The sequence below is a fragment of the Amycolatopsis sp. NPDC034160 genome (genome assembly GCF_055575355.1).
In genome coordinates this window covers 469642-525472 of record NZ_JBVISU010000001.1, presented here as the reverse complement: position 1 = coordinate 525472, position 55831 = coordinate 469642, and the positions used below count along the sequence as shown (strand labels likewise).

Here is a 55831-nt window from a genome sequence, read left to right as displayed (position 1 = left end):
ACACCGAGCAAGGCCGCGTCGTGTTCGGCCCGGACACCAAGGGCTGGGTGAGCCTCATGGGCGCCGGGCCGCACGAAGTCGCCGCCAAGGTGATCCAGCTGGAATCGCAGCTCCGGGGACGTTAGCCCTGGTGGTTCGGGTTCAACACCCGCGACAGGAACGTCTTCGTGCGTTCCTCCTGCGGGTCGCCGATGACCTGAGCCGGCGAACCCTGTTCGACGACGACGCCGCCGTCCATGAACAGCACGGTGTCGGCCACCTCACGGGCGAACTGCATCTCGTGCGTGACGACGAGCATCGTCATACCCTCCTGCGCCAGCTGCCGCATGACCGCGAGGACATCGCCGACCAGCTCGGGGTCGAGCGCCGACGTCGGCTCGTCGAACAGCATGACGTCGGGGTTCATCGACAGCGCCCTGGCGATCGCGACACGCTGCTGCTGTCCACCGGACAGCTGCGTCGGCAGTGAAGTCTCCTTCTCCGCCAAACCGACCTTCGCGAGGTTTTCCCGTGCGATGCGCTCCGACTCGGTCTTGCCGCGCTTCAGCACCTTGCGCTGCGCGACCGTGAGGTTGTCGAGCACGCTCAGGTGCGAGAAGAGATTGAACGACTGGAAGACCATGCCGATCTTCGTGCGGGCGCCGTCGATGTCGACGTCCGGATCGGTGATCTCGCTGCCGTTGACCACGATCTTGCCCTGCTGCGGTTCCTCGAGGAGGTTCACGCAGCGCAACAACGTCGACTTGCCGGAACCGGATGGCCCGATGATGCAGACGACCTGGCCCCGTTCGACGTGCAGGTCGATGCCCTTGAGCACTTCGAGGTCACCGAACGCCTTGTGCAGCCCCGAAACCTCGACGATCGTCTGGGTGCTCATACCGTCCCTCCGCCGGGCACTCCGGCCCCGTATTTCTTCTCTAGCCGCTGCTGCAGTATCGACAGCGGGATGGTGATGACCAGATAGCAGAGACCGGCGACGACGATCGGGGTCAGCCCCTTGGCTTCGAGCAGCGCCTGGCGGCTGAACTGCGCCAGTTCCTGCTGAGCCGGCGTGGTGCCGAGCAGGAACGCCAGCGAAGAGTCCTTCGTCAGCATGATCAGCTCGTTGGCCAGCGGCGGCAGGATGATCCGGAACGCCTGCGGGATCACGACGGTGATCATCGTGCGGGCGGGCGACATGCCGAGCGAACGCGCGGCTTCGACCTGGCCGCGCGGGACCGCCTGGATACCGGCGCGGATGGTCTCCGCCATGTAGGCCGAGGACACGATGCCCAGCGCCAGCATGATTGCGACGTTGCGCGGCAGCTGGGTGCTGAACGCGGTCGGCACACCGATACCGACGGCGAGGAAGATCAGCAACGCGGGCAGGCCGCGGAAGAACTCGATGTACCCGCGCGCGAACCAGCGGTACGGGCCGACCGAGGACAGTCTCATCAGGGCGAGCAGGAGGCCCAGCCCCAGCCCGAGCACGAAACCGAGCGCGGTGAAGATGATGGTGTTCTTCAGCGCGACCGTGATCACGTCGGGGAACTGCTGTGCGGCGACGTCGAGATCGAAGAACGCCTTGCCGATCTTGCTCCAGTCGGCGAGCAGCGCGAGAACGATGACGATCACCAGCAGCAGGACGTATTGCCCGGTTCGGAACGCCGAACGTCGCTGGCGGCGGCTCAAAGCCATTTCTCTCCTCAAGCAGGTGGCGACAAACCGGTGGCCGGTGCGCTGGGCACCGGCCACCGGGGACGGATTATCAACTGGCGGTCGGGCCACCGGGCTGCCAGGTCGGCGCCTTGCCGAACCACTTCTGGTAGATCTGCGCGTACGAGCCGTCCGCCGCGGACGCCTTGAGGACCTCGTTGACCTTGCCGAGCAGGGCGGTGTTGCCCTTCTTCACGCCGATTCCGTAGAACTCGTTCGTCTTGAACTCGGTGACGACCGTCGTGTCCGGGTTCGTCTTCGCGAAGTCGTAGAGCACGCCGTTGTCGTTGATGCCCGCGTCGACCGTGCCGTTCTTGACGGCCTGCTCCAGCAACGCGAGGTCGTCGAAGGTGACGATCTCGGCGCCCGCGGCCTTCTCCTTGGCGTAGTCGGCACCCGTGGTGGCCGACTGGACACCGATCTTCTTGCCCGCGACGTTGGAGAGGTCCTTGATCGGGGAACCGGCCTTGACCAGCAGCGCCTGGGTCGCCTCGAAGTACGGGTCGGAGAAGTCGAACTTCTCCTTGCGCTTGTCGGTGATCGTCATCCCCGCGGCGGCGACGTCGCACTGTCCGCTGTTCATCGCTTCGCCGGACTCGATGTTCTCGAAGGCGATGTCGACGATGCTCTGCTCGACACCCAGCTTCTTGCCGACCAGGTCGACCAGGTCGACGTCGAAGCCCACGATCTTGTCGCCCTGCTTGACCTGGAACGGCTGGTAGGGCAGGTGCGTGCAGGTGGTGATCTTGCCGGAAGCGACGAGCTGGACGCCGCCTGCCGCGGTACCGCCTTCCTCACCGCAAGCAGTCAGCACTCCCGCGGCTAGGGCGAGCGCCGGGATCAGGGCGAGCGCTTTCAATCGGGCCACGTCGTCACTCCTTGTAGTTCCCATGTGTCGAGAGCACGCATATTGCCACTCATCCGGCGGCAAGCACAGCACTACGACGTTACAGCGCCGTTTCGGCCGTAACGCGTCTTACGCCGGGTATCGCGCCGACATGGCAGGGTGAGCGAGTATGGCGACCATGAACAACAACTCGGCGCCGCGCCTTCCGCCGTCGGGTCGCCGCCCGCGGACGACGACGACGACGTCGGCGCGTCGGGTGGCGAAACCCGGGGCGCAGTTCGACGGCTATCTCTCCCCGTCGAGACCGCACGCGGGCGCCTACGACGAGATGTTCACCACCGACGGCACGGTCCGCCAGCCGTATCGGGCGCTGTACGAGTCGATCTCCGCGCTGACGTCGGCTGATCTGTCGTCCCGCTCGGCGGCGATCGACCGCGCCATGGTGGATCAGGGCATCACGTTCTCCCTGTCCGGGCAGGAGCGACCCTTTCCGCTCGACCTGGTACCGCGCGTGATCACCGCCGTCGAGTGGGGCAAACTCGAACGCGGTGTGGCGCAACGGGTCCGCGCGCTGGAGGCCTTTCTGGCCGACGTGTACGGCGATCGGCAGATCCTGCGTGAAGGCGTTCTCCCGCGACGGCTGATCACCTCATGCGAGCATTTCCAGCGCGAGGCGTTCGGGATCAATCCGCCCAACGGCGTCCGCATCCACGTGTCCGGGGTGGACCTGGTGCGTGACGAGGAGGGCACGTTCCGGGTACTGGAGGACAACCTCCGTAACCCGTCCGGTGTGTCGTACGTGATGGAGAACCGCCGCACGATGGCACGTGTGTTCCCGGACCTGTTCGCCCAGCACCGGGTCCGCCCGGTCGGCGATTACGCCTCCCATCTGCTGCGCGCGCTGCGGGCGGCGGCCGCGGCGAACGTCGCCGATCCGATGGTCGTCGTGCTCACCCCCGGCGTGCACAACTCCGCGTACTTCGAGCATTCGCTGCTGGCCCGGCTGATGGGTGTCGAGCTGGTCGAAGGCCGCGACATGTTCTGCCGTGACAACGTCGTCTACCTGCGCACCACCGAGGGCGAACAGCAGGTCGACGTCATTTACCGGCGGATCGACGACGAGTTCCTCGATCCGGTGCACTACCGGCCGGATTCCGTGCTCGGGGTCGCGGGGGTCCTCAACGCGGCACGCGCGGGCAACGTGGTGATCGCGAACGCGGTCGGCAACGGCGTGGGCGACGACAAGCTCGTCTACACCTATGTGCCCGAGATGGTGAAGTACTACCTCAACGAGAAGCCGCTGCTGCCCAATGTGGACACCTTCCGGTGCTGGCTCCCGGACGAATTCGACTACGTCATGCAGCATATGGAGGAGCTGGTCGTCAAACCGGTCGAAGGCTCCGGTGGTTACGGCATCGTCTTCGGCCCGGAGGCGACACCCGCCGAGCTGACCGCGCTGAAGCGGAAGGTCCGCGCGCACAAACGGGGCTGGATCGCCCAGCCCGTCGTCCAGCTGTCCACCGTGCCGGCCAAAGTGGACGATCGGCTCGCGCCGCGGCATGTCGACCTGCGGCCGTTCGCGGTCAACGACGGCAAGGAGATCTTCGTACTCCCGGGCGGGCTGACCCGCGTCGCGCTCCCCGAGGGCAGCCTCGTGGTCAACTCGTCACAGGGCGGGGGATCCAAGGACACCTGGGTGCTGGCGGCGCGGTCTTCCACCGCCGAGCGAGAGCTGGAGCGTCCCGCACTCGGCGAACTGTCCCAAGTGGACGGTCTGATCGCCGAGCAGGGTCCCGAGCTGACCACGACCCAGCAACAACAGCAGCAACAGGCATAGGGAGGTACGGTGCTAGCCCGTAACGCGGAATCGCTGTACTGGATCGGCCGGTACGTCGAACGTGCCGACGACACCTCCCGGATCCTCAATGTCTCCGTGCACCAGCTGCTGGAAGACGCGAGTGTCGACCCGGACCACGCGAGCCGTCAGCTGCTCGCCGTCCTCGGCATCTCGCCGGAGGGCATGGACTCGCTCGACGTGTGGAAGCTGACCGAACTGGTCGCCTATGCCAAGGACAACCCGGCGTCGATCGTCGGGTCGATCAACTCCGCCCGCGAGAACACCCGCGGCGCCCGCGAGGTCGTCTCGACCGAGCTGTGGGAATGCCTGAACGCGACGTGGAACGCGGTCCCGGACAGGCAGCGGTACGCGCGCCGCGCCGGTCCGCACGCGTTCCTGTCCTTCGTGGAGGAACGCGCGGCGATGTTCGCCGGGCTCGCGGATTCGACGATGAGCCGCGACGACGGCTGGTTGTTCATGGTGCTCGGCCGTTCGGTCGAACGCGCGGACATGGTGGTGCGACTGCTGCTTTCGCGGGTTCAGGACAGCGCGTCGTCGCCGGGCTGGATCACGGTGCTCCGGTCGGCGGGCGCGCAGGACACCTACCTGCGGACCTATCGCGGCGCGCTCGACGCCGCCCGCGTCGTCCAGTTCCTGTTGCGGGACACGCTGTTCCCGCGTTCGGTGTTCCACGCACTGCGCCAGGCCGAGGAATGCCTGGAGCAGCTGGATCCCGGGGTCAACTCGCGCGCCAACGAGAAGTCCGAGGCGTTGCGGCAGCTCGGCCGCGCCCGCAGCGAACTGGAGTTCCTGCGGCCGTCGGATCTGCTGGAGGACCTGCCGAAACGGCTCGGCAGCCTGCAGACGTCGATCAAGGACATCGGCGACGCGGTTTCGGTGCAGTTCTTCCATTCGTCGCCGTGGGTGGCCTGGAGCGGTGCGGAGGTTTCGCTGTGACCTGGCAGCTTCGGGTGGCTCACCGGACGGGGTACCGGTACGCGACACCCGCCACGCAGTCGTACAACGAGGCACGGCTGACGCCGCGGTCCGACCGGCGGCAGGTCACCGTCGTGAACCGTGTCGAGACGACCCCGGCGACCCGCGCCTACCGGTACACGGACTACTGGGGCACCGTCGTCACCTCGTTCGACCTTCACGCGCCGCACACCGAGTTCACCGTGCTCGCGACGTCGGTGGTCGAAACCGCCGACGAAGGCGAGCCGATCCGCTCGGCGTCGTGGAAGGACCTGCGCAGCGACAACGTGGTCGACCATCGCACGGAGTACCTGACGCCGACGCCGTACACGCCACGCGATCCGGAGCTGACGAAGGTCGCGCGCGAACTGCGGAAGGGGCTCGACCCGGCCGAGGCCGTGCTCGCGGTCTGCGAATGGGTCAACCAGCAGCTGAAATACCAGCCGGGAACGACCGGCGTGCACAGCACGGCGACCGACGCCTGGCGTGCGCGCGAAGGGGTTTGCCAGGACTTCGCGCATGTGACGCTGGTGATGCTGCGCGCGATCGGCGTCCCGGCGCGGTACGTCTCCGGATACCTGCACACGAAACCGGAGGCGAAGCTCGGCGAGACGGTCGAAGGCGAGAGCCACGCCTGGGTCGACGTCTGGACCGGCGGCTGGTGGGCCTACGACCCGACGAACGCGATCCCGGTCGGGACACGGCACGTCTGGGTCGCGTACGGCCGTGACTACGCCGACGTCGCGCCGCTCAAAGGCATCTTCACCGGCGGCGGGCAGTCCACTTTGGACGTCTCGGTACAGCTGACCCGGCTGACCTGAGTTGGTCGTGAGTGGCGATTCGGGTTCTAACCCGAATCGCCACTCACGACCAACCCGGCCGACGCCGCACCGGAAGCCTCAGTCCAGGAACTCCCGCAGGGCGGCGGCGAGGTCGGCCGGCTTCTCCTCCGCCACGTGGTGCCCGGACTCGATGGCGAAGCCGCGGACGTCCTCGGCCCACTCATGCCAGACGGCGACCGGATCGCCGTACAGTTCGCCGAGATCGTCGAGGCTGGACCACAGGACCAGCACCGGACACCCGATCTTGTTCCCGGCCGCCTTGTCGGCGTCGTCGGCTTCGCGGTCGGGGCCGAGGCCGGCGCGGTAGTCCTCGAGCATGGCGTGGACGGTTTCGGGATCGTGGATCGCGCGCAGGAAATCGGCGTGGTTCTCCGCACCCATCTTCGCCGGATCGCCGCCGTACCAGGCGTCCGGATCGGCGTTGATCACACGCTCGGCGGGGTTCTCGAGCTGGCCGAAGAAGAACCAGTGCCACCAGGCCAGCGCGAACTTCGCGTCCGCGCGGGAAAGATGCTCGCCGATCGGGATGCCGTCGAGGATGGCCAGTTTCGTGACGACTTCCGGATGATCGAGGGCCAGGCGGTAGGCGACGGCGCTGCCGCGGTCATGACCGGCGACGGCGAACCGGTCGTGGCCGAGATGCTTCATGAGCGCGACGATGTCGTTCGCCATGGCGCGTTTCGAATGCGCGGAGTGGTCTTCGGTGGTCTCGGGTTTCGAGGACTGGCCGTAGCCGGGAAGGTCCGGGCAGACGACGGTGAACGCGTCCGCGAGCCGGGGCGCGACGTCGTACCAGGTGGTGTGGGTGCGGGGATGTCCGTGCAGGAGCACGAGCGGCGGGCCCGACCCGCCATGACGGACCCTTAAGGTCGCTTCGCCGATGTCAACGTTTTCAAGCTCGAAACCCTCGAACACGTTCCTCCCAGAGACGCAATGAAGGGGCCTTTCATGGCGAATTTTGCTATGAAAGGCCCCTTCATCGCAGCGTGAGCGGGAAAATCAGCTGCGCGCGTGCGCGTCCAGGATGTGCGCGACCGCCTCGGTGACCCGCTGCGCGAAGTCGATGTTCAGCCACTCGTCGGGCACGTGGATGTTCGAGTCCGGCCCGCAGGCGCCGGTGACCACGAACTGCGCGTCCGGATACTTCTCGCCGAGCAGGCCCATGAACGGGATCGACCCGCCCATGCCATAGCTCTTGTGCGGCGCGCCGAAGACCTCGCCGCTCACCCGGTGGAGGACGGCGTCGAGCCACGGCGCGGTGTCCGGCGCGTTCCAGCCGTTCTCGGCCTGGAAGTCGCCCAGCTCGACCGAAGCGTCGTAGGGGACGTCGGTGGTGAGCACGCGGCGGACGGCCTCCATCGCGGCCTTCGCGTCGGCGGTCGGGGGAAGCCGGAAGCTCAGCGTGAGCGTGGTGCTGTCGCGCAACACGTTGCCCGCCTCGGCCGGGAGCGGGAAGCCTTCCGCGCCGATCACCGAAAGCGTCGGCCGCCACGAGTTGTTGAGCAGCAGTTCGAGATCGTCGTCGGAAACCGGACGGCCGACAACGGGGAAGAGCGTCTTCGCCGCGCCGGGCGCGATCTCGACGACGCCGCGCGCCTCCTCGACGCGGTTCTGCGGGATGTCGACGCTCAGTTCGGCGAGCTTGATCTCGCCGGTCTCGGCGTTCTCGATCCGGTCGAGCAGCGCGCGCAGTACACGGAACGAACTCGCGACGATGCCACTGGCCATCCCGGAGTGCTGCGCCGATTCGAGCACGCGGACGGTGACGTTGACGTGCAACATCCCGCGCAGGCTGGTGGTCAGCCACAGGCGCTCGTAGTCCATGCCGCCCGCGTCGAGGCAGACGACCACCGAGACCGCGCCGAGCCGCTCCTTCAGGTGCTCGAGGTAGGCCGGGAGGTCCGGGCTGCCGGACTCCTCACCGGTCTCGAGCAGCACGACCGCGCGGGAGTGCTCGCCACCGGCGGCGCGCACGGCTTCGATCGCCGTCGTCGCCGCGTAGCCGGAGTAGCCGTCGTCGACGGCGCCACGGCCGTACAGCCGCCCGTCACGGATCACCGGCGTCCACGGGTCGAGGCCCTCGGACCAGCCGCCGACCGGAGGCTGCTTGTCGAGGTGCCCGTACATCAGCACGGTGCCCTTGTCGGCCGCTTCGGACGTCGCCGGGATGTCGACGACCAGCAGCGGGCTGCGGCCTTCGAGTTCCACGACCTCGAGCGTCGCGCCGGGGATCCCCCGGCCGGCGATCCAGGATCGGACGTGCTCGACGGCGGCGGCCAGATGACCGCTTTTCGCCCACTCGGAGTCGAAGGCCGGCGACAAGGCGGGGATCGCCACCAGGCCGGACAGGCTGGGAAGGACGTCGTGCGCCCAGTTCGAAACCACGGTTTCGCGTACGGATTTCTGCTCCACGTCCGCCATCCTGCCACGGGAACGGAAGGGTGTGATGGGTCACAACGGCGGGCACGGATCGTCATCGATCAAGCGGAGCGGGACACCCGTCCGGACGCGTCGCCCGCTGGTCGGCGCGCGGGTGAATCCCCTACTTTCGGCGGCCCCACACTCGGTCTTCCTAGCATTTCCCCTGATCAGGCACCCTTTCTCAGCAACAAATCAGCATCCGCCACTGACCAAAACGGCGTCCGGCATGCCAGGATGTGCGCACGAACCGTCAACGCCGATGGTGACCCAGCGCTTCAGATCCGACGCGCTGGTCCCCGCCGGCGCAGTCACTGTGGCCGCCACAAGTGGCCGCCAGAGGCGCCGACACCAAGGAGAACAGCGCATGCCGTCCGAACACTGGACGCACCCGGAGCCTGGAGATGGTCCCGCCGCGGTAGCGGCGCAGCCTTCCCCCGAACAGGTGATCGCCGGTTTGCGAGCAACGAGCGAAGGTGGCGCTGAGCTGACTCAGCTGCTCACCCCCGAAGGCGAACGGGTCTCCTCGCCGCAATTCGACAAGTACGTCGACGACGTCGACGCCGAAGCCCTCTGCGGCCTGTATCGCGACATGGTCCTGGTCCGCCGCGCGGACCGCGAAGCCAACGCGATGCAGCGCCAGGGCCAGCTCGGCATCTGGGTCCCGCTGCTCGGCCAGGAAGCCGCGCAGATCGGCTCCGGCCGCGCGCTGCAGAAGCGGGACATGGCCTTCCCCAGCTATCGCGAACACGGTGTCGCGTACGCCCGCGGCGTCGACCTCAAAGAGGTACTCGGCATCTTCCGCTGCACCGATCACAGTGGCTGGGACTACAAGGCCCACGGCTTCCACCCGTACACCATCGTGATCGGCAACCAGGTGCTCAACGCCGCCGGGTACGCGATGGGCCAGAAGTTCGAAGGCAAGGTCGGCGACGACGACGGCGAAGCCACCATCTGCTACTTCGGTGACGGTGCGACTTCGCAGGGTGACGTACACGAAGGCTTCGTCTGGGCCGCCGTCTACGACGCGCCGCTCGTGTTCTTCTGCCAGAACAACCAGTGGGCGATCTCGGAGCCCACGGAACGCCAGTCGCGGCTGCCGCTCTACCAGCGCGCCCGCGGCTACGGCTTCCCCGGCATCCGCGTGGACGGCAACGACGTCCTCGCCTGCCTCGCGGTCTCCCGTTGGGCGCTGGAGGAATGCCGTAACGGCAATGGCCCGGTGCTGATCGAGGCGTTCACCTACCGGATGGACGCGCACACCACCACCGACGACCCCACCCGCTACCGGCTCTCCGACGAGCTGGAGGAGTGGAAGCTGAAGGACCCGATCGAGCGCGTCCGGGCGTACCTCGCCCGCAACGGCTTCGCCGACCAGGCGTTCTTCGACCAGGTCCAGGCCGATTCGGACGCCTTCGCGGCCGAGCTGCGCGACTACTGCTTCAACATGCCCGAACCGCCACCCGAGCGGATCTTCGCCAACGTCTACGCGGAGTCCACGCCGATGCTGGACGCGCAGCGTGAAGAGTTCCTGTCCTATTTGGACGGTTTCGTCGGGGCGGGTGAGCACTGAGATGAGCGACCTCCAGAAACTCACCATCGGCAAGGCGATCAACCTCGGCCTCCGGCGCGCCATGGAAGAGGACCCGAAGGTCCTCATGATGGGCGAGGACGTCGGCAAGCTCGGCGGCGTCTTCCGCATCACCGACGGTCTGCAGAAGGACTTCGGTGAGCAGCGCGTGCTGGACACGCCGCTCGCCGAGTCGGGCATCATCGGCACCGCGGTCGGCCTCGCCGTCCGCGGTTTCCGACCGGTGTGCGAGATCCAGTTCGAAGGCTTCATCTTCCCCGGCTTCGACCAGATCGTGAGCCAGGTGGCGAAGCTGCACTACCGGACTCAGGGCAAGGTCAAGATGCCCATCGTGATCCGGGTGCCGTTCGGCGGTGGCATCGGCGCCGTCGAGCACCACTCGGAGTCGCCGGAGTCGTTGTTCTCGCACGTTCCCGGCCTCAAGGTCGTCTCGTGCTCGAACGCCGTCGACGCGTACTGGATGATCCAGCAGGCCATCAAGTCCGACGATCCGATCCTGTTCTTCGAGCCGAAGAAGCTGTACCACTCCGGCGCGATGAAGGCCGAGGTCGACACCGAGGGCACGCCGGACCCGTTGTTCAAGTCCCGTGTCGTCCGTGAGGGCACGACGGCCACCATCGTCGCGTACGGCCCTTCGGTGAAGGTCGCGCTCGACGCGGCGACCGCGGCCGCCGACGAGGGCAAATCCCTCGAGGTCATCGACCTGCGCACGCTGTCCCCGCTGGACCTGGACCCGGTGTTCGAGTCGGTGCGCAAGACCGGACGGCTCATCGCGTTGAGCGAGGCGCCGTCGGAGACGTCGCTGACCTCGGAGATCGCCGCGCGCGTGCAGCAGGAATGCTTCTACTCGCTCGAAGCCCCCGTGCTGCGGGTGACCGGATTCGACACGCCGTACCCGCCTGCCAAGCTCGAGGAGCACTACCTCCCCGATCTGGACCGGGTGCTGCACACCGTCGACCGCTCACTCGCCTGGTAAGGGGGACGTCTCCGAAATGCCCGAATACAAACAGTTCCCCCTCGCCGACACGGCGGAGGGGCTGACCGAAGCCGACATCATCGCCTGGCAGGTCAAGCCGGGTGACACGGTGAAGGTGAACCAGATCGTGGTCGAGGTCGAGACCGCGAAGGCCGCCGTCGAACTGCCCATCCCGTGGGCGGGCGTGGTCACCGAACTGCTCGTCGAACCGGGTCAGACGGTGGAGGTCGGCACGCCGATCCTCACCATCGACGTCGACCCCGACGGCAAGGCCGCCCCCGCGGCCACCACTCCGGCCCCGGCCGCCGCTCCGGAGGAGCCGGCGGAAGAAGAGATGAAGCCGCTGGTCGGCTACGGCTCCAAGGCGGTCGTCACGCATCGCCGGGCCCGGAAGGGTGCGGCACCCGCTGCTCCAGCGGCACCCGCACCCACACCCGCACCCGCGCCTGCTCTCGTCGCCGCCGCACCCGCCAAGCCCAAGGGCGGGTACGTGCCGCTGGCGAAGCCGCCGGTGCGCAAGCTCGCCAAGGACCTCGGCGTCGACCTGCACGCGCTCACCGGCACCGCCGACGGCGGCGTGATCACCCGGGACGACGTGCAGGCCGCCGCGAACGGTTCGGCTCCGGCCACCCCCGTCCAGTCTGTTGTGGACAGTGGCTACGACCCCGCGACGCGGGAACGCCGGGTGCCGATCAAGGGGGTCCGCAAGGCCACCGCGGCCGCGATGGTGCAGAGCGCCTACACGGCTCCGCATGTCACGGAGTTCCTCACCGTCGACGTCACGCCGATGATGGAATTCCGGGAGAAACTCAAGAAGTCGCGTGAGTTCGCCGGGGTCAAGGTCACCCCGCTGACCTTCGCGGCGAAGGCCGTTTGCCTGGCCGCCAAGCGCACTCCGGACGTCAACGCCGTGTGGGACGAGGCGGCGCAGGAGATCGTCTACAAGGACTACGTGCACCTCGGGATCGCCGCGGCCACCCCGCGCGGGCTCGTCGTGCCCAAGGTCCGTGATGCGGATTCGATGTCGCTGAAGGAACTCGCGATCGCGCTCACCGAGCTGACCGACGTGGCCCGCGAGGGCAAGACCACTCCGGCGGCCATGCTCGGCGGCACCATCACCATCACCAACGTCGGCGTCTTCGGTGTCGACACCGGTACGCCGATCATCAACCCCGGCGAGTCCGCGATCCTGTGCCTCGGCGCGATCAAGGACACCCCGTGGGTGGTCGACGGCGAGATCAAGGTGCGCAAGGTCCTCCAGCTGTCGCTGAGCTTCGACCACCGCGTGGTCGACGGGCAGCAGGGTTCGGAGTTCCTGGCCGACGTCGGCGCGCTGCTGGCCGACCCCGCGGTCGCGATCACCTACTGACCGCTCGTGAGTGGTAATGACGGTTAGAACCGCCATTACCACTCACGAGGCTCAGCCGAGGAAGTCGGCCAGCGGTACGGGTGTGACGCCGTCCTTCTTGGCCTGCTCGAGGAACGCGGTGTAGTCCTGGGTGAACGTCTTGCGGAAGTGCATCAGCACGATGTCCCCTGGACGCAGCTTGTCGCCGACCTGGAACTGCACATGTCCGTCGTTGACCGCCGCGGACCACAGCACCGCGACCCGCATCCCGCACGCGGAGGCCGCGCGCAGCGTGTTCCCGTCGTAGTTGCCGAACGGCGGGCGGAACAGCACTGGCCGCACCCCCAACTCGGCCTGGAAGTCGTCCGCGTCGTCGCAGATCTCCTTGCGCTGGAACTCGAACGGCTTGCCCTTGAGGTTCGGATGGTTCACGGTGTGGTCGCCGAGCGTCGCACCGGCCGCGTCGAGGATGGCCTTGAAATAGGCCTCATGACCCTTCACGTACTTCTGGTTCAGGAACAGCACCGGGTGGGTGCCGGACTCCTTGATGAGCCGCAGCGCATCTGGATCCTTGACCGCGCCGTCGTCCATCGTGATGAACACGAAGGGCTTGTCGGTGGCGATGCGCCGGACGACCTGGACAGCGCCGTCCGCCGACGGCGGCGCCTTCTGCTGGATCGTGCCGAACGGGTACGGCGCGGTGAACGCCGGACCAGGGGCCGCGCCGGGGGCCGGGTTCGGCTGGTCCGGTTCGTCAGGCCGAGCCGCCGGACTCGGTGACGAACACGCCACCACGGCGAGCACCACCGCCGCCAAACCGGCCGTCACCCGCCAAGGTCGTTTTGTCCGGGAACCAGCGCGCATTCCGTACCCGTCCCTCTCCGTGGTCGTGGATCGAGCAATCGTTTACACGACTGTGTGACGAGGGAGGCCGTTGTTACGTTGCGTGATTTCCAGGCGAAGTGACCTAGTGCACTCGCTTAAATCGATTGACGGAGTGAGCACTCACTCCGCACACTGGGTCGCATGCGAACCCCCGAAACCGCCACCCGGCGAAGGGCGCCCGGGATGAGTGCCGATGAGCGGCGCCGGATGATCGTCCAGTCCGTGCTGCCCTTGCTGGTGGAGCACGGCGCCAGTGTCACGTCGAGCCAGATCGCCCGCGCCGCGGGGATCGGTGAAGGCACCGTCTTCCGCGTCTTCAAGGACAAGGACGAGCTCTTCGCCACCTGCTTCGCCGAAGCGCTGAAACCCGACCAAGTACTCGACGCGATCGCGGTGATCGACCTCGAACAGCCCCTCGACGAAAGACTCATCGAAGCGGCCGACGCGCTCAGCGCGCATCTCCAGCGGATGGGCGCGTTGATGGCGGTCATGCACGGTTCCGGCAAGCGACCGGAGCACCGGCATGACGACCGCAGGGACCGGCGGAAGGAATCGATGGGCGCGATGCGCGACGCCATGGCCGAACTGTTCGAACCGGAGAAGGACCGGCTCCGGCTTCCCGCGGCACAATCGGCGGCATTGTTCCTGTCGCTGCTGTTCAGCGGCCGGATGCGCTTCGGCGAGAACGGGGACGAACCCACCACGATGGAACTCGTCGACGTCTTCCTCAACGGCGCCCTGGGGCCCGCGTGATCGGCGGTCCGCCCGGTGGGGGCGGCGGTATGGAGATATTCCTGGCACGCGGCGGCAGACGTCGTCGGCCACCGACGACAGTGCCCGACAGCGGGCTGACCGGCCCGGTCGACATCCCGGAGCCCGAGCCCGAAACCGGCCCGAAGGATCTGAAGTCACGGCTCAACCGCATGTGGGTCAACGTCGCGGGCACGGTTCGCGGGCTGCCGAAGGTCGCGAAGCTGACCTGGCAGGCGAGCCCGATCCTGACCATCACGATCACCGTGGTGACGCTGTTGTCCGGTCTTCTTCCGACGGCGACCGCGTACATCGCGAAGCTGCTGATCGATTCGGTGGTCGCGGCGATCCAGGGCCAAGGCACCAAGAGCGCGATCGTCGGTGTCGCGCTGTTCCAGTTCGGCGCACTGGTGCTCACCGCGCTTTCGCAAGCAGTGACCACCTATGGCCAGTCCCTGTTGCAGGAACGGATGACGCTGACCATCCGCCATCAGGTGATGAGTCACGCCAGCAGTCTGCACCTGTCGTACTTCGAGGGATCCGCCTCCTACGACATGCTGCGCCAGGCCGCGCAGGAGGCGCCGACCCGGCCGCTGTCGATGATGAACTCGGCGCTGGGACTCATCCGTACGGCGATCACCTTCAGCAGCATGATCGCGCTGCTTGTCTCGATCAGCCCGCTGCTTGCGCTGGTCGCGCTCGTGGCGCCGATTCCCGCCTTCATCTCGCAGTCCAAGTACGGTGCGCGCGCGTTCTGGCTGACGCTGCTGATGTCACCGCTGAAACGGCGGATGGACTATCTGTCCTCTTTGGTCACGACGGACACCTATGCCAAGGAGACCAAGCTCTTCGGCCTCGGCCCGTACTTCGTCGACCGGTTCCAGCGGCTCGGCCAGGTGTTCTACGAACGCCAGCGGATACTGACCCGCAAGCGCAGCGTCAGCTCGACGTCCTGGGGCCTGCTGAGCACCGCCGCCGGATCCGCGATCGCGCTGTATATCGCACTGGAGGCCGTCGGCGGCAGGCTCACGCTCGGCGATCTCGCGCTGTACACGGCCGCCGCGGCCTCGGTGCAGACGTCGGTCCAGGGCCTGTTCACCGCGTTCTCCGGAATGTACGAGAACAATCTCTATCTCGACACGCTGTATCGCTTCCTCGGCACGAAACCGGAGATCGTCGCGCCGCCGGAGCCGCGCCCTCTTCCGTCCACTGTGGAGGGACACATCGAGTTCGAGGAAGTGTCCTTCACCTACCCAGGCGTCGCCGAACCGGCACTCGACGGTGTGAGCTTCGAGATCCGGCCTGGCGAAACGGTCGCCGTCGTCGGCCGCAACGGAGCCGGGAAGTCGACGCTGTTCAAACTGCTGTGCCGGCTCTATGACCCGACGGGCGGGCGGATCCTGCTCGACGGCGTCGACATCCGCGAGTACGACCCGGTCGAACTGCGGCGGCGGATCAGCGCGATGTTCCAGGACTATGTGACCTACCAGGGCACCGCGTCGGAGAACATCGGACTCGGCGACCTGACGCACCTCGTCGACCGCGAGCGGATCGAGGAGTCGGCGAAACGGGCCGGTGCCGACGAGCGGATCGAACGCCTGCCCAGCGGCTACGACACTCCGCTCGGCCGCTGGTTCGACCAGGGTGTCAGCCTTTCCGGCGGGGAATGGCAGAAGATCGCGCTGGCCAGGGCGTTCCTGCGGGAGGCACCGATCCTGATCCTCGACGAACCGACGTCCGCGCTGGACGCCCAGGCCGAGCACGACCTCTTCTCGCGCCTACGGGAGCTTTCGGAGGGACGTACGACGCTGTACATCTCGCACCGGTTCTCCACCGTCCGGCAGGCGGAGCGGATTCTGTTGCTGGAGCGCGGAAAGGTCGCCGAGTACGGCTCGCACGAGGAGCTGATGGCGGCGAAGGCGGGCTACGCCGAGCTGTTCACCCTGCAGGCGGCCGCGTACCTCGACGAGGCCGTCAGTTGACGATGGGACGGGTCATGGTCGTCGGCTGCAGCGGCGCCGGGAAGTCGACGTTCTCACGTCGGCTGGGCGCCGCGCTCGACCTCCCGGTCACCCACCTCGACCGGCTCTTCTGGCGGCCGGGATGGATCCCGGCGCCGGAGGACGAGTTCCACGCCGCGCAGCGGGAAGTCGTCGCCTCCGACGCCTGGGTGATCGACGGCAACTACGGGGCGTCGATGCAGCTGCGGCTGCCGCGGGCCGACACGATCTTCTTCCTCGACTACCCGCGCCGTATCTGCCTTCGCCGGGTACTGGTGCGATGCCTGCACGAGTACGGGCAGGACAAGCAGGCGCCCGGCTGCCCCGAGCGCTTCGACCGGGAGTTCTACTCCTACGTCTGGCGCTGGCCGAAGGAGCACCGGGAGCGGACGGTGCGGCGGCTGGCGGAACAGGGGGCGCACGCGCGGCGCATCGTGCTGACCAGACCGCGCGAGGCGAAGGAATTCCTGCGCCGGATCGGTTGACCTCGGTCACCGTATCGGGGGTTGGGAGCAAAACGGGCAAGCCGTACGTTGTCCAGGTATGGCTGTCGCGTTCCTGCTCTATGTCGTCGCCGAGATCGCCGCCATCTGGGCGGTGGGCTCGGCCGTTGGCGTGCTCGGCACGATCGCGCTGCTCTTCGCCGGCACGTTTATCGGGTCCTGGCTCGCCCGCCGCGAAGGCGGCCGCGCCTTCCGGGCCTTCGCCGAATCCGCGCGGCTCGGCCGCCCGGCCGACGCGGAGCGGGAACTCACCGACGGGATGCTGATCGGCTTCGGCGGTTTGCTGATTCTGCTCCCCGGTTTCGTCAGCGACATCATCGGCCTGCTGTTCATCCTGCCGCCGACGCGGAGCGTCGCGCGCAAGGTCTGGCAGAAGCGGATGCAGCGCCGCGCGGTCAAGTTCGCCAACCGGTCACCCGGGCCGGTGATGGTGGTGGACAGCGAGGTCGTTACCGACACGCCGCCCGCCGAGGCCACCAAGAAGCAGCCGCCGGTGATCGAAGGCCGCATCGTCGAAGGCTGATCGCAGTACCAAGGGGTCGTCTGAAGTACATGATGGCCCCCTTCCTTGCGCCTAACGCAAGGAAGGGGGCCATCATGTACTTCCTCAGGTGCCACTCGGCTTCGGAATGTCGAAGTACCCGCTGAACCGCACCGCCGGCGCGTACTCGCCCTTGACCTTCACCTTGCCGGTCACGAACATCGCCGCCACGGCCGCGTTGCCGGTGGCCATCCGGATGAAATCGTCGACCGACAGCGTGAGGGTCGTGTCCGGAGTACGCGCGAGATCGGTGCTGGAAACGCAGACGCCGTCTTCGATGACCGTTTGAAAGCGATCGAAACCGTCTTCTCCGTCACCATCGGTGAAACGCCAAGCGACGACGAAGTTGACATGGCGCGCGCGTTCCGGGGCGAAATGGTCCGACATTCTGCGGAAAATCTCGTCGAGGAACGCCGAGCGCAGTTCAGGATGGTCGGCGATCGCTTTGAGCTGCTCCCGCGACGCCCGCTGTACGACGTCGACGAGCACCTCGGTCTCCAGTGAGCTCAACTCGATACCGGCACCGGTTTCACCCAGCATGTGCAGGGTTTCCAGCACCTGCACGAACTGTTCGGGGCTCAATTTCGTGAGTTCGAGCTTCTCCGCGAACGCGTTGACGACGTGCTCGCCACCGGTGCGCGTCTTGTGCGACCGCGACGGGCGGGAAAAGCGCACCTTGTCCCGCCGGCGCCGGTTCGGAGAATTTCGGGGCACGGCACGGAAGTGTAACCGCTCCGCCGGACTCAGGACGGTTTCGGAAGGTCGAAGAAACCGATCAAGCCCGCCGCGAAGGCCAGGTCACCTTTTACTTTGATCTTTCCCGTGACGAATAGCACAGCGGGGGTCGCCTGGTGGGTGATGAGCCGGAAGAAATCGACGGGCGCGATCGTGATCGTCACCCTCGGCTTCTCCTTCATCCGCCTGCTGACCGTGCATTCGCCGTGCGAGATCACCGTCTCGTAGCGGTCGTACCCGCCGTCGCCGGTGCCGCCCGACAGCCGCCAGTGGACCACCGCGTGCAGTGTCTTCGCGCGATCCTGCCGGATGTGCGCACCCATGCGGTCGAAGATCTCGCGCAGTACGCGCTCACGTAGCGGCCGTTCGGCGACGACGCTCTCGAGTTGCGCGCGCGAGGCGCGGGCGACGAGATTCGCGAACCGGACCGGGTCGACCTTGCGGAGATCGAAGGCGGGTGCGGACTGGGCGAGCCGTCCGAGCGCGGTCAGCAGCCGCCGGACGTCGTCCTTGCCCAGGTCCTTCGGGTCGATGGCACCCGCGACCTCGTTGACGTCGAGCGAGTGCGCTTCGGCCGAATCCGGCTCGATGCGTTCCAGCTCGTCGACCAGCGCGCGGCCGGTCAGCCCCACGATCTCGGTCATCTTCCCCTCCAGCTCCGCCTACCCAGGCGTAAGGCTACCCGCCAGTAGGTAGGCGGGCAAGCGTGCCGAAATCATCCTCGCCGGTGGCAGCCCGGTAGCGTCTTACGGGAACTAGAGGGAGGTCCTGAGTGTCCGAGGAAGTACCGCGTCCTGCCGAACGCGCCAAGCGGTTGCCGAGAGCGGTGCGGGAACGCCAGATCCTGGACGCAGCGGTCTCGGTGTTCTCGCGCTACGGCTATCACTCCGCGTCGATGGACGAGATCTCCGAGGTCGCCGGCGTGTCCAAGCCGATGATCTACACCTACCTCGGGTCCAAGGAAGACCTCTTCGGCGCGTGCATCCGCCGTGAAGCCACGCGTCTGCTGGAAGCGGTGCAGGACGGGATCAAACCCGACCTGCCGCCGGACATGCAGCTTTGGCACGGGCTTCGCGCGTTCTACCGGTTCGTCGCCGACTACCGCGAGTCCTGGACGGTGCTGCACCGCCAGGCCATGACCGTCGGCGGCGCCTTCGCCGCGGAGATCACCGACATGCGCACCCGCGCGATCGAGCTGGTCGCCGCGCTCGTCGTCTCCGCCGGTACCCGTAAGGGCCTCGGCGAACAGGCCGAGTTCTCCGGCGCCGGCCTGTCCGCCGCACTGGTCGGGGCGGCCGAGTCGCTGGCCGACTGGGCGCTCGACCACCCCGATGTCTCCGACGGCGTCCTCGCCTCGTGGCTGATGAACCTCGTCTGGCTCGGGTTCAACGATCTCGTCGAGGGCGAGATCTGGAAGCCGTCAGAGAGCGACGACTGAACCCTCCAGGTGCGGCTTCGGCTTGCGCGCGTTCCAGAGTTCGAAGGCCCAGCCCCCGCCTTCACTCCAGGTCGTGAACGCCGCTTTCGACGGCAACAGCACCGGCTGCTTGAACTTGACGTCGACGGTGAACGCTTCCGGCAGCCTGCCTTCGAAAGCCGCGAGCGCGTGCGCCTTCGTCCACATACCGTGCGCGATGGCGGCGGGGAAGCCGAACGCCTTCGCGGTGATCGAGTGCAGGTGGATCGGGTTGCGGTCGCCGGAGACCTCGGCGTAGCGACGGCCGATGTCGGCGGGCACGTGCCAGATCGCGCTGGGCGACGGCTGGGAAAGCTGACCGTGTGACGTCTTCTCTCCGCTGCCGCCACCGCGGCGCAGGTACGTGCTGACGTCCGTCCAAACAGGACTGTCGTTGACCAGCAGCTCGCTGACCACGTCGAACTGCTTGCCCTTTTCGTGCGGGCGCAGATCCTCGGCGCGCACGCGCAGGGTGAACGACTCGTCGAGCCGCAGCGGCCGGTGCTGGGTGATCCGGTTGGCGACGTGCACCATGCCCAGCAACGGGAACGGGAAGTCGTGTTCGGTCATCAGCGCCATCTGCAGCGGGAACGCGAGCATATGCGGATACGTCGCGGGCAGGACGTCGTCCAGCCGGAAGCCGCACACCCGGTTGTACGCGGCGAGATGCGCCGGGTCGACGACGACACCCTCGCGGACGAACTCGGTCCCGGGCAGGGCGTTCCCACCGCTCTTGCGCAGCGAGCCGAGCAGAGCCTTGGGGTACAACGAAGACAGGCTCGGCGTCTCGCGAAGTTCCTTGACCGCCATGATCACGCCCCCAGCAGTGCCTGGCCGCAGACGCGGACCACGTTGCCGTTGACGGCGGCCGAAGCCGGGTTCGCGTACCAGGCGATGGTCTCGGCGACGTCGACCGGGAGCCCGCCCTGGCCGAGGCTGGACAGCCGCCGCCCGGCTTCGCGGATGAACAGCGGAACGGCGGCGGTCATCTTGGTCTCGATGAAACCGGGCGCGACGGCGTTGATCGTGCCGCCGTATTCGGCGAGCTTCGGCGCGCCGTCGTTCACCATGCCGATGACGCCCGCCTTGCTGGTGGCGTAGTTGGTCTGGCCGACGTTGCCCGCGATCCCGGCGATCGACGAGACGCCGATGATCCGGCCGTTCTCGTGCAGCACCTTGTCGGACAGGAGTTTCTCGTTCACCGCGAGCTGTGAGGCGAGGTTCACCGCGATGACCGAGTCCCAGCCGCCCTCGGTCATGTTGCCCAGTGTCTTGTCCCGCGTGATGCCGGCGTTGTGCACGACGATGTCGACGCCGCCGTGACGCGTGGTCAGGTACTCGGCGAGTTTGTCCGGCGCGTCGGCGGCGGTGATGTCCAGTTGCAGCGCCGATCCGCCGACCTTGTTGGCCACCTTCGACAGGTCGCCACCCTGCGCGGGGATGTCGAGCGCGACGACGTGGGCGCCGTCGCGGCCCAGTACCTCGGCGATGGCGGCGCCGATGCCGCGGGAGGCGCCGGTCACCAGCGCGACCTTGCCGTCGAGCGGCTTCGCCCAGTCGGCCGGTGCGGAGGCCGTCTTGGTCTCCGTGCCGACGCGGATGACCTGGGCGTCGACGAAGGCGGACTTCGCCGACAGCAGGAAGCGCAGCGTGGACTCAGTGGCTTCTTCGGCACCTTCGGCGACGTACACGAGCTGCGCGGTCGCGCCGCGCTTCAATTCCTTACCGACGGAGCGGACGAAGCCTTCGAGCGCGCGCTGGGCGATCCGCTCGTGGCCCTTGGTCAGCTCCGGCGGCGTTCCGAGGACGACGACGCGGCCGGACGGCCCGACACTGCGGATCACCGGGTGGAAGAAGGCGTAGACCTCGCGAAGCTGCTTCGGGTCCTTCACACCTGTCGCGTCGAAGACAAGGGCGGCGTGCTTGTCGGCCGCCGTCGAGACGGCCTCGACACCCGCGCGGTGCAGCTGCGCCTCGATCACCTTTTCGAGCCGGCCGCCCGGCGCGGCGCCCAGAAGTGCGGGACCCTCGAGAGGGGGCTGACCGGGCTTGTACCGGCGGAGCGTCGCGGGATTCGGCAGGCCGAGCTTCGGCACCACGAACTTCCCCACCGGGGATTTCGTGAACTGCTGGTACCTGTCAGCCATCGCTTGCCTCCCGTGCAGTTTGCATCACGTCGCAGTCTAACCTACTCGCTAGTAGGTTACAGTGTGAGAGAGCCTACGGAGGAGTGGAAAAAATGGCCACGAAAAGGACGGCACCCGTGCGCAAGGTCGCGATCATCGGCGGCAACCGGATCCCCTTCGCCCGCTCGAACGGTCCGTACGCGCAAGCTTCTAACCAGGATATGTTCACGGCGGCCCTCGACGGCCTGGTCAGCCGCTTCTCCCTGCAGGACGAGGTGATCGGTGAGGTCGCCGCCGGCGCGGTGCTCAAGCACGCCCGAGACTTCAACCTCGCGCGCGAAAGCGTCCTCGGCAGCAAGCTGAATCCCGCCACGCCGGCCTCCGACGTGCAGATGGCGTGCGGCACCGGTCTCCAGGCGATCATCAACGTCGCCAACAAGATCGCCCTCGGCCAGATCGACTCGGCCATCGCGGGCGGCGTCGACACCACGTCCGACGCGCCGCTGGCGGTCAACGACGACCTGCGTCAGATCCTCGTACAGCTCAACGCCGCGAAGACGCTCCCCGAACGGCTGAAGCTCGCCGCGAAACTGCGTCCCGGCCACATCGTCCCCGAGATCCCGCGCAACTCCGAGCCGCGTACCGGCCTCTCCATGGGCGAGCACGCCGCGCTGACCGCGAAGGTCTGGGAAATCACCCGCGAGGCGCAGGACGAACTCGCCGCCACCAGCCACCAGCGCCTCGGCGCCGCGTACGACAAGGGCTTCTTCGACGACCTGGTGACGCCGTACCTCAAGCTGGTCCGCGACCAGAACCTGCGGCCCGACTCCAGCGTCGAGAAGCTCGCGAAGCTGAAGCCCGCCTTCGGTGGCCCCGACGGCACGATGACCGCGGGCAACTCGACGCCGCTGTCGGACGGCGCGTCGACGGTCCTGCTCGCGACCGAGCAGTGGGCGAAGGCCAGGAAGCTGCCGGTGCTGGCGTACCTGACGTTCTCGCAGACCGCGGCCGTCGACTACGTCCACGGTGACGAAGGGCTGCTGATGGCGCCCGCGTACGCGGTCCCGAGGATGCTCGAGCGCGCCGGGGTCACCCTGCAGGACTTCGACTTCTACGAGATCCACGAGGCCTTCGCCTCTCAGGTGCTCGCCACCCTCAAGGCGTGGGAAGACCCGGCCTTCGCCAAGGAGAAGCTGGGCCTCGACGAGCCGCTCGGTTCCATCGACCGGGCCAAGCTGAACGTCAACGGCTCGTCGCTGGCCGCCGGGCACCCGTTCGCCGCGACCGGTGGCCGTATCGTCGCCACGCTCGCGAAGCTGTTGAACGAGAAGGGATCCGGCCGCGGACTCATCTCGATCTGCGCGGCGGGCGGACAGGGCGTCACCGCGATCCTCGAAAAGTAGCCGTTCGCCCGCAGCGGATCGGGGAAAACCCGGGTGCCTTTTGTCGGTGCCCGGGTCTAGCGTGTGCGCATGTTCGCAGTTCAGGCGAAAGCGCTGGTCAAGACCTACGGGTCCACACGGGCGCTCGACGGGGTCGATCTGTCGATCCCGGCGGGCAAGGTGCTGGGCTTGCTGGGGCCGAACGGTGCCGGCAAGACGACGACGGTCCGCATCCTGACCACGCTGCTACGCCCGGATTCGGGTGAAGCGGAGGTGGCCGGGCACGACGTGCTGGCCCAGCCCGACGCCGTCCGGCGGTCGATCGGGTTGTCCGGGCAGTACGCCGCCGTGGACGAGAACCTCACCGGGTTCGAGAACCTGTACATGGTCGGCAGGCTGTACGGGAGCAAGAAGGCCGCGGCGAAGTCCAGGGCGCGTGAACTGCTCGCGCGCTTCCGGCTGGAGGACGCGGCCGACAGGCCCGCCAAGACGTACTCCGGCGGGATGCGGCGACGACTCGACCTCGCGGGGGCGCTGGTCGCCGAGCCGACCGTGGTGATTCTCGACGAACCGACCACCGGGCTCGATCCGCGCGGCCGGATCGACACCTGGGAGGTCATCAAGGAACTGGTCGCCGACGGCACCACGGTCCTGCTGACCACGCAGTACCTGGAGGAGGCCGATCAGCTCGCCGACTCGATCGTGGTGATCGACAAGGGAAAGGTCATCGCGCGCGGCACCGCCGACGAACTCAAGCAGGAGATCGGCGGCGAGCGGCTGGAACTGGTCGTGGCCGATCCGAGCGATCTCGCCATCACCACCCAGGTGCTCACCGAGGTCGGTTCGGGGACGCCGACGGTCGACGAGCACACCCGCAAGGTCGACGTCCTGGTCGAGGGCGGCCCGAAGGCGCTGATCGAGGCACTGCGGCGGCTGGACGGCCACGGCGTCGCCATTCAGGACGTCGCGCTGCACCGGCCGACGCTGGATGACGTCTTCCTGTCGCTGACCGGGCATGCCACTGATGAGGGGGCCAAGAAGTGAGCACGATCGCCAAAGCCTTTTCCGACGGTGGCGTGATCACCTGGCGGAACCTGAAGAACGTCCAGCGCAACCCGGACTGGCTGATGGCGGCGACCCTGCAGCCGATCATGTTCGTGCTGCTGTTCGCCTACGTCTTCGGTGACGCGATCGGCGGGGAAGCGGGCGGGCTCGCCTACCGCGAGTTCCTGATCGCCGGCATCTTCGCGCAGACGGTCGCGTTCAACTCGGCGTTCACCGTGATCGGGTTCGCGAACGACCTGCAGAAGGGCATCATCGACCGGTTCCGGTCGCTGCCGATCTCCCGGCTGGCGGTGATCTTCGGCCGGACGACCTCGGATCTGGTGATCAGCGTGGTGGCACTGGTCGTCATGTCACTGTGCGGTCTGCTCGTCGGCTGGCGGATCCGCGGTAGCTTCCTCGACGCCGTGCTCGGCTACCTGGTGATGCTGATGTTCGCCTGGGCGCTGTCCTGGGTCGGCGCGTGGATCGGGCTCGTCGCGCGCAGCGTCGAGGTCGCGCAGAGCGCCGGGCTGATGTGGATGTTCCCGCTGAGCTTCATCTCGACCGCGTTCGTCCCGGCGGACAAACTGCCGGGCGTACTGAAGACGATCGCCGACTGGAACCCGTTCACCGCGGTGATCAACTCGGCGCGCGACCTGTTCGGGAACCGCTTCGGCGCGGCACCGACGGGCTGGCCCGCCGAGCACGCTTCGCTGTACGCGATCCTGTGCTGCGTCGCCATCATCGCGATCTTCGCGCCGCTGGCGACGGCCCAGTACAAGAAGGTCGCGAGCCGCTGAAAAACTTCTGTGCAGCTGGAACATTTTTCTGAACGCTGAAACATTTCTTCTGAACGAAATGTCGAACCGCCGTCGAGCCGCTCGACGCGTCGGTGAAGGCGGGGTAGAAACAGCCCCGCCAAGACACTGAGGAGCAGCGATGCGGTTTCTGATGATGCACCGGCTCGACGAGAGCGCCCCGGAAGCCTGGAACCCGAGCCAGGAGTTCATCGAGAAGATCGGCGCGTTCGTCCAGGACTCGTTCGAAAAGGGCATCTTGATCACGGCGGAGGGCGTGCACCCGTCGGAGAGGGGTGCGAAGGTCCGCAAGGCGCGCGGCGGGAAGATCACCGCGACCGACGGTCCGTTCACCGAGGCCAAGGAGGTCATTGGCGGGTTCGCGCTGATCAACGCCAAGGACCTGGCCGAGGCCACCTCGTTCGCCGAGTCCTACGCCGCGCTGTTCGACGAGATCGAGGTCGAGGTGCGGACGATCGTCGAGGAAGAGGACATCGCCGCCCTCACGGAGTGACCCCGCGGTCCCGTAAACGTCATGAGGGGTCCCCATAGGAAAAATTTCGTCCTATGGAGACCCCTCATGACACTCTCGGGTCGTACGCGAAGGCCGCCTACTTGGTGATGGCCTTCTCGGCCTTCTTCGCCAGCTTCTCGGCGTGCTTCTCTGTCTTCGACGCGGCCCGGCGGGCGCGCCAGCCGAGCGACGGCTTGCCCGCGGTGTCGGCGGCGGCCAGCAACAGACCTCCGGCGAGACCGGCGTTCTTGATGAACTGGATCTGCTGCTGCTGGCGCTCCGCGGGTTCCTTGATCTCCCAGAACCGGTGCGCGGCGAGCGTCGTCGGGACCAGGCTGCCGAGCAGCAGCAGCGACGCCAGCCGCGGTGCCCTGCCGGTGGCGAGCGCGACCCCCGCGCCGACCTTCACCGCGGCGTCGATCCGGATCAGGGTGGCGGGGTCGCGCGGCACCGATTCCGGCACCACGCCTTCCAGCTTGTCGAAGGACTCGGTGAGGAACGGCTCCGCGGCCTTCGCGTGGCCCTGGGTGTCCCTCAGCGCGCCGATCCCGCCGGAGATGAAGATCGCGGCGAGGAGCGGACGTGCGACGCGGCGGAGAATCACGGTCGTAGCCTTTCTGGATCCGGACCCGGGACAGCAAACCTATCCCCAGTCTTCCCGTCCGCCAGGCCGCCGAACCGCCCTAACGGAGTATCCACGAATATTTCTCTGGCACTAGAAAGCACTAGATTTGACTAGCGAGCCGGATACGCCTTCGGCAGCTTGAACCCGCGGTCCGCCGCGACCTCCCGCAGCCGGTCCGGGTAATCGGTGATGATGCCGTCCACGCCGTCGTCGATGAGCTTGTGCATCGTGGCCGGGTCGTCGATCGTCCAGGGCACGACCTTGATCCCCGCCCGGTGCGCCTCCGTGACCAGAGCCTTCGTCGTGAAGGGCCGGTAGTCCGGGTCACCGACCTTGCCACCCTGCGGATTGCCGTGCACCGGCGAGAGCGCGCTCGCGCCGAACGACTTCACCGCGCGGACGGGGCTGCCGCCGAAGTCGTCGATGTCGAGGCCGCCCAGCCACGGCGATTTGCCCGGCTTCCCGACCTGGAGGAATTCCGGCTGGGTCAGCGCCACCACCGGGAGCCACGGCGCGACCTCGCGCAGCCGCATCAGCGTTCCCCAGTCGAAGCTCTGGACGGTGACGTTGTGCGCGAAACCCGAGCGCAGGATCTCGCGCACCGCCCGCTGGACGAACTGTTCACGCGGCGCCGTTTCGTGCGGGGCGGCGGCCTCGACCTTCGTCTCGATGTTGAACTTGATCCCCCAGGCGCGATGGTCGCGCGCCAGCTGGAACAGCTCGGCGAGCGTCGGCATCTTGGCGCCCGGGGAGAGCGTCTGGCCGGGGTGGGCGGGCTGCCGGATCGATCCGCAGTCCAGCGTGCGGACCTGCGCGAACGTCAGATCCTTCACGTACTTCCCGACATACGGATACGCCGGGTCGCCCGGGGTCGCGGGGGCGGTGTCGCGGCATTTCGACGGCGTCGTCTTGCGGTCGTGAGTGATCACCTCGCGACCGTCCTTGGTGATCTGGAGGTCGAGTTCGAGGGTGCTCACCCCCAGTTCCAGTCCCTTGCCGAACGACGCGAGCGTGCTCTCGACCGTGAGGCCGAGCCCGCCGCGATGGGCCTGGATGTCGAAGGCGCGGCGCGGGTGCGCGTCGGCGACCCCGGCCGTGGTCAGGGTGAGCGCGGTGGCCATGACCAGCGCAAAGGTCTTCATGGCGGAACCATGACACAGCCGGGTGAACTTCGATTGACTTTGACGCAACGTCAACCTCTACCGTCGTGGACATGCCGAACGAGAAGGAGTGGTCGATCCAGGACATCGCCCGCTCGGCCGGGACCACGAGCCGCACGCTGCGCCATTACGGCGACATCGGGCTGCTCGAACCGAGCCGGGTGGGAAACAACGGATACCGCTACTACGACCAGGACGCGCTGGTGCGGCTGCAACGGATCCTGCTGCTTCGCGAACTCGGGCTGAGCCTGCCCGCGATCGGCGAAGTGCTCGAAGGGGAGCGGGACACCACAGCGGCGCTGCGCACCCACCTGAAGTGGCTGGAGCAGGAGCGACAGCGGCTCGGACGGCAGATCGAATCGGTCAGGACGACCTTGAGGAAGACGGAGAGAGGTGAACAACTGATGGCAACGGAAGTGTTCGACGGCTTCGACCACACGAGGTACGAGAAGGAGGTCACGGAACGCTGGGGCGCCGACGCCTACAAGCAGGGTGACCGGTGGTGGAAGTCGCTGAGCGCCGAAGACAAGAAGGCGCACCAGCAGGAACAGAAGGACATCGCGGCCGCGTTCGGCGAGGCCCACGCCAAGGGACTGCCCGCCGACGGCGACGAGGCTCAGGCGATCACGCGGCGGCTGTACGAATGGCTCCGGCCGGCCGTGCGGACGGTGTCGAAGGGCTACTTCGCCGGTCTCGGGCAGCTTTACGTCGACGACCCGCGCTACGGCCGGTACGACGAGAAGTACGGCACGGGCACCGCGGAGTACATCCGCGACGCGATGGCGGTCTACGCCGAGCGCAACCTGAGTGAGTAAGAACGCGTGGACGGGGCTGCAGACCCGTCCACGCGGAGTAACCCGCCGCGACACGCCTATCCCTCTATCGCCGAATATCGGCTCCACGCTAGAAACGCCGATAGCGTGTGAGAGTGGATCCCATCCGCAACCCCTTCGCGCCGGGCGCCGGTCAACGGCCGCCCGAGCTGGCCGGTCGTGTGCGTGAACTGCAGGCCTTCGAGGTCGTCCTCGAACGGGTGGCGCGCGGGAGACCGGAACGCAGCCTCATGCTCACCGGCTTGCGCGGCGTGGGGAAGACCGTGCTGCTGGGCGAACTGCGCTCGAAGGCCATCAAGCACGGCTGGGGCGCGGGCAAGATCGAAGCCCGTCCCGACACCGAACTCCGGCGGCCGCTCTCGGCCGCGTTGCACCGCGCGATCCGCGATATCGCCGTGCGCCACCGCGCGCCGGACCGGGTCGAGCAGGTGCTGGGCGTGCTCAAGGCGTTCGCGCTGCGCGCCAACAAACCGGACGCCAAACTCCGTGACCGCTGGCAACCCGGCATCGACGTGCCGGCCGCACAGGGCCGCGCCGATTCCGGCGACATCGAGATCGACCTGGTCGAGCTGTTCACCGAGGTCGCGGAGCTGGCGGCCGATGTCGGCACCGGCGTCGCGCTGCTGATCGACGAGATCCAGGATCTGCTCCCCGAGGACGTCTCCGCGCTCTGCGCCGCCTGCCACGAGCTCTCACAGTCCGGGGCTCCGCTGGTCGTGGTCGGTGCGGGACTGCCGCACGTACCCGCCGTCCTTTCGGCGTCGAAGTCGTACTCGGAACGCCTTTTCCGCTACGCGCGCATCGACAGGCTCGAACGCGAAGACGCCGACCTCGCGGTGATGGCACCCATCGAACGCGAAGACGCGGGGATCGAGCCGGAGGCCTTGGACGCGCTGTTCGACGCGTCCGGCGGCTATCCGTACTTCATCCAGGCCTACGGCAAGGCCGCCTGGGACGCGGCTCCGGCCGATCCGATCACCGTGAAGGACGTCCAGGTCGCCGCGCCGGAAGCCGAATCGGAACTCGCTGTCGGCTTCTTCGGCTCACGCTATGAGCGCGCGACGCCCGCCGAACGGGAGTACCTGCTCGCGATGGCCGAGTTGACCCAAGGCCGGGACGAGCCGGCCGGCACCGCCGATGTGGCCGTCTACCTGGGGCGGAAGCCGTCTTCGCTGTCTCCCGCGCGGGACAGCCTGATGAAGAAGGGGCTGGTGTACTCCGCCGAGCGCGGGCACATCGCCTTCACCGTCCCGCACTTCGGCCACTACCTGCTCGGCCGGGACTAACCCTTTCTGGCCTTCTCTAGCCCTATCACTAGAAAGGCGTAGAGAGTGGTAGTGCGTGGGCGCGGCGCGTGCCACGCCCTTGACACTCCTTTGAGGCAACGAAATCAGGAGTTCCTCGGCGAGCGATTTCAGCGGTTCCAGGCGACGATCGGCATCGCCGACGGCGCGCCCGAAGAGACCGTCACGCATTTCGTCGTGAACTCGACGGCCGGGCGCCGACCACCCGCGACCGCGCTGATCGCTGCTTGCTCCAGCAGGCCGTCCGCGGCCGTATCGCGCAAACACCAGAGATCCGTAGCGTTACCAAGAAGTGACCGGCGACACCAAATCCCTCCGGATTTCCTCTGCCGTTGCCGACGATTCATCGGCAAGTGTGCCAAGTCACCGGATAATCGTTGGTGTTCTTGTGAAAAAAGGCGCATACTAGGTGCACAGCCACGAAGACACAAGACCCTCAAGGGGATGACTTAAACCGATGAACAACATCGCCGCCAAGCTCCGTGCCCGTCGCGCCGAGGCTCGCACTCGCCGGGCCCTGAACCGGGCGATCGACACCGCGGCCACCGCGACCGTTCGTCAGGAGCTCATCGCTATCTCCCAGGCGCGTCACACGCACATGCGCTGATCCGACCAACACCGTTGTGAGTGTCGCCCATTCGAGTGACCTACGACACATAGTGCGTGGGGTGTAACGCCGCGGAAAGCAGCGTCGATACCCATTACGACCCCGTGATGCTGGCGGACCCCCGACCTGGCAGCATCACGGGGTTTCCATATGTCCGGACCCGTTCCGGTGAACTTCTTGTCATCCCCGCTTTGCGCGGTAATCTTTGACCAAGTCAACGAATCTGTTGAGGTGGTCAAATGACTGGATCCGCGGACCGGGTGGCGACCGTCCGGGCGTTCAACCGCCTGTACACCGGCGTGATCGGCGTCCTCGACGAAGGACCGGCCGACGCCGAGTACTCCCTGAGCGAGGCCAGGGTTCTCTTCGAACTCGCACAGCAGGACTCGACTCAGGTCACCGACCTGCGCAAACGCCTCGACCTCGACGCCGGGTACGCGAGCAGACTGCTCGTCAGGCTCGAAGGGCGCGGTCTCCTCACCCGCGAACGCAGCGACGAGGACGCCCGTCGCCAGGTCGTCAAGCTGACCGAAGACGGCCGGAAAGCCTTCGCCGTCCTCGACGCGCGCTCGGTCGATCGGATCGGTTCGCTGCTCGGCCGCTTCGGCGACGACGAGCAGGAGCGGCTGCTCGGCGCGATGGGCACGATCACCTCGCTGGTCGGTGCACGCCGATCGGATCCCACGCTGGTGCTGCGCCCGCCCCGGCCCGGCGACTTCGGCTGGGTCGTCCACCGCCACGGTGCCCTCTACTCCCGCGAGTACGGGTGGGACGAACGTTTCGAAGCACTCGTCGCCCGGGTCGTCGCGGACTACGCCGACCGTCGTGGCGACCCTCGCCAGGCCGGGTGGATCGCGGAACTCGACGGAGAGCGGGTCGGCAGCGTCTTCTGCATGCCCGCCGAAGACGGGCGCACGGCGAAGCTGCGGCTGCTGCTGCTCGAACCGGCCGCCCGCGGGCGTGGGGTCGGGAAACGCCTGGTCACCGAATGCGTCGAGTTCGCGAGGGCGTCCGGCTACGCGGCGATGGAGCTCTGGACGGTCTCGTTGCTGGACGCGGCGAGGGCGATCTATCAGAAGGCCGGTTTCCGGCTCGCCGGGGAGGAGACGATCCCCGGCTTCGGCTACGAGCTGACCGGGCAGACGTGGCGACTGGAGTTGTGAGCCGCCGTCCTCGCGGGCAGTGTCGATTTGCGGCGGGCTCGTTCGTCTAGGGACCATCGATCCCAGGGAGGACACCATGCCCCAGTACATCGGATTCATCCGGGCCACGAAGGACTCGCACGACCACCTCGGTCCCGGCGAAGCACAACGCGTACTCGAGCGCTACCTGGCTTGGGCGGACGAGCGCACGAAGGAGGGCCGCTTCGTCGGCGGCGGCGGGCTGTCGAAGAGCGGTCGGGTGCTGCGCGCTTCCGGTGGCGAAGTCGGCGCGACCGACGGACCGCACACCGAGGCCACCGAGATCGTCGGTGGCTACCAGGTGATCGAGGCCGAGGACCTCGACCAGGCGGAGAAGATCTTCGCGACGCATCCGCATCTGGAGTTCGGGCCGATCGAAGTGCGCAAGGTGGGCGAACGCGGTTGCGAGGACTGACTGATGCCGAGCCGCCTCAGGCCGTCATGAGCCGCCCGGCCGGCGTGGTGGAGCATCTGTTCCGGCACAGTGCCGGGCGGATCGTCGCCACGCTGGCCAGGGCACTCGGCCCCGAGCGACTGGATCTCGCCGAGGAAGCCGTCTCGGACGCACTCGAGCAGGCATTGCGCAGCTGGCCGCAGTGCGGGGTGCCGGACAATCCGCGGGGCTGGCTGTTCCACGCCGCGCGGAACCGGGCGATGGACGTCGTCCGGCGGGAACGAACCTTGCGGACCCTGCTTCCTCGGCTCGTGGAGCTCGACGGTTTCGAAGTCGATCGGCGTACCGACGACGAACTCGTGTTGATGCTGCTGTGCTGTCATCCCGCGCTGCCGACGGTTTCGCAGGTGGCGTTGACGTTGAAGACCGTCGGCGGGCTCGGGGTGAACGAGATCGCGGCCGCGTTGCTGGCGAAACCGGCGACGGTCGCGCAGCGGCTCGTACGGGCGAAGAAGTGGCTGCGGGAGTCCGGGAAACCGCTCACACTGCCAGGGCCGGACGCGCTGGAGTCCAGAGTGGACAGTGTGCTGGCCGTCCTCTATCTGCTGTTCAACGAGGGCTACGACGCGACGACGGGAGAGGTCGCTGTCCGCGGTGAGTTGTGCGGGGAGGCGATCCGGCTCGGACGGTTGCTGCTCGCCGAGCCGAAGACGGATCAGCCGAGGGTGCGGGCGCTGGTCGCGTTGATGTTGTTGCAGGCGAGCAGGCTTCCCGCGCGCGTGGACCAGGACGGTGACCTGCTGCTGTTCGAGGAGCAGGACCGTGGCCGCTGGGACCACGCGATGATCGCCGAGGGAACGCGTCTGTTCGAGCGGGCGTGCGCCGGGCCGGAGATGTCGGTGTACCACGTCGAAGCGGCGATCGCGCTGTGCCACAGCACGGCTTCGCCGCCGGACTGGCGCCGGATCGTCGGCCTGTACGACGATCTGCTGGCGCTGCACCCGTCACCGGTGGCGCGGCTGAACCGCGCGATCGCACTGTCCATGGTGGACGGTGCCGCCGCCGGGATCGCCGAACTCGAAGCCGTCGAAGCCGACCTGCCGGACTACACGCTGCTGCCCGCCGTCCTCGGCGCACTGTGGCTGCGTGCCGGCGACCCGGCTCGTGCCGCCGGCCACTACCGGCGAGCGCTCGCGCTGCCGTGCTCGGAACCGCAACGCCGCTTCCTGACCCGGCGCCTCGCGGCCTGCGCCGCCCCCTGCTGACCGGCCTTCTTCGCGCGAACCCCATCCCCCACCCGTCCCAGGGGGGCGCGCCCCGCTCCAGCGTATCGGGAGGGGGTGTCGGGGAGTGGATTCGTGAGGGGTGGGGGACGGAGTTGTCCACAACGGTGGTGGGGTGTGGACAACTCCGGCGGAGTGTCGCGAGGGCGCAAAGGCCCCCTGTCAGGCTCGCGCAGGCGAGCGAGCAGGTGATCGCGGGGAGTGGCCAACACCGGGAGTTCACCCGGCAAGGGTTATCTAGAGGGGTGAACTGGACGGCTTACCTCGACAGGTACTGCGAACGCCTGGCTCCCGGGATTGGGGAGGAGCCGCTCAACAGCCTCAGCAACCTCGCGTTCCTGATCGCGGCGATCGTCGTCTGGCGTCAGGCCAAGGAAACCCACGGCCGCGTCTTCGCCGTCCTCGTCGGACTCGTGTTCCTCGGCAGCACGGCCTTCCACCTGTTCGCGACCCGCTGGTCCGCGGCCGCCGACACCGGCTTCATCCTGGTGTTCGTCCTGTACTACGCGGCGGTGTTCCCTCGCTTGTTCTACGGCGTCAGCCGCAGGCTTTCCTGGCTGGGCATCCCGGTCTTCCTGGCCTTCACCGCCGTCTTCGCCTCGCTCGGCGGCGGGCTGTACGTCTCGGTGCTGATCGGGCTCGTGGTCTTCGCGATCGTCCTCAAAGGAGCGGATCGGAGACGCTTCGCCATCACCGCGGCGGTCTTCGGGGTGTCGCTCTCGTTCCGGTCGGCCGACCACGCCGTCTGCGGGAACTTCCCCGCCGGGACGCACTTCGTCTGGCACCTGCTGAACGGTCTCGTGCTCTACCTGGCGGCGGACGCGGCCATGAGAAAGGCCGCGTCCCGGCAGGACGCGGCCCCTTCCCAGCGCGTGAGCTAGTGGACGCCGATCTCGCGGAGATCCTTGTCGTGCTCGTCGGCGTGGTAGTCCTCGGGCTCGGTGGAGTCCGTGCCGTTGAAGACCTTCAGCTGCCGCGCGATCACCGTGAAGATCACCGCGACCAGCAGGTTCGCCACCAGTGCGACAAAGCCGACGTAAATCTGCAGCTGTGAGCCACTGAACGGGTGCCAGCCGAAGATCGACAGGTTCCCCATCGACAGCGCCGAGCCGCCGAAGTGCTTTTGGCCGGTGGCCGGGTTGGGGATGTTGTAAAGCATGATCAAGCCCCAGCCGATGCCGACGATCCAGCCGGCGATCAGACCCCAGCGGTGGAACCACCGCGTGTACAGCGAAAGCGCCACCGCGGGCAGTGTCTGCAGGATCAGCACACCACCGATGAGCTGCAGGTCGATCGCGTATTGCGGGTCGATGAACAGGATGAACGCCACCGCGCCGAACTTCACGATCAACGAAGCGAGCTTGGCCTGCTTCGCCTCCTGGCCCGGCGTCGCGTTCTTCTTGATGTACTCCTTGTAGATGTTGCGGGTCCACAGGTTGGCCGCCGCGATCGACATGATCGCCGCGGGCACCAGCGCGCCGATACCGATCGCGGCGAACGCGATCCCGGCGAACCACGACGAGAACTGCGAGTCGAACAGCACCGGGACGACGGTGTTCGTGTCCGGCCTGCCGGTGGCGTTGTTGGTGATCGGCTTGACCGAGGCGCTGATCGCCACATAACCGAGCAGCGCCAGCAAGCCCAGGACCAGCGAGTACGCCGGGAGCGCGACCATGTTCCGCTTGATCACGCTGCGGCCGCGCGAAGCTAGCACGCTGGTGAGCGAGTGCGGGTACAGGAACAGCGCGAGCGCCGACCCGAGCGCCAGCGTGGCGTACTGCAGCTGGTTGTTGGCGGTGAGCAGGATGCCGTCCGCCGGGGACTGTGTCTTGTCGAACTTCGCGTCCGCCGCGTCGAAGATCGCCGACCAGCCACCGAACTTCGCGGGCAGGTAGATGATCGCCACGATGATCACGAGGTAGATCAGGATGTCCTTGACGAACGCGATCAGCGCGGGCGCGCGCAGGCCGGACTGGTAGGTGTAGACCGCCAGGATGATGAAGGCGACCAGCAGCGGCAGGTGCCCCACGAGGCCGGAGCCGTTGATGCCCATCGTCCGCAGGACCGCTTCGAGGCCGACGAGCTGCAGCGCGATGTACGGCATCGTCGCGATGATCCCGGTGATCGCGATCAGCAGCGCCAGCGTCGGCGAACCGAACCGGCCGCGGACGAAGTCGGCGGGCGTGACGTAACCGCGGACGCGGGAGACCGACCACATGCGCAGCGCCGGCATCAACACGATGGGATAGACGATGATCGTGTACGGCAGGGCGAACATGCCCATGGCGCCGGCGCTGAACATCAGCGCGGGGACGGCTACGAAGGTGTACGCCGTGTAGAGGTCACCGCCGAGCAGGAACCAGGTGATCCACGAGCCGAACTTGCGGCCGCCGAGGCCCCATTCGTCCAGGTGGTCGAGGGTGTTGCCGGCCTTCCAGCGCGAGGCGACGAAGCCGAGGACGGTAACGACCGCGAAGAGGATCGTGAAGATGATCAGTTCGGGCCACTGGATGTTGGTCACTTGACGTCCCCCTCGTCGAGCTTGTCCACGGACAGCCGGTCGGGACGCTCACTGGTCGGCTTGTCCTTCGTCATCACGAAGACGATCCAAGTGCAGAGGACGCCCACGGCGACGAACACGAATTGGAACCAGTAGAAGAACGGCATCCCGAACAGCCGGGGGCCGTCCGAATTGAACAACGACGTGATCAGCACCAGCAACGGGATGATCAGCAGGAGGTTCCAGGGGCTGAACTGAAAGCCCCGCACCTTCCCGTCTGCCTTACCTGACGCCATCGGCCCTCACCTAACATTCCCGTAACCTCGATTGGTCCCGATGACCCTAGAACCTCGCCCCCACCTGGGTCACGCGCGCCGGATATCGATTTGATCAGCAGCGTCGTTCCGACGAAGGGCGGTTGCCGCCCGCATCCGGAGCGGATATCAATAGCCCGCAGTCGCGAACAGGAACTTCGCACGCAAGACCAAAGGGGCATCGGATGAAGAAACTCCGCTATGCGGTGGTGATCCCGGCTGTCGCCGGCACCATGCTGGCCGGGTTCACTCCTGCGTTCGCAGGACCGGAGGCGGCCAAGCAGCCTCTGAACTCCACCAACATTCCGGCGAAGTACGCGGACCAGAAACTGGACTGGCACAAGTGCACGGCCAGCGAGCTGCCGTCCGCGCCGCCTCCGGGGGCCGAGAACATCGAGTGCGCGACCTACCGGTCTCCGCGCAACTGGTACAAGCCCGGCGAGAACATCGACCTGACGATCGCCGTCAGCCGGCTCGCCGCGACCAGCGGCAAGGCGACGGCCAGCGTCATCACGAACCCGGGTGGCCCCGGCGCTCCGGGCCGTAACTTCCCGGCCCGCCTGCGTAACCAGACGAAGCTGCGCGCGAACCAGGAGATCATCGGTCTCGACCCGCGCGGCACCGGCAAGAGCACCAACATCACCTGCGGCAACGCGATCGGCACCGGCTCCGACCTCGACCCACGCGACCGCAGCCGGGCGAACCTCAACCTGATCCTGGACGCCACCAAGTACGCGGCGGATTCGTGCCAGGTGAAGTCCGGCGAGCTGGGCCCGCTCATCAACACCGCGCAGACCATCCGCGACATCGACCTGCTGCGTGTCCTGCTGGGCCGCGACAAGATCAACTGGGTCGGCTACTCGGCGGGCACCTGGATGGGCGCGCACTACGCGCAGCAGTTCCCCACCCGGACCGGCAAGTTCCTGCTCGACTCGTCGACGGAGTTCACCACCACCTGGCAGAACTCCTTCGACGGTCAGCCGCTCGGCTTCGAGCGCCGTTGGCGTCAGGACTTCCTGCCGTGGATCGGCAAGTACGACAAGGTCTACGGCTTCGGCAATACCGGTGAAGCCGCGCGCCAGACCTACGAAAAGGTCCGCTTCGCGCTGACGCAGAACCCGGTCGAGGTGGACGGCGTCCCGGTGTCGGCCAACGCCCTCGACTCGACCATCGCGGGGTACCTCTACTCGAAGCGGAACTTCCCGGCGCTGGCCGACTACCTGGTCAACCTGAAGACGCTGACCGAGGGCACCTCGACCCAGCAGCAGAAAGCCACGGCCGCGCAGAAGGTCAAGGCGGAGACGGTGGACGGTGACGGCGTCATCGGCCCGCAGCCGCTGTTCGTCCCGACCGACGGCGACTCCTACAACGCCAGCTTCTGGACCATCCCCTGCAACGAGGGCCCGTGGTACGGCAACCGGAACAGCGTGATCCGGCAGTCGCAGAAGCTGATCGACAAGGACCTGCCGCTGCTCGGCGCCGGCTGGCTGATCCAGCCGTGCATCTTCTGGAAGAACAAGCCGGTCGACCTGCCGAAGCTCGACGGTGTCGGCGTCCCGCCGGTGCTGATCGTCCAGTCGGTGAACGACCCGGCGACCCCGATCGAAGGCGCGACCCGTGCGCACCGCGGCTTCGCCAACTCGCGGATGATCACAGTGACCGGCGAGGGTGACCACGGCATCTACGCCGGCGGCAACGCGGGTGTGGACAAGCTCGTGGAGGACTTCCTCGTCGACGGCAAGGTGCCGAACGACCAGAGCGTCCCCGGACTCCCACTTCCGGTGCCCGCTGGCGCCTGAAACCCCTAGGGATTGTGGCCCCGTCGAGTTTCGACTCGACGGGGCCCTTTCTTTCGCCCGTCCACAGACCTGTGCACAGAGTTGTCCACAGGCTGTGGGCAACCCCAGGAGCCGTTGGGTCTCGTGAGTGGTAATGACGGTTCTAACCGTCATTACCACTCACGAGATTAGGATGGCCCCATGGTGCGAGTGCCGTTGACGGACGAAGAGCGTGAACGCGGCGAGCGGCTGGGGCTGGCGCTCCGGGACGCCCGTGCGTCGGCGTCGCGGAGCATGGTCGAAGTGGCCGCGGAGGCCGGGATCTCGGTGGAGACGCTCCGGAAGATCGAGACCGGCCGAATCCCGACGCCCGCGTTCTTCACGGTGGCGGCGATCGCCGACGCCGTCGGAATGCCGCTGGACGTCCTCCGGGCGACTGTGGACGGAGCCTCTGAAGTCGCCGAAGCGAGTTAGGGGCGCAAGGTGGCCAGGGTGTGCGCCCGGTCGTTCAGATAGAGAAAGCCGTCGATCGGCAGCTCGAAGCTGTTCAAGAGGCTCTCCAGGGTGGCGAACTCGTCCACCCCGAGCCGCAGGTTCTCGTTCATCGCGTGCGCGATGAGGACGTCGGCCAGCTCTTCCCACTCACCCGACCAGTGCAAGGTCCGGTAGAACGCCAGGACGTCCGGCGCGACGCGGTCGGCGATCTGGTCGAGCAGGCTTTCGCCGAAGAAACTGATGCGGCCGGCGGCGAGGTCGGCGACGGTCGGATTTGCCGGATCGGCCGCGGTGTCGGGATTGCGGACCACGCCGGGGCCCGCGACCGGATACCCCGTTTTGACGTTCCCGTTGTCCTCGACCAGCACGATCAGGTGCACGCCGTACCGCTCGCCCGCGCAGCGCCAGCGGCCGTTGTGCTGTCTGCGCCGAGGTTCACTCGGATCGTTCGCGACGTCCTTGATCACCGCGATGATCTGCTCGTCGGTCCAGCCCGCGGGGAATTCGCTGGTCGCCCGCCGTCCCTTTCCCGGTGCGTGCCCGCCGCCCACTCGTGCTCCCTTCGTCGCACCGAGGGTAACTCGCGTTCGGAGCATTCGAAGGGTCCGAACGCGGGAACGGGTGAGGTCAGGCGATGACGGAGAGCACTATCGAGCCGACGATCAGCAGGTCGACGCCTCGCAGGGCCTGCAGTCCGGCGGTCCCGCCTCTGACGTCGTAGTTCATCGGCGGCCGCGTCGCCGTCCTCAGCGCGGCGGCGACGGCGAGCGGGATCGCGAGCCACACCGGCCACACCGGCGTCACCCCGAGCGTCAGCGTCACCAGGCCGAGCAACCCTCCCCAACCGAGACCGAGTGCGGCGATCACCAGGCCGTTGACCAGCCGCAACTCCCAGTCGGACGCACCGAGCCAGCGCCTGCGGCCGGGGTTGCGCCACAGTTCGCCGAGCCCGCCGACGAACGGCACGAGCGCCGCATACGCACCGAGCGCGAACAGCGGCGCCACCGGCACGGCCGGGAACGCCAGGTGTCCGACGCCGGTCAGGCACGCGATCACCACGCCGGACGCCGCGTAGCGCAGACGGCCGAGCACCCCGGCCCACGCGAGCCGCAGCGTCGTCGGCCGCCGCAGCGACAGCCACGGCATCGGCCTCGATTCGGGGATCAGCAGCATGGGGTCCATGAAGACCGCGGCCATCGCCCGCAGCAGCCGCGCGTTCCAGCCGTCGACGAGTTCCTGGCGCCCGGCCCCGGACACCGGCTCGCCGCCGAAGGCCACCGCGACCGCGACGACGAGCAGGGCACCGGCCAGCACTTCGGCCGCGATCGGGCCCAGTCCGGCGGCGGCCATCGCCAGCCCGGCCAGCGCGAGCACGACCGGGCCCGTCGTTTCCCCGCGGATCGCCGTCCGCCGTGCGGTGACCCCGGCCAGGATCGCCCCGGAAGCGGTCAGCGCCGACATCGCGATCCAGACGTCCTTCGATCCGCCACCGATCGCGGTGACCAGCGCTCCGGTGTAGCCGACCCCCACGACCAGACCCAGCCACAGCGTCCACATCCGCTTCACGACGAGGCGGCGCCTGTCGACGCCGGCGAAGTCCATCCACGTCAGCGCCGCCGGTTCGGCCCAGACGAAACCGCGGCGCAGCAGGCTTCGCCAGAAGATCGCGCACAACACGATCAGCAGACCGAACACCGCGGCGAAGTCCACAACGGACTGTCCAAAGAGGAAGTGACGCAGCTTCGGCAGGTTCTGGAACGCGGTGAACAGCGCGCCGAATCCGAACAGCGCCAGGAAGGTCTGGTAATCCCCGTCGAGCAGTCCGCCGAATCGCTGTCGTCCCGGAACCCGCGTGGGAGCCTTGGTGCTCACCACAACTCGAGGGTGGAATCGGCCGCTTCGAGCAGCGGGGGATGGTGCGTGGCCACGACGACCGCCGCCCCGGCGCTGGTCGAGCGCGCGATCAGCGAAGTCAGCCATTCCTTCCCGGCGACGTCGAGCGCTCGTTCAGGCTCGTCGAGCAGCAGTACGTCGTGCGGCCGCGCCGTCGCGCCGAGGAGCAGCAAGCGGCGGCGCTGTCCGGCGGAGAACTTGCCCGCGGTGACCTTGGCCCGCTCGGAAAGACCCGCGTCCGCCAGCAGTGCGCCGAAATCGCCGAGGTCGGCGCCGAACGAGCCCTCCAGCAGTTCGAGATGCTGGAGCGGGGTCAGTTCCGCGAAGAAATCCGAATCGTCGAACAGCACGGAGACCTTGCGGCGGAAGGAAAGATCGCGTTCGTCGGGTTTTCCGCCCGCGACGACGGCCCGGCCCCGCTGCGGGGCCTGCGTTCCGTACAGGCAACGCAGCAGGGTCGATTTCCCGACCCCGTTCGGGCCGACGATCACCGCGCATTCGCCCGCCTCGACCTCGAAATCGAGGCCGTCGAACAACCACTGCTCCCCGGCCTGGACGCCGAGCCCGCGTACGTCGATCATCGGCCGCGCATCAACTCGATCACCGGCGCGAACGACTCCATGTTGTGCTCCAGCACGGTGAAATAGGTGAAGCCGAACCGTGCGCGATGCGCCAAAATCTGTTCGGCGATCTGCTCCGGCGAACCGATCAACGCCGTCGGCAATTCGGCGAGCTGTTCGACGGTCAGCGATCCCTTCAGCGAATGGCGGACCTGCTCCAACCCGGTCTGCCGGTCTTCGACGACGCCGATGAAATGCGAAAGAATGTTCAATTCGACTTCGCGGCCGTTCAGTTTTTCCTGGACGAAGTTCACTCGCTCTTCGATTTCCGCGGCGTCCGCGGCGACCAGCGCCCCGCCGTCGGGAACCGCGGACGTGCCGGTGAAACCGATGATGTCGGCGTGTTCGGCGGCCAGCGCGAGCACCCTGTCCCCACGCCCGGCGATCATCAGCGGCGGGCCCGGTTTCTGCACGGTTTCCGGTTTGTGGTCATCGTCGGAGTAGAGTCGTTTGAGTTCTTTGATGGTGTGTTCGAGGTGATCGACCCGCTTGCCCGCACTGGGGAAGTCCATCCCCGCCGCTTCGAATTCGGCCTTCACATACCCCGCGCCGAGCCCGAGTTCCAGCCTGCCTTCGGTGAACTGGTCCGTGCCCGTGACGTCGCGGGCGAGCAGCACCGGGTTGTAGAAGGCGGTGTTGATGACGAAGGTGTTGAGCCGCACCCGCTCGGTCACCTCGGCGGCGAGCACGAGCGCGGGAAAGGGCGGGGCCATCCCCAGATGGTCCGCGGCACCGATGACGTCGAAACCGAGCTCTTCAGCCTTGCGGCACTTCCCGACCCACGCCGCACGGCTCTCCGGGACGACCATGTTGACGCCGAATTTGACCATGCGGCCACGGTACCCAAGAGGAAAAGAAGAAGGCCTCATCCTCAGGAATGACCCTGAGGATGAGGCCTTCTCCGGCGTGCTGAATCAGCCGAGACGCTGCTTCAGCGCGTCCAGTTCGTCACGCAACGACGCCGGGACCTTGTCGCCGATCTTGTCGAACCACTCCTCGATGAGCGGCAGCTCCTGGCGCCACTCTTCGGCGGAGACGTCGAGCGCGGCCTGGATGTCGGCCAGCGGCTCCTTGAGGCCCTCGGTGTCGAGGTCCTCGGCGTTCGGCACGAAGCCGACCGGGGTCTCGTTCGCGTTGCCCTTGCCTTCGACGCGGTCGATGACCCACTTCAGGATCCGCGAGTTCTCGCCGAAGCCCGGCCACAGGAAGCGGCCGTCGTCGCCACGGCGGAACCAGTTGACGTAGAAGATCTTCGGCAGCTTGTTCGCGTCGGCGTTCTTGCCGAGGTCCAGCCAGTGCTTGAAGTAGTCACCGGCGTGGTAGCCGAGGAACGGCAGCATGGCCATCGGGTCGCGGCGCACGTTGCCGACCGCGCCGGCGGCGGCCGCGGTGGTCTCGGACGACATGGTGGCGCCCATGAACACGCCGTGCTGCCAGTCGCGGGCCTCGTTCACCAGCGGAACCGTGGTCTTGCGGCGGCCGCCGAACAGGATCGCCGAGATCGGCACGCCCTTCGGGTCGTCCCACTCGGGCGCGAGGATCGGGCACTGCGACATCGGCGTGCAGTAGCGCGAGTTCGGGTGCGCGGCCTTCTCTTCCGACTCGGGCGTCCAGTCCTGCTTCTTCCAGGAGGTGGCGTGCGCGGGCTTCTCGCCCATGCCCTCCCACCAGACGTCGCCGTCGTCGGTGAGCGCCACGTTCGTGTAGACCGTGTTGCCCTTCTCGATGGTGCGCATCGCGTTGGGGTTGGTGTGCCAGTCGGTGCCCGGCGCGACGCCGAAGAAGCCGAACTCGGGGTTCACCGCGTACAGGCGGCCGTCCTCACCGAACCGCATCCATGCGATGTCGTCACCGAGGGTCTCGGCGCGCCAGCCGGGGATGGTCGGCTGCAGCATGGCGAGGTTGGTCTTGCCGCAGGCGCTCGGGAACGCCGCCGCGACGTAGTGGACCTTGTCCTCCGGCGAGATCAGCTTGAGGATCAGCATGTGCTCGGCCAGCCAGCCCTCGTCGCGGGCGATGACCGAACCGATGCGCAGCGAGTAGCACTTCTTGCCGAGCAGCGAGTTGCCGCCGTAGCCGGAGCCGTAGCTCCAGATCTCCCGGCTCTCAGGGAAGTGCGAGATGTACTTGGTGGTGTTGCACGGCCAGGAGACGTCCTTCTGGCCGGGCTCCAGCGGGGCGCCGACGGAGTGCAGCGCCGGGACGAACTCGCGCTCGGTGCCGTCCTCGGTGACGAACTTGTCCAGCGCGGCCTGGCCGGCGCGGGTCATCACACGCATGGAGGCGACGACGTAGGCGAAGTCGGTGATCTCGATGCCGAGCTTGGGGTCTTCGGCGCCGAGGGGGCCCATGCAGAAGGGGATCACGTACATCGTGCGACCGCGCATGCACCCGCGGTACAGCTCGGTCATTGTGGCCTTCATCTCGGCCGGGTCCATCCAGTTGTTGGTGGGACCGGCGTCTTCTTCGTTCTCCGAACAGATGAAGGTGCGCTCTTCGACACGGGCGACGTCATTCGGGTCGGAAGCGGCCCAGTACGAATCGGGCTTCGCGTCGAGCTGCACGAACGTGCCGGCGGCGACCAGTTCGGCGTTGATGCGCGCGGCCTCTTCGTCGGACCCGTCGACCCACACCACGCGGTCCGGGGTGGTCAGCTCGGCGACCTCCCGGACCCAGGACAGGACGCCGGAGTGCGTCGTCGGCGCTTTTTCCAGTCCGGGGATGGCGACTGCGGTCATCTCTACTCCTGACTTCCGACGGCAGAAGCCCACACCGGGAACGACGCTGTTCCGATGCGGGCTTCGATGCCGGCGACCGAATGGCTTCGCACACCGGCGGGAAGGCCGGTGTGCAGGTTTTGGGATTCCCCGAGAGTAGCCGGATGACCGGCAGGTAACCGAGAGCTGACCTGTCGGTTCTCTCACAAGAACGATAAGGGAATCGATTCAGTATCACCGGAATGGGCCATACGCAAAAATTCTTCCGGTGATCGACAGCACCATGGACCGGCGAATCGGACAGGAGAAAGCCCGGCACGAGATCTCGTACCGGGCTGTTCTGTGACCAGGATTACACGAATTGGCCTAATAGAATGGACTAGACCACTCTGCTATTGGTTCAGGCCATTTCAGGATTTAGTTGGGGCTGATCCACTGCCCGGTGGCGGAATCGATCTTCGCCACTCCTTCGAGTGTTTCGGTGCCCGCGCCACCCCACGCCGCGTCGCCCGCCGGGTCGCCGACGGCGGCCGGAGTGCTCGCGAAAGCCGAGCCGATGTCCTCGTTGACCACTCCGCTGCCGGTCTCGGTCCACTGGCCGGGGCCAGTGTGCTCGTAGGTCTTCGAGTTTCCCGAAGCATCCGTCTCGACCGCGATGTCGGCCTTGCCGTCACCGTCCTTGTCCGTGAACGCGATCGTGCGGCCGTCCTCGGTCTGGATGACGGCGGTGTCGGGGGTGCCATCACCGTCGGTGTCGATCGTGGGCGGGCCGACCTCGACGTCACCGTTGGGCATGTCGGCGTGCATCGTGCCGCTCGTGCCCGCGTCGCTGCCGCTGTCGTCGCTGCCGCCCGCTTCGACCCAGGCTCCGGAGGCCTCGTCGTAGACGGCCTCCTGGACGACCTTGCCGCTCTCGTCGAGCACCGCGTACTGATCGGCGTCGCCGTCGCCGTCGGTGTCGACGAACGCCTGGCCGGTGCCGTCGTCGTGCTGGATGACGGCGGCGTCGTTCACGCCGTCCTTGTCGAGGTCGTAGTTGAGCTCGGCCTGGTACTCCTCGCCGTCAACGTGGACCGTGACGGCCTCCGTGTTGCCCGTCTCGGTGTCCGTGCCGCCGCTCTCGTCGACCCACATGGGATAACCCCCTCGTTGACCTGCTGGTGTGTCGAAGCTTATGACTCACCGTAGGCCCGTTCGGTTCCGGTCCACAACAACGCCACCCGGCGGAGCGCCCGGCCCAGCGCGTTTAGTCCTCTGGATGCGGTACTTGCGCGTGCAAGTACCGCATCCAGAGGACTAAACGCGGGTGGTCAGGCGGTGGTCAGGAGTCGCGCAGTGACCGAATGCGACCGAGGAGGGCTTCGGCGCGGTCGCGGCCGTCGGAGACGTCCTTCAGGCGTTTCGCGACGACCGAGATCTTCTTGGCCCGCTCCTGCGCGCCCATCTTGATCGTCTTGTCGACTTCCTTCAGCTCCGCCTCGATCGCGTCGATGCGGCGGCCGAGGGCTTCGTCGAGTGCCATCGACAGCTGCTGTTCGGCCTCGATCAGCTGCTCCGCGACGAGCTGGTCCAACGTGGACCGCGCGTCGGCGATCGCCTCGACCAGCCACTGCTTCATGTGCTGCTTGTCGGACGCGTGCTTGCGGGTCCGCGCCATCCACCAGCCGGCGCCGAGGCCGATGATGATCGTGGCAGGCAGGATCACCGGGTTCAGGATCGCGACGCCCGCCAACGGCAGCGCGGCGACCTTCCCGGCGCCGAGGCCGCCGGAAACGCCCATGAAGATGAGCAGTTTGTCCTCGGCCGTCGGCGGTTTCTTGTCCGGCGGGCGAAGCACGACCGGCGGGCCGCCTGCCCTGGCGAACTGGCCTCGGATGATGTCGAGTTCTTCGGCCGAAAACAGCTCCGAAAGCGCGACGTTGGTGACCTGGTTGAGCCGCTGGGAGAGCAGCATCGAGATCCGCTGCGACGTCGTCTGCAGCGCGATGTCCACCTGCTGCGGCAACGCGGCGAGGGCGTCACGTTTCGCGCCGTCGATCTGCTGCCGGAAATGCGTCGACGCGTCGCGCATCTGCCTGCTCGTCTCGTGGCCGACCTCGACGCGGGTCCGCTGGATCTCGGCGCGCAGTTTCAGCTGCCAGCCACGGGTCGACGAGCGGCGTTCGGTCGTCAGGTCGTCGCGGCGCTGGCGCAGCTGTTCCGCCTCGGCCTCGCCGGCGGACAGGGCACGGCTTTCCGCCTGCAGTTTCGCCTTGAGTTCGGCGAGCGCGCTCGACAACGCGCGCAGGGTGTTGGCCTCGCCCAGCATCGCCGAGCGGCCGACCAGCATCTCCTGCAGCGCGCCCTGAAGCGCGGCGATCCCGGCCTTTTCCCGCAGCATCATCGCCATCTGCTCGTTCGGCGCCTTGGTCGCCGTCTCGAACATGCGCGCGGACACCGGGTGGAACACCGCGTCGGCGAACCGGGGAGCGTGTTCGGCCAGCAGCCGACGGTCGGCTTCGAGTACCTCGCGCCAGCCGCGGAACTGGTCGGTCTTGGTCAGCGCGAACAACACGGTCTCGACGCGCTCGCCCATGTCCTGCAGGAACTGCAGCTCCGGCGCGGTGAACGGGGAGGAGGCGTCCACGACGAACAGCAGCGCGGTGGCACCGGCCGCCGCCTCCTTCGCCAGCTCGCCGTGCAGGGAGTCGAGCCCGCCGACCCCGGGGGTGTCCACAATGGATACGCGTTCGAGCAGCGGTACCGGGCCGGAGACCTCGACGTAGCGCGGCGGGATCTGGCCTTCCGGCAGTTCGTGCGCGGCCGAGACCCAGTGGATCAGCTCGGTCAAGTTGATCGGTACCGGAGCCAGCTGCCCCGGATAACAGGCCTGCGCGGACCACTGCTCGGCGTGCTCGAAGACGAGGTACGTCGCCGTGGCGACGTCGGCGTCCACAGGGGACAGGCCGGGCATGGAGAGGAGCGCGTTCACGAGCGAGCTCTTGCCGCGGTTCGTCTCGCCGACCACCACGACCGACGGCTTCTTCGGCCGCGCCTTCCGGATGTCCTCGACCCATTTCGCGGCCTGAGGATCGGCTTCACGGACGACGGTGAGCAGCTGTTCGCGCGTGCTCTTCACGACCGCCGGCAGGCTGGCCGCCGCGCTCGGAGCGGTCACTGGGCCTTCTTCGCGTAGACGATGACGATCGGCGCCCGCAGGACGCGGTCGTGATCGGCGAAGCCGACGACCTCGGTCTCCGCGACGAGCCCTTCGAGTGCCGGATCCTCCGTCGCGACCGCACCACCCGCCTCGTGCACGGCGGGGTCGAACCGCTCGCCGTCCGGACGCAGGGCACGGACGCCGATGGCGGCGAGACCGTGTTCGAGCCGCTCGACGACGCCGCCACTGCGGGCGCGGTCGAGGGCGTACAGGCAGAGCTGGATCAGCGCCTGCCGGTCGGCGAGAGCCTGTTCGAGGTCGGCCGGACCCGTGGTCGTGGACTCCACATCGGTCTTCGACGCGGCCTCGACGGCTTCGGTTCCCTCGGCGGGCGAAGTCGCACCGTCGACCTCGGCGATGATCGCGGCGATGCTCACGCCCGGAATCTGCCCGGTCGGCACATCATCCGGATTCTCCACTTCGACCGCTTTCTTGCGCAGCCAGGCACCCACCCGCATCGACCCCCGTTACTGGCGTTCTCGAGCTGCCCGATCAGCTCGGAGAGATTTCACCAGTGTCGGCTACGGCCACGCTGTCTGGGGGTGAAATCGGCAGAACGGGACGGAGGAATCTGGTGAGCAGCAGCTTCAGTACCGCGATTTCCGCGGCCGGATCGAGATCGGGATCCAGGATCGCCCGGGAAAGCGGTGCGTCGATCAACGCGGTCAGCCAGTCGGCGGCCGCCTTCGGTTCGACACCGGGATCGATCCGTCCCGCTTGGATCGCCCGCTCGACGAGGTCGAGGAGGCCATCACGCAGGGAGCGGTCGTTGCCCTGGATCAGCCTGGCCAGTTCGGCGTCGCGGGCGCACTGCGCGGCGACCTCGAGGACGAGCTTGGCCACGACGGGGTGCAGGAGCTGCTCGGAGACGTGCACCATGACGTGGAGGATCGCCTCCCACGGATCCTCGAATACCCTCGCCGCCGCGAGCAGGGCCGTGGTCTCGTCGGCGTCCTGCTCGAAGATGCCGACGAAGACCGCGCGCTTGTTCGGGAAGTAGTGGAACAGGCTGCCGGTGCTGATCCCGGCGGCGCGGCAGATCTCCGCCGTCGTGGTCTTCTCGAAACCCTTCATCGCGAAGCAGCCCGCGGCGGCGTCGAGGATCGCGCGGCGCTTCGCCTCGTGCTTGACCGGGTCGACCGTCCTCATTTCACCGGCGGGGGCTCGTCGAGCCAGGGATAGCCGTACTCGAGGAACGCCTTGGCGACGGCTTGGCGGTCGACGTCGGCCTTCTCCCGCACCAGTTCCCGGCCGTCGGCGGCGAGCAGGACGAGTTCCTTGCCGTCGAGGAAGACGGCTTCGAGCTTGGCTTCATAGGCGCGGCTACGGCCCTTCGTGGTCAGCGTGATGCGTGTCGGCGTCACCTTCACGATAAGCCGCTCGTGCGCCCAAACCGCGGCGAAAAGCAGGCCCAGGACCAGACCCACGCCGGTCCCGGCGACCGCGCCCCATGGGTGGGGGATGTCCGAGACGAGCTGGAACGGGCCTTTGAACGGGACCCAGCTCAGGGAGACCACCCAGTCCGCGATCGACTGGAGGAACCAGCCGATCGCGGCGCCCACCAGTGGGCAGCCGAGCCAGGAGGCCGTGCGCAGCCACTGGGGCTCGTCGACGATCGTTTCCATGGGCCCCATTATTAGACCGAGCGCTCGGTTTATCAATCTCGGGATGCGTTTAGTCCTCTAAATGCGACGCGGGAAGCGGCGGCGAGGCCGTGAAGGCCTGATTCTCTTATGGACAGTCAGGAGCGGCCCGAGTCTCTTGAGCAAGCCCCTTCGCGTCAGCGTTGCCCTCTACGTCAGTGGCGCGCCCGCCAGCGGTTGGGCGACTTGCCAGGACTCTGTCGGTGAGGGGCGACGTCGCGTTTCGTCCTCTGGATGCGGTAGTTGCGCGCGTGCATGTACCGCATTTAGAGGACGAAATGCGGGGGTGGGGAGGGCGAGGGTCAGTCGCGGATTTGTTGCCAGATGAGGAAGTACGCCCGGTGCACGACGTGCGCGACGCGGCTCTGGGCGGGCGTCGCGCCGAAGGACGCGAAGGAGCGCCACCAGCCGGCGCGCTCCAGGGCGTGCGCCGCGAGTTCGGCACGGGGTGCGCCCGGCTTGCCGAGCTGGGCGCCGATGTCGGCGTTGCTCCCGACCCGGAGGACCTCCTCCGACAGGTCCTCGGGCATGTCGACCGCGCCGGACGCGACCAGCGTGAGCGCTTCGAGCAGCCGGAGCTGGTGCGCTTCGGGCTTGGCGAGCAGGACCTCGATCGCGTCGTGGACACGCTGCCGCTCGCCCGGGTCGCCCGACGCGTGGGCCAGCGCGGTGACCGAAGCCAGTGCGGCGGCCGCCTTGATGCCGTCGGCGCGGGCGGCGAAGACGATGCTCAGGCGCTGTCGGACGGCTTCGAGCCCGGAAGCGTCGAGGAGCTTGCGACGCAGCGAGCCCGCGGTGATCTCGGGTTCCTTGCGGATCGCCTCGACGGCGTACCGGACGCCGAACAGGTCGAGCTTCTCCAGCAGCCGCAGCCGGGTTCCCGCCGCGACGTCGCATTCCCAGCTGGTGAAGATGTCCGCCGAGATCAGCATGGTCTCGAGGATGTCGTCGTCCATCTCGGCCAGCTGGCGCAGCGCCTCGGCGTCGCCGGAGGTGAACCCCCCGGACTCCGCCGATTCCGCGATCAGCCCGATCACCGGCAGCACGTCCGCGACGCGGGGCTTCAGCGTCGAGGCCTGCTTCTCCGACAGCAGCGTCGCGGCCTTCCACACGTCGCCGCCCGAGCCTTCGACCGACTCGGGCGCGATGGTGTCCGCCTTGTTGAGCACCGCGATCGCGTTGACCGGGCCCGCCTCGCGGCTCGCGGTCGCCGCGGTGAACGCGGCCAGCGCCTGCTGGTCGTCGGCGCGCACGCCCTGCGTCACCACGTAAAGAACAGCCTCGGCGCCCGCGACGGCGTTGCGCGAAGTGTCGTCCAGCTCGTCGGAGCCCTCTTCGTCCTCGTCTTCGTCGTCGGCCTTGCGGTGCTTCGCCGCGCCCAGCAGCTGCTCGGTCCGCGACACCGACGCGGCGTCGAGCGAGCCGAGGCCGGGGGTGTCGATGACGGTCATCCCCTGCAGGACGGCGTTGGTGAGGTAGGCCTCGATATGCGAGACCTTGTCGATTTCGATGCCGAGCTCCGCCGGGATCATCCCGTCGGCGGCGAAGGGCAGCACCTGTTTGCGGCCGTCGTTGAAGACGATCTCGACGCGGTCGACCGTGCCGTATTGGAACCGGGTCACCAGCCGGGTGCACTCGCCGACGTCGGTCGGCGCGACCCGGCGCCCGATCAGGGCGTTGACCAGCGTGGACTTACCGGACTTGATCCGGCCCGCGACGGCGACCTGCAGCGGACCGCCCAGCCTGCGCAGCACCTCGGCGAAGCCGGCGGCGGTCCGCGCGGACACCTGCGGCTGCAGGCGATGGCAGAGGTTCGCCACCGACATCGACAGCGGACCGGCGAGCCGCCCCTGCTCCGACGGTGACGTCACGGCGCCTGCCCCTCCCAGTCGTCGAGTCTGCCGAGTCGAATCGTGCCATGCCGCTCATCCTCGGGTCGCACCGAAGGTGGTACCGGCGACCGACGCGCGAGCGGCCCGGGCCGACATAGTGTTACCAGGTGCGACGGTTGAGCCTCTGGATGCGTGCCCACCCCATGGCGGGGGACAGTTTCATCGCCGTCGTCCTGCTGCTGACCGACCTGCTGCTCTACGTGGCCGCGGTCGAGACGCCGGAAGTCCCGATGCCGCCCTGGTACGTGACGGTGCCGCTGGACATCGCGATGGTGGTGCCACTGGTCTTCCGGCGGAAGGCGACGCTGTGGTCGGCCTACGTGATGCTGGTGATCGGCATCCCGCACAGCGCGCTGGAGCTGGGCGTGGCCAGCGGGCTGGCGATGATGATCGGCATCTACTCGGTGCTGGTCTACGTCGGACGCAGACAAGGGCTGCTGTACCTGCTGGCGACGCTGGTCACCTCGGCGATCCAGCTGTGGGTCGATCCGCCCGAGGACGTCTGGGTACTGGCCGTCATCGGCGTCTTCGCCATCGCGCTGTGCTGGACGCTCGGCGAATTCGCCGGCGCGAGGCGCGCCTATCACGAGGAGGTGGAAGCCAGGTTGCATCTACTGGAGACGGAACGGGACCAGGCGACCAGGATCGCCGTCGGGGAGGAACGCGGACGGATCGCCCGTGAGTTGCACGACGTCGTCGCGCACGCGGTGAGCGTGATGGTCGTGCAGGCCGATGGCGCGTCCTACGCGGTCGACGGGAATCCCGAGATGGCGAAACGGGCCTTGCAGACGATTTCGGAGACCGGCCGCGGCGCGCTCGCCGAGCTGCGGCGGTTGCTGGACGTGCTCCGCAGCGACGGTGACGACGAGCCTCGCGTGCCGCAGCCGGACGCCAGCGCGCTGACCGACCTCGCGGATCGCATCCGGCTGGCCGGGGTGCCGGTGACGCTGGCGATCGGCGCGGACGCGCTCGACGGCCTGCCCGCCGGTGTCTCGCTCGGCGTGTACCGGATCGTCCAGGAATCGCTGACGAACACGCTCAAGCACGCCGGGCACGGCGCGCAGGCGGAGGTGCTGGTGCGCCGGGAGGCGGACGTGATCGACGTCCGGGTCACCGACGACGGCGCCGGCCGCGCGAAGCAACTCGTGCCCGCCGCGACGAAGGCCGCTCCGCACGGAGCACCCACCGGGCCGCGAAGACTCACGGTCCCCGGCGGGAACGGTTTGATCGGAATGAAGGAACGGGCGAACGTCTTCGGCGGCACGCTGGAGGTCGGCCCCGCTCCCGGTGGAGGGTGGCAAGTGCACGCGAGGCTCCCGGTTAGGTTGGCGACGTGATCCGAGTGGTGGTCGTCGACGACCAGGAATTGATGCGCGTCGGGTTCCGGATGGTATTGGGCGCGCAGGCCGACATCGATGTCGTCGGCGAGGCCGGTGACGGTGCGCAGGCCATTCGCCTCGCTGAGGAACTACGGCCCGACGTCGTGCTGATGGACGTCCGGATGCCGGTGCTGGACGGGGTCGAGGCGACGAAACGGATCGTCGAGGCCGGGACGGCTCGGGTGCTCGTCATGACGACGTTCGATCTGGACGAATACGTCTACTCGGCGTTGCAGGGTGGGGCGAGCGGGTTCCTGTTGAAGGACACGCAGCCGGATCACCTGGTCTCGGCGCTGCGGGCGGTCGCTTCCGGCGACGCCGTGGTCTCGCCCTCGGTCACGCGGCGGTTGCTCGACCGGTTCGTCGGCGGCGGCGGGAAGCCGATGCGGGACGCGGCCGAACTTGACGTCCTCACCGAACGGGAGCGGGAGGTGCTCGTGCTGATCGCGAAGGGCCTTTCGAACCTCGAGATCGCCGAGACGCTGTTCCTGTCCGAAGCGACGGTGAAGACGCACGTCGGGCGGATCCTGTCCAAGCTGGATCTGCGAGACAGGGTGCAGGCCGTGGTGCTCGCCTACGAGACCGGTTTGGCGCGGCCCGGCGTCACCTGAGAACTTCCGCGGAAAAGTGGTCATTCGGTGAGCACTTTGCGGTGGATCCTTGTCTCCAGAGCCACTACCGGAGGAGAAGGAAATGCTGCGAGGACTCACCACCACCACGTTCTACGCCGACGACATGGCAGCCGCGATCGAGTGGTACACCGACCTCTTCGGGATCGAGCCGTACTTCGTCCGCGACGGTCATGACGAGAAGCCGGCGTACGCGGAGTTCCGGATCGGCGACTACCAGCACGAGTTCGGCCTGCTCCGGGCCGACTACCGGCCCGCGCTCGCCCAGCCCGGCCCCGGTGGGGCGATCGCGAACTGGGCCGTCGACAACGTCGAAGACGCCTTCGCGAAGCTGCTCGACAAGGGTGCGAAGGAGTACGAGCCGGTGATCGAACGCGGGCCCGGCTTCGTGACCGCGGCGGTCGTCGACCCCTTCGGCAACGTCCTCGGCGTGATGTTCAACCAGCACTACCTGGACGTGCTGGCCGGGAAGAAATAGCTCCCGGCCAGCACGGGCTCAGCGGTACAGGGCGTGATCCGCCGTTTCCGGATCCTTGCCCGCGTCCCGGACTTCGGCCATCCACTTGCCGAAGTCGGGACGTGAGCCGTCGACGTCGGTCAGGCCGTATTCGTTCATCAGCGTCCACGACGCCAGCGTTTTGCCCGCGAACCGCGAGACCTCCGGATCGGTCGCCAGTTTCGCGACGCCTCGCCCGAGCAGCGCCGGGGTCTCCGAGATGGCGAAGTCGACCGGCGCGGTCTTGCCGACCGCGTCCCGCCACGTCTCTTCGGTGACCTTGAAGTAGTCGAGCATCGCCTCCGACCGTAGGAAGCCCGGCGTCACGGTCATGCCGACGCAGCCGTACTTCTTCAGTTCGGCCCCCAGCGCCCTGCCGATCGCGCGGATGCCGCACTTCGCGAGGAAGTACGGGATCCCGGCGCCGACGTACTCGTCGTGGTCGCCGTCGGTGACCTCGAGGACGAGACCACCCTCCCGCTTCACGACCAGCGGGAGGAGCCGGTGCAGCGCGATCAGATGGGTGTCGAGCGCGTTGTGCACCAGGGTGAGCGCGTCGTCGAGACTGGAATCCCAGTACGCCCCTTCGAAGTCCGCGAACGGATCGCCACCCCAGACGTCATCGACCAGGACGTCGATCCGGCCGTCCACTTCGGACTCGATTCGCGCTTTCAGCACGTCCACATCGGACACTTCGGTGAAGTCGGTGCGGACGGCGATCCCCCGGCCGCCCGCCGCGTCGACGAGTTCCGCGGTGTCCTCGATCGTCTCCGACCGCTTCATCGGCGACTGGTGCTCCCTCGTCGTGCGGCCGGTGACGAACACCGTCCAGCCGAGCCTGCCCAGTTCCACCGCGATCGCCCGGCCACAACCCCGCGTCGCCCCCGTGACCACGGCCACTTTCCGGTCCATTCAGGACACTCCTTTCCACGCGGTCAGCACCGCGTCCACGTCTTGCCCCATACGGTCGACGTACCGGCCTTTCGGCCGGATCGACCAGTCCAGCGCGGCCCCGTTCGCCACGCCCAGCAGTACTCGCGCCGCACGGACGACACCCGGCGCCCCCGGCAGGTCACGCGCCGCGACCCGCATCAACCGTCGTAGTTCCGCTTCCACCGCGGTGAAATGCTCGCCGAGCAGGCCTCGGAGCGCCGGATCCCCGAGGTCCACCCCCAGCTGCCCGAGATGGTTCGCCGCGGTTTCCGCCGAACCCAGGCCCTCGTAGACCACGACGACCGCGGCCCGCAGACCCTCCACCGGATCGGCCAGCTCGCCGCATTCACGCATCCGCTCGACGACGGTCCGCGTGTTCAACCGGCTCAACGCCTGCAACAGGCCGTTTTTGGAACCGAACCGCTGAGCGAGGGTGCCGACCGCGACCCCCGCCTCCGCCGCAACCTGGGCGAGCGTGAAACCCGGGCCGACCATGCCGATCACGGTCTCCGCCGCCGTCAGCAGCCGTTCGTCGGTGATGGTACGAGGCCTCGCCACGCAATTATTGAACCATGGTTCATTAACCCCCGGCAATTCAGGGTCGGTCTCAGGGGCATCACCGATCGCGTACGCCCTACGGAGACGGCAAGCTACCTCTCAGGTCGGGTACCAGGTTGGCACCTCAGGATGACGCGCTCGGCCACCCACATGGACGACGATTGCTTTCGCAGTCGCCGAGGGGAGCAGACATGATCGAGGCAGTGGGCCTCACCAAGCGGTACGGCAAGACACTGGCGGTGAACAACCTTTCCTTCTCCGTCACGGGTGGAGAGGTCACCGGATTCCTCGGCCCCAACGGGGCGGGCAAGTCGACGACCATGCGCATGATCCTCGGCCTGGACAACCCGACCGCGGGTTCGGTGCGCATCGACGGCAAGCTCTACCGCGAGCTGAAGGATCCGCTGCGGACGGTCGGCGCCCTGCTGGACGCCAAGTGGGTGCACCCCAACCGGTCGGCGCGGGCGCATCTGCAGTGGATGGCGAGGTCGAACAAGATCCCGGCGGCCAGGGTCGACGAGGTACTCGAAATCGTCGGGCTCACCAGCGTCGCCGGAAAGCGTGCCGGCGGCTTCTCCCTCGGCATGTCGCAGCGACTGGGGATCGCGGCGGCGCTGCTGGGCGACCCGGAGGTGCTCCTCTTCGACGAGCCGGTCAACGGCCTCGACCCCGAGGGCATCCTCTGGATCCGGAAGTTCATGCACCGGCTGGCCGACGATGGTCGCACCGTACTCGTTTCCTCGCACCTGCTTTCGGAGATGGCGCTGACCGCGAGCCAGCTGGTCGTGATCGGCAAGGGTCAGCTGATCTCCCAGTCCTCCACCGCGGACTTCATTTCCCGTGCCGCCGAGAACACGGTCAAGGTCCGGTCGCCGCAGCTGCCCGCGCTGAACTCCGCGCTGACCAAGGCGAGCGCGCAGGTCACCGCCGTCGACAACGCGCTCGTCGTGTCCGGAATGGACAGTGCCAAGATCGGCGAGATCGCCGCGGCCAACCAGATCGTGCTGCACGAGCTCAGTCCGCAGACCGGCTCGCTGGAGCAGGCCTTCATGCAGATCACCGGCGATTCGGTCGAGTACCACACCGGTCTCGAAGTCGAAGCCGCCGAAGTGGTCGCAGCCGCCCAGTAGCCGCTCACTCCTTGAGGAAAGAAAAGCCATGACTCTGCTCGCTGTGGAACGCATCAAGCTGTTCACCACACGCTCACCCTGGTGGTGCGCGCTGGCCGCACTGGCGGTCGTGATCGGCTTCGCCGCCATCGTCTCCAGTGCCGCACCCACCGGGGAACTCACCGAGGTCAGCTGGACCCAGTTCGGCTACGGCTTCGGCATGGCCGTGATCATGGTGTTCGCCGCGCTTTCGGTGACCACCGAATACCGCTTCGGCACCATCCGCACCACCTTCCAGGCCGTGCCGAACCGCACCTCGGCGCTGCTGGCCAAGACCGGCGTGGTCGCGGCCCTGTCGCTCGTGATCGGCGAGGTCGCCGCGTTCGGCGCGTGGGGCCTCGCCTCGATCATGCGGCCGGAAGATCTCATGCTGAACACCACCGCGGAGTGGATCAATGTCGCCGGGGTGGGGGTGGTGTTCGCACTCGCCTCGGTGATCGCGATCGCCGTCGGCATCCTGATCAGGCACAGCGCCGGTGCCATCTCACTCGTGCTGATCTACGCCCTCGCGGTGGAGAACCTCATCCAGCTCATCCCGAAGATCGGCAAGGACATCTACGAGTGGATGCCGTTCCGCGTCGCCGACAGGTTCCTCACCGGTTCGGGTTCGGCCCCCGGCGCGCCGGAAGCGCCGTTGAGCCAAGCCGGATCGCTGGCCTACTTCGCCGGTTTCGCGCTGGTGTTGCTGGTCATCTCGCTGGTCGCCGCGAACAAGCGCGACGCGTAAGGACTTCCACAGGGGAGGAGACCGGTCGCTCGGCTCGGGGGAGTGAAGCGACCGGACGGGGGAGAAAAGGGGAACAAGGACCGGGCCGCCTTATCGGGGGGCAGCCCGGTCCTTTCCCGCTTACTGGGTCGTGGGGGGGGGGGGGGGTTTTTACCCAAAACACAACCCCCAACCACCCCTGCCCAAACCCCACCCAGCCTCACCCCAATCAAGTCGGAACCCCCCCGAAGGAGGGGTGGT

At 67.5% G+C, this 55831-nt stretch carries 58 protein-coding genes (1 of these 58 cut by a window edge); 30 read left to right on the top strand and 28 right to left on the bottom strand.

Going from position 1 to position 55831, the window contains the following annotated elements; all coding sequences use genetic code 11:
• A protein-coding gene (locus ACZ54P_RS02515; protein ID WP_465459784.1) for an ESX secretion-associated protein EspG crosses the window boundary here: on the top strand, window positions 1–125 show its 3' portion. 619 nt of this gene lie to the left of the window's left edge; 125 of the gene's 744 nt are visible here — the last part of the coding sequence; the start codon falls outside the window, past its left edge; it ends in the stop codon at window positions 123–125.
• Here ACZ54P_RS02515 and ACZ54P_RS02510 read toward each other — a convergent pair.
• From ACZ54P_RS02510 to ACZ54P_RS02500, 3 genes are all read right to left on the bottom strand, one after another.
• Window positions 122–877: an amino acid ABC transporter ATP-binding protein gene (locus ACZ54P_RS02510; protein WP_465459783.1), complete on the bottom strand. Its 756-nt coding sequence runs from the start codon at window positions 875–877 to the stop codon at window positions 122–124. The genes ACZ54P_RS02515 and ACZ54P_RS02510 overlap by 4 nt on opposite strands.
• Entirely contained in the window at window positions 874–1677 is an 804-nt protein-coding gene (locus ACZ54P_RS02505; RefSeq protein ID WP_465459782.1) for an amino acid ABC transporter permease, read from the bottom strand. The genes ACZ54P_RS02510 and ACZ54P_RS02505 overlap by 4 nt, the downstream gene beginning before the upstream one ends.
• Window positions 1678–1747: 70 nt before the next feature.
• The gene (locus ACZ54P_RS02500; protein WP_465459781.1) at window positions 1748–2563 is read right to left on the bottom strand and encodes a basic amino acid ABC transporter substrate-binding protein; all 816 of its coding nucleotides are present in this window, start codon (window positions 2561–2563) and stop codon (window positions 1748–1750) included.
• A 148-nt stretch (window positions 2564–2711) separates the two neighbouring features.
• Between ACZ54P_RS02500 and ACZ54P_RS02495 the strand changes: the two genes are divergently transcribed.
• Genes ACZ54P_RS02495 through ACZ54P_RS02485 form a run of 3 tightly spaced genes read left to right on the top strand, consistent with a single transcriptional unit; the run spans window position 2712 to window position 6175 of the window.
• Window positions 2712–4379, top strand: a complete 1668-nt coding sequence (locus ACZ54P_RS02495; protein WP_465459780.1) for a circularly permuted type 2 ATP-grasp protein — start codon at window positions 2712–2714, stop codon at window positions 4377–4379.
• Window positions 4380–4388: 9 nt separating this feature from the next.
• Complete coding sequence (locus ACZ54P_RS02490; protein ID WP_465459779.1) at window positions 4389–5336, top strand: alpha-E domain-containing protein; 948 nt, start codon at window positions 4389–4391, stop codon at window positions 5334–5336.
• Window positions 5333–6175 (top strand): transglutaminase family protein, encoded by an 843-nt coding sequence (locus ACZ54P_RS02485; RefSeq protein WP_465459778.1) that lies wholly within the window; start codon window positions 5333–5335, stop codon window positions 6173–6175. The genes ACZ54P_RS02490 and ACZ54P_RS02485 overlap by 4 nt, the downstream gene beginning before the upstream one ends.
• A 78-nt stretch (window positions 6176–6253) precedes the next feature.
• Here the strand turns inward: ACZ54P_RS02485 and ACZ54P_RS02480 are convergent, their stop codons facing one another.
• Together ACZ54P_RS02480 and ACZ54P_RS02475 are read right to left on the bottom strand one after the other, a co-directional pair.
• Window positions 6254–7111: an alpha/beta fold hydrolase gene (locus ACZ54P_RS02480; protein WP_465459777.1), complete on the bottom strand. Its 858-nt coding sequence runs from the start codon at window positions 7109–7111 to the stop codon at window positions 6254–6256.
• Between the two features lie 84 nt (window positions 7112–7195).
• A complete protein-coding gene (locus tag ACZ54P_RS02475; protein WP_465460220.1) occupies window positions 7196–8608 on the bottom strand; it encodes a M20/M25/M40 family metallo-hydrolase in 1413 nt (470 codons plus the stop codon).
• A gap of 373 nt (window positions 8609–8981) precedes the next feature.
• Between ACZ54P_RS02475 and pdhA the strand changes: the two genes are divergently transcribed.
• From pdhA to ACZ54P_RS02460, 3 genes are read left to right on the top strand one after another with little or no spacing between them, the layout of a single operon-like run.
• Window positions 8982–10187: a pyruvate dehydrogenase (acetyl-transferring) E1 component subunit alpha gene (gene pdhA / locus ACZ54P_RS02470; protein WP_465459776.1), complete on the top strand. Its 1206-nt coding sequence runs from the start codon at window positions 8982–8984 to the stop codon at window positions 10185–10187.
• Between the two features lies 1 nt (window position 10188).
• Window positions 10189–11181 carry an alpha-ketoacid dehydrogenase subunit beta gene (locus ACZ54P_RS02465; protein ID WP_465459775.1) on the top strand — a complete coding sequence of 331 codons (993 nt, stop codon included), beginning with the start codon at window positions 10189–10191 and terminating at the stop codon, window positions 11179–11181.
• Between the two features lie 16 nt (window positions 11182–11197).
• On the top strand, window positions 11198–12550 hold the full coding sequence (locus ACZ54P_RS02460) for a dihydrolipoamide acetyltransferase family protein (protein WP_465459774.1): 1353 nt from the start codon (window positions 11198–11200) through the stop codon (window positions 12548–12550).
• Window positions 12551–12601: 51 nt separating this feature from the next.
• Here ACZ54P_RS02460 and ACZ54P_RS02455 read toward each other — a convergent pair whose 3' ends face one another.
• Window positions 12602–13393: a polysaccharide deacetylase family protein gene (locus ACZ54P_RS02455; RefSeq protein WP_465459773.1), complete on the bottom strand. Its 792-nt coding sequence runs from the start codon at window positions 13391–13393 to the stop codon at window positions 12602–12604.
• Between the two features lie 204 nt (window positions 13394–13597).
• Between ACZ54P_RS02455 and ACZ54P_RS02450 the strand changes: the two genes are divergently transcribed.
• Genes ACZ54P_RS02450 through ACZ54P_RS02435 form a run of 4 tightly spaced genes read left to right on the top strand, consistent with a single transcriptional unit; the run spans window position 13598 to window position 17190 of the window.
• On the top strand, window positions 13598–14167 hold the full coding sequence (locus tag ACZ54P_RS02450) for a TetR/AcrR family transcriptional regulator (RefSeq protein ID WP_465460219.1): 570 nt from the start codon (window positions 13598–13600) through the stop codon (window positions 14165–14167).
• A gap of 29 nt (window positions 14168–14196) precedes the next feature.
• Complete coding sequence (locus ACZ54P_RS02445; RefSeq protein ID WP_465459772.1) at window positions 14197–16146, top strand: ABC transporter ATP-binding protein; 1950 nt, start codon at window positions 14197–14199, stop codon at window positions 16144–16146.
• Between the two features lie 2 nt (window positions 16147–16148).
• A complete protein-coding gene (locus ACZ54P_RS02440; RefSeq protein ID WP_465460218.1) occupies window positions 16149–16649 on the top strand; it encodes a P-loop NTPase family protein in 501 nt (166 codons plus the stop codon).
• A gap of 58 nt (window positions 16650–16707) precedes the next feature.
• Window positions 16708–17190, top strand: coding sequence for an FxsA family protein (locus ACZ54P_RS02435; RefSeq protein WP_465459771.1), 483 nt, complete (start codon window positions 16708–16710; stop codon window positions 17188–17190).
• 84 nt (window positions 17191–17274) lie between these two features.
• Here ACZ54P_RS02435 and ACZ54P_RS02430 read toward each other — a convergent pair whose 3' ends face one another.
• Window positions 17275–17883 carry an SCP2 sterol-binding domain-containing protein gene (locus tag ACZ54P_RS02430; RefSeq protein WP_465460217.1) on the bottom strand — a complete coding sequence of 203 codons (609 nt, stop codon included), beginning with the start codon at window positions 17881–17883 and terminating at the stop codon, window positions 17275–17277.
• 68 nt (window positions 17884–17951) lie between these two features.
• A complete protein-coding gene (locus tag ACZ54P_RS02425; RefSeq protein ID WP_465459770.1) occupies window positions 17952–18587 on the bottom strand; it encodes an SCP2 sterol-binding domain-containing protein in 636 nt (211 codons plus the stop codon).
• 128 nt (window positions 18588–18715) lie between these two features.
• On the opposite strand from ACZ54P_RS02425, the gene ACZ54P_RS02420 reads away from it, so the two are divergent.
• Complete coding sequence (locus ACZ54P_RS02420; protein WP_007032385.1) at window positions 18716–19381, top strand: TetR/AcrR family transcriptional regulator; 666 nt, start codon at window positions 18716–18718, stop codon at window positions 19379–19381.
• On the opposite strand, the gene ACZ54P_RS02415 is transcribed toward ACZ54P_RS02420, so the two are convergent.
• Both ACZ54P_RS02415 and ACZ54P_RS02410 read right to left on the bottom strand, forming a co-directional pair.
• A complete protein-coding gene (locus ACZ54P_RS02415) occupies window positions 19364–20209 on the bottom strand; it encodes a MaoC/PaaZ C-terminal domain-containing protein (protein WP_465459769.1) in 846 nt (281 codons plus the stop codon). The two genes, ACZ54P_RS02420 and ACZ54P_RS02415, sit on opposite strands and share 18 nt — an antisense overlap.
• A 2-nt stretch (window positions 20210–20211) precedes the next feature.
• Window positions 20212–21546 (bottom strand): 3-oxoacyl-ACP reductase, encoded by a 1335-nt coding sequence (locus tag ACZ54P_RS02410; protein WP_465459768.1) that lies wholly within the window; start codon window positions 21544–21546, stop codon window positions 20212–20214.
• 92 nt (window positions 21547–21638) lie between these two features.
• On the opposite strand from ACZ54P_RS02410, the gene ACZ54P_RS02405 reads away from it, so the two are divergent.
• The 4 genes from ACZ54P_RS02405 (at window position 21639) to ACZ54P_RS02390 (ending at window position 25262) form a co-directional block, all read left to right on the top strand.
• Window positions 21639–22928 carry an acetyl-CoA C-acetyltransferase gene (locus ACZ54P_RS02405; protein WP_465459767.1) on the top strand — a complete coding sequence of 430 codons (1290 nt, stop codon included), beginning with the start codon at window positions 21639–21641 and terminating at the stop codon, window positions 22926–22928.
• 69 nt (window positions 22929–22997) lie between these two features.
• Window positions 22998–23951, top strand: coding sequence for an ATP-binding cassette domain-containing protein (locus ACZ54P_RS02400; RefSeq protein ID WP_465459766.1), 954 nt, complete (start codon window positions 22998–23000; stop codon window positions 23949–23951).
• Complete coding sequence (locus ACZ54P_RS02395; protein ID WP_465459765.1) at window positions 23948–24751, top strand: ABC transporter permease; 804 nt, start codon at window positions 23948–23950, stop codon at window positions 24749–24751. The genes ACZ54P_RS02400 and ACZ54P_RS02395 overlap by 4 nt, the downstream gene beginning before the upstream one ends.
• Window positions 24752–24890: 139 nt before the next feature.
• Window positions 24891–25262: a YciI family protein gene (locus ACZ54P_RS02390; protein WP_465459764.1), complete on the top strand. Its 372-nt coding sequence runs from the start codon at window positions 24891–24893 to the stop codon at window positions 25260–25262.
• Window positions 25263–25359: 97 nt separating this feature from the next.
• On the opposite strand, the gene ACZ54P_RS02385 is transcribed toward ACZ54P_RS02390, so the two are convergent.
• Both ACZ54P_RS02385 and ACZ54P_RS02380 read right to left on the bottom strand, forming a co-directional pair.
• Window positions 25360–25866 (bottom strand): DoxX family membrane protein, encoded by a 507-nt coding sequence (locus ACZ54P_RS02385; RefSeq protein ID WP_465459763.1) that lies wholly within the window; start codon window positions 25864–25866, stop codon window positions 25360–25362.
• Window positions 25867–25997: 131 nt separating this feature from the next.
• The gene (locus ACZ54P_RS02380; protein ID WP_465459762.1) at window positions 25998–27029 is read right to left on the bottom strand and encodes a glycerophosphodiester phosphodiesterase family protein; all 1032 of its coding nucleotides are present in this window, start codon (window positions 27027–27029) and stop codon (window positions 25998–26000) included.
• Window positions 27030–27100: 71 nt separating this feature from the next.
• On the opposite strand from ACZ54P_RS02380, the gene ACZ54P_RS02375 reads away from it, so the two are divergent.
• Together ACZ54P_RS02375 and ACZ54P_RS02370 are read left to right on the top strand one after the other, a co-directional pair.
• Window positions 27101–27862 carry a MerR family transcriptional regulator gene (locus ACZ54P_RS02375; RefSeq protein ID WP_465459761.1) on the top strand — a complete coding sequence of 254 codons (762 nt, stop codon included), beginning with the start codon at window positions 27101–27103 and terminating at the stop codon, window positions 27860–27862.
• Window positions 27863–27975: 113 nt separating this feature from the next.
• On the top strand, window positions 27976–29166 hold the full coding sequence (locus ACZ54P_RS02370) for an AAA family ATPase (protein WP_465459760.1): 1191 nt from the start codon (window positions 27976–27978) through the stop codon (window positions 29164–29166).
• Between the two features lie 128 nt (window positions 29167–29294).
• On the opposite strand, the gene ACZ54P_RS02365 is transcribed toward ACZ54P_RS02370, so the two are convergent.
• A complete protein-coding gene (locus tag ACZ54P_RS02365; RefSeq protein ID WP_465459759.1) occupies window positions 29295–29447 on the bottom strand; it encodes a hypothetical protein in 153 nt (50 codons plus the stop codon).
• A 194-nt stretch (window positions 29448–29641) separates the two neighbouring features.
• Here ACZ54P_RS02365 and ACZ54P_RS02360 point away from each other — a divergent pair, with 194 nt between their 5' ends.
• From ACZ54P_RS02360 to ACZ54P_RS02340, 5 genes are all read left to right on the top strand, one after another.
• Window positions 29642–29791 (top strand): hypothetical protein, encoded by a 150-nt coding sequence (locus ACZ54P_RS02360; protein WP_007032374.1) that lies wholly within the window; start codon window positions 29642–29644, stop codon window positions 29789–29791.
• 239 nt (window positions 29792–30030) lie between these two features.
• On the top strand, window positions 30031–30954 hold the full coding sequence (locus tag ACZ54P_RS02355) for a bifunctional helix-turn-helix transcriptional regulator/GNAT family N-acetyltransferase (protein WP_465459758.1): 924 nt from the start codon (window positions 30031–30033) through the stop codon (window positions 30952–30954).
• Between the two features lie 76 nt (window positions 30955–31030).
• Entirely contained in the window at window positions 31031–31387 is a 357-nt protein-coding gene (locus tag ACZ54P_RS02350; RefSeq protein ID WP_465459757.1) for a YciI family protein, read from the top strand.
• Entirely contained in the window at window positions 31375–32631 is a 1257-nt protein-coding gene (locus ACZ54P_RS02345) for an RNA polymerase sigma factor (protein ID WP_465459756.1), read from the top strand. The genes ACZ54P_RS02350 and ACZ54P_RS02345 overlap by 13 nt, the downstream gene beginning before the upstream one ends.
• Before the next feature lie 263 nt (window positions 32632–32894).
• Window positions 32895–33530, top strand: coding sequence for a hypothetical protein (locus tag ACZ54P_RS02340; protein ID WP_465459755.1), 636 nt, complete (start codon window positions 32895–32897; stop codon window positions 33528–33530).
• Here ACZ54P_RS02340 and mctP read toward each other — a convergent pair.
• Window positions 33527–35170, bottom strand: a complete 1644-nt coding sequence (mctP, locus tag ACZ54P_RS02335) for a monocarboxylate uptake permease MctP (RefSeq protein WP_465459754.1) — start codon at window positions 35168–35170, stop codon at window positions 33527–33529. The two genes, ACZ54P_RS02340 and mctP, sit on opposite strands and share 4 nt — an antisense overlap.
• Window positions 35167–35445 carry a DUF3311 domain-containing protein gene (locus tag ACZ54P_RS02330; protein ID WP_465459753.1) on the bottom strand — a complete coding sequence of 93 codons (279 nt, stop codon included), beginning with the start codon at window positions 35443–35445 and terminating at the stop codon, window positions 35167–35169. Before ACZ54P_RS02330 ends, mctP begins: the two co-directional genes overlap by 4 nt.
• A gap of 203 nt (window positions 35446–35648) precedes the next feature.
• On the opposite strand from ACZ54P_RS02330, the gene ACZ54P_RS02325 reads away from it, so the two are divergent.
• Together ACZ54P_RS02325 and ACZ54P_RS02320 are read left to right on the top strand one after the other, a co-directional pair.
• Window positions 35649–37262, top strand: a complete 1614-nt coding sequence (locus ACZ54P_RS02325; RefSeq protein ID WP_465459752.1) for an alpha/beta hydrolase — start codon at window positions 35649–35651, stop codon at window positions 37260–37262.
• A 180-nt stretch (window positions 37263–37442) separates the two neighbouring features.
• The gene (locus ACZ54P_RS02320; protein WP_465459751.1) at window positions 37443–37715 is read left to right on the top strand and encodes a helix-turn-helix transcriptional regulator; all 273 of its coding nucleotides are present in this window, start codon (window positions 37443–37445) and stop codon (window positions 37713–37715) included.
• Here ACZ54P_RS02320 and ACZ54P_RS02315 read toward each other — a convergent pair.
• The 11 genes from ACZ54P_RS02315 to ACZ54P_RS02265 form a co-directional block, all read right to left on the bottom strand.
• A complete protein-coding gene (locus ACZ54P_RS02315) occupies window positions 37712–38287 on the bottom strand; it encodes an EndoU domain-containing protein (protein WP_465459750.1) in 576 nt (191 codons plus the stop codon). The genes ACZ54P_RS02320 and ACZ54P_RS02315 overlap by 4 nt on opposite strands.
• A gap of 76 nt (window positions 38288–38363) precedes the next feature.
• Entirely contained in the window at window positions 38364–39611 is a 1248-nt protein-coding gene (locus ACZ54P_RS02310) for a hypothetical protein (protein WP_465459749.1), read from the bottom strand.
• Window positions 39605–40210 carry an ABC transporter ATP-binding protein gene (locus tag ACZ54P_RS02305; RefSeq protein WP_465459748.1) on the bottom strand — a complete coding sequence of 202 codons (606 nt, stop codon included), beginning with the start codon at window positions 40208–40210 and terminating at the stop codon, window positions 39605–39607. The genes ACZ54P_RS02310 and ACZ54P_RS02305 overlap by 7 nt, the downstream gene beginning before the upstream one ends.
• On the bottom strand, window positions 40207–41079 hold the full coding sequence (locus ACZ54P_RS02300) for an LLM class F420-dependent oxidoreductase (protein WP_465459747.1): 873 nt from the start codon (window positions 41077–41079) through the stop codon (window positions 40207–40209). Before ACZ54P_RS02300 ends, ACZ54P_RS02305 begins: the two co-directional genes overlap by 4 nt.
• 84 nt (window positions 41080–41163) lie before the next feature.
• A complete protein-coding gene (locus ACZ54P_RS02295) occupies window positions 41164–42987 on the bottom strand; it encodes a phosphoenolpyruvate carboxykinase (GTP) (protein ID WP_465459746.1) in 1824 nt (607 codons plus the stop codon).
• Between the two features lie 396 nt (window positions 42988–43383).
• Window positions 43384–44100, bottom strand: coding sequence for a DUF6802 family protein (locus ACZ54P_RS02290; RefSeq protein ID WP_465459745.1), 717 nt, complete (start codon window positions 44098–44100; stop codon window positions 43384–43386).
• Window positions 44101–44287: 187 nt separating this feature from the next.
• Entirely contained in the window at window positions 44288–46123 is a 1836-nt protein-coding gene (locus ACZ54P_RS02285; protein ID WP_465459744.1) for a dynamin family protein, read from the bottom strand.
• The gene (gene grpE, locus ACZ54P_RS02280) at window positions 46120–46623 is read right to left on the bottom strand and encodes a nucleotide exchange factor GrpE (RefSeq protein WP_465459743.1); all 504 of its coding nucleotides are present in this window, start codon (window positions 46621–46623) and stop codon (window positions 46120–46122) included. Before grpE ends, ACZ54P_RS02285 begins: the two co-directional genes overlap by 4 nt.
• Window positions 46624–46657: 34 nt before the next feature.
• A complete protein-coding gene (locus ACZ54P_RS02275) occupies window positions 46658–47314 on the bottom strand; it encodes a TetR/AcrR family transcriptional regulator (protein ID WP_465459742.1) in 657 nt (218 codons plus the stop codon).
• The gene (locus ACZ54P_RS02270; RefSeq protein ID WP_465459741.1) at window positions 47311–47790 is read right to left on the bottom strand and encodes a YqeB family protein; all 480 of its coding nucleotides are present in this window, start codon (window positions 47788–47790) and stop codon (window positions 47311–47313) included. Before ACZ54P_RS02270 ends, ACZ54P_RS02275 begins: the two co-directional genes overlap by 4 nt.
• 320 nt (window positions 47791–48110) lie before the next feature.
• Window positions 48111–49679 (bottom strand): dynamin family protein, encoded by a 1569-nt coding sequence (locus tag ACZ54P_RS02265; RefSeq protein ID WP_465459740.1) that lies wholly within the window; start codon window positions 49677–49679, stop codon window positions 48111–48113.
• Between the two features lie 149 nt (window positions 49680–49828).
• Between ACZ54P_RS02265 and ACZ54P_RS02260 the strand changes: the two genes are divergently transcribed.
• The 3 genes from ACZ54P_RS02260 to ACZ54P_RS02250 all read left to right on the top strand — a co-directional run bounded on the left by ACZ54P_RS02260 (window position 49829) and on the right by ACZ54P_RS02250 (window position 52186).
• The gene (locus ACZ54P_RS02260; RefSeq protein ID WP_465460216.1) at window positions 49829–51037 is read left to right on the top strand and encodes a sensor histidine kinase; all 1209 of its coding nucleotides are present in this window, start codon (window positions 49829–49831) and stop codon (window positions 51035–51037) included.
• Complete coding sequence (locus tag ACZ54P_RS02255) at window positions 51034–51690, top strand: response regulator (RefSeq protein WP_005167029.1); 657 nt, start codon at window positions 51034–51036, stop codon at window positions 51688–51690. Before ACZ54P_RS02260 ends, ACZ54P_RS02255 begins: the two co-directional genes overlap by 4 nt.
• A gap of 82 nt (window positions 51691–51772) precedes the next feature.
• Window positions 51773–52186 carry a VOC family protein gene (locus ACZ54P_RS02250; RefSeq protein WP_465459739.1) on the top strand — a complete coding sequence of 138 codons (414 nt, stop codon included), beginning with the start codon at window positions 51773–51775 and terminating at the stop codon, window positions 52184–52186.
• An 18-nt stretch (window positions 52187–52204) separates the two neighbouring features.
• On the opposite strand, the gene ACZ54P_RS02245 is transcribed toward ACZ54P_RS02250, so the two are convergent.
• Window positions 52205–53116 (bottom strand): SDR family NAD(P)-dependent oxidoreductase, encoded by a 912-nt coding sequence (locus tag ACZ54P_RS02245; RefSeq protein WP_465459738.1) that lies wholly within the window; start codon window positions 53114–53116, stop codon window positions 52205–52207.
• The gene (locus tag ACZ54P_RS02240; protein ID WP_465459737.1) at window positions 53117–53695 is read right to left on the bottom strand and encodes a TetR/AcrR family transcriptional regulator; all 579 of its coding nucleotides are present in this window, start codon (window positions 53693–53695) and stop codon (window positions 53117–53119) included. It lies immediately after the preceding gene.
• A 191-nt stretch (window positions 53696–53886) separates the two neighbouring features.
• On the opposite strand from ACZ54P_RS02240, the gene ACZ54P_RS02235 reads away from it, so the two are divergent.
• Together ACZ54P_RS02235 and ACZ54P_RS02230 are read left to right on the top strand one after the other, a co-directional pair.
• Window positions 53887–54825, top strand: coding sequence for an ABC transporter ATP-binding protein (locus ACZ54P_RS02235; protein WP_465459736.1), 939 nt, complete (start codon window positions 53887–53889; stop codon window positions 54823–54825).
• Window positions 54826–54853: 28 nt separating this feature from the next.
• Window positions 54854–55591 (top strand): ABC transporter permease, encoded by a 738-nt coding sequence (locus ACZ54P_RS02230; RefSeq protein WP_465459735.1) that lies wholly within the window; start codon window positions 54854–54856, stop codon window positions 55589–55591.
• The last annotated feature ends 240 nt before the right edge of the window (window positions 55592–55831 follow it).

Coding starts and splice junctions, on each gene's coding strand:
- ACZ54P_RS02465 (WP_465459775.1), top strand. CDS start 10,189: ATGAGCGACCTCCAGAAACTCACCATCGGCAAGGCGATCAACCTCGGC.
- ACZ54P_RS02455 (WP_465459773.1), bottom strand. CDS start 13,393: ATGCGCGCTGGTTCCCGGACAAAACGACCTTGGCGGGTGACGGCCGGT.
- ACZ54P_RS02400 (WP_465459766.1), top strand. CDS start 22,998: ATGTTCGCAGTTCAGGCGAAAGCGCTGGTCAAGACCTACGGGTCCACA.
- ACZ54P_RS02360 (WP_007032374.1), top strand. CDS start 29,642: ATGAACAACATCGCCGCCAAGCTCCGTGCCCGTCGCGCCGAGGCTCGC.
- pdhA (WP_465459776.1), top strand. CDS start 8,982: ATGCCGTCCGAACACTGGACGCACCCGGAGCCTGGAGATGGTCCCGCC.
- ACZ54P_RS02425 (WP_465459770.1), bottom strand. CDS start 18,587: ATGACCGAGATCGTGGGGCTGACCGGCCGCGCGCTGGTCGACGAGCTG.
- ACZ54P_RS02235 (WP_465459736.1), top strand. CDS start 53,887: ATGATCGAGGCAGTGGGCCTCACCAAGCGGTACGGCAAGACACTGGCG.
- ACZ54P_RS02290 (WP_465459745.1), bottom strand. CDS start 44,100: ATGTGGGTCGACGAGAGCGGCGGCACGGACACCGAGACGGGCAACACG.
- ACZ54P_RS02510 (WP_465459783.1), bottom strand. CDS start 877: ATGAGCACCCAGACGATCGTCGAGGTTTCGGGGCTGCACAAGGCGTTC.
- ACZ54P_RS02350 (WP_465459757.1), top strand. CDS start 31,031: ATGCCCCAGTACATCGGATTCATCCGGGCCACGAAGGACTCGCACGAC.
- ACZ54P_RS02390 (WP_465459764.1), top strand. CDS start 24,891: ATGCGGTTTCTGATGATGCACCGGCTCGACGAGAGCGCCCCGGAAGCC.
- ACZ54P_RS02505 (WP_465459782.1), bottom strand. CDS start 1,677: ATGGCTTTGAGCCGCCGCCAGCGACGTTCGGCGTTCCGAACCGGGCAA.
- ACZ54P_RS02230 (WP_465459735.1), top strand. CDS start 54,854: ATGACTCTGCTCGCTGTGGAACGCATCAAGCTGTTCACCACACGCTCA.
- grpE (WP_465459743.1), bottom strand. CDS start 46,623: ATGCGGGTGGGTGCCTGGCTGCGCAAGAAAGCGGTCGAAGTGGAGAAT.
- ACZ54P_RS02415 (WP_465459769.1), bottom strand. CDS start 20,209: ATGGCGGTCAAGGAACTTCGCGAGACGCCGAGCCTGTCTTCGTTGTAC.
- ACZ54P_RS02275 (WP_465459742.1), bottom strand. CDS start 47,314: ATGAGGACGGTCGACCCGGTCAAGCACGAGGCGAAGCGCCGCGCGATC.
- ACZ54P_RS02410 (WP_465459768.1), bottom strand. CDS start 21,546: ATGGCTGACAGGTACCAGCAGTTCACGAAATCCCCGGTGGGGAAGTTC.
- ACZ54P_RS02245 (WP_465459738.1), bottom strand. CDS start 53,116: ATGGACCGGAAAGTGGCCGTGGTCACGGGGGCGACGCGGGGTTGTGGC.
- ACZ54P_RS02460 (WP_465459774.1), top strand. CDS start 11,198: ATGCCCGAATACAAACAGTTCCCCCTCGCCGACACGGCGGAGGGGCTG.
- ACZ54P_RS02260 (WP_465460216.1), top strand. CDS start 49,829: ATGCGTGCCCACCCCATGGCGGGGGACAGTTTCATCGCCGTCGTCCTG.
- ACZ54P_RS02330 (WP_465459753.1), bottom strand. CDS start 35,445: ATGGCGTCAGGTAAGGCAGACGGGAAGGTGCGGGGCTTTCAGTTCAGC.
- ACZ54P_RS02325 (WP_465459752.1), top strand. CDS start 35,649: ATGAAGAAACTCCGCTATGCGGTGGTGATCCCGGCTGTCGCCGGCACC.
- ACZ54P_RS02300 (WP_465459747.1), bottom strand. CDS start 41,079: ATGGTCAAATTCGGCGTCAACATGGTCGTCCCGGAGAGCCGTGCGGCG.
- ACZ54P_RS02250 (WP_465459739.1), top strand. CDS start 51,773: ATGCTGCGAGGACTCACCACCACCACGTTCTACGCCGACGACATGGCA.
- ACZ54P_RS02270 (WP_465459741.1), bottom strand. CDS start 47,790: ATGGAAACGATCGTCGACGAGCCCCAGTGGCTGCGCACGGCCTCCTGG.
- ACZ54P_RS02440 (WP_465460218.1), top strand. CDS start 16,149: ATGGGACGGGTCATGGTCGTCGGCTGCAGCGGCGCCGGGAAGTCGACG.
- ACZ54P_RS02450 (WP_465460219.1), top strand. CDS start 13,598: ATGAGTGCCGATGAGCGGCGCCGGATGATCGTCCAGTCCGTGCTGCCC.
- ACZ54P_RS02355 (WP_465459758.1), top strand. CDS start 30,031: ATGACTGGATCCGCGGACCGGGTGGCGACCGTCCGGGCGTTCAACCGC.
- ACZ54P_RS02405 (WP_465459767.1), top strand. CDS start 21,639: ATGGCCACGAAAAGGACGGCACCCGTGCGCAAGGTCGCGATCATCGGC.
- ACZ54P_RS02495 (WP_465459780.1), top strand. CDS start 2,712: ATGGCGACCATGAACAACAACTCGGCGCCGCGCCTTCCGCCGTCGGGT.
- ACZ54P_RS02435 (WP_465459771.1), top strand. CDS start 16,708: ATGGCTGTCGCGTTCCTGCTCTATGTCGTCGCCGAGATCGCCGCCATC.
- ACZ54P_RS02380 (WP_465459762.1), bottom strand. CDS start 27,029: ATGAAGACCTTTGCGCTGGTCATGGCCACCGCGCTCACCCTGACCACG.
- ACZ54P_RS02295 (WP_465459746.1), bottom strand. CDS start 42,987: ATGACCGCAGTCGCCATCCCCGGACTGGAAAAAGCGCCGACGACGCAC.
- ACZ54P_RS02445 (WP_465459772.1), top strand. CDS start 14,197: ATGGAGATATTCCTGGCACGCGGCGGCAGACGTCGTCGGCCACCGACG.
- ACZ54P_RS02320 (WP_465459751.1), top strand. CDS start 37,443: ATGGTGCGAGTGCCGTTGACGGACGAAGAGCGTGAACGCGGCGAGCGG.
- ACZ54P_RS02305 (WP_465459748.1), bottom strand. CDS start 40,210: ATGATCGACGTACGCGGGCTCGGCGTCCAGGCCGGGGAGCAGTGGTTG.
- ACZ54P_RS02375 (WP_465459761.1), top strand. CDS start 27,101: ATGCCGAACGAGAAGGAGTGGTCGATCCAGGACATCGCCCGCTCGGCC.